37 protein-coding genes and 12 pseudogenes are annotated in these 41,259 nt (G+C 29.4%); 26 read left to right on the forward strand and 23 right to left on the reverse strand.

The features are described from left to right. The 3 genes and pseudogenes from BDU_RS06400 to BDU_RS08315 form a co-directional block, all read right to left on the reverse strand. Positions 1 to 808 (reverse strand): complement regulator-acquiring protein (locus tag BDU_RS06400; protein ID WP_012539530.1); only part of this gene is annotated, 808 nt, incomplete at its 3' end. Positions 809 to 1,179: 371 nt separating this feature from the next. Beyond that, positions 1,180 to 1,353, reverse strand: a complete 174-nt coding sequence (locus BDU_RS08310; RefSeq protein WP_158298604.1) for a hypothetical protein — start codon at positions 1,351 to 1,353, stop codon at positions 1,180 to 1,182. Positions 1,354 to 1,361: 8 nt separating this feature from the next. Continuing rightward, positions 1,362 to 1,762: pseudogene (locus tag BDU_RS08315) on the reverse strand (variable large family protein); the annotation flags it as partial. Positions 1,763 to 1,792: 30 nt separating this feature from the next. Between BDU_RS08315 and BDU_RS06405 the strand changes: the two are divergent. Next, a pseudogene (locus BDU_RS06405) lies at positions 1,793 to 1,966 on the forward strand (variable large family protein); the annotation flags it as partial. Between the two features lie 432 nt (positions 1,967 to 2,398). On the opposite strand, the gene BDU_RS06410 reads toward BDU_RS06405, so the two are convergent. From BDU_RS06410 to BDU_RS06450, 10 genes and pseudogenes are all read right to left on the reverse strand, one after another. Further along, entirely contained in the window at positions 2,399 to 3,430 is a 1,032-nt protein-coding gene (locus tag BDU_RS06410; protein WP_012539531.1) for a variable large family protein, read from the reverse strand. Positions 3,431 to 3,649: 219 nt separating this feature from the next. After that, positions 3,650 to 4,636: a variable large family protein gene (locus tag BDU_RS06415; RefSeq protein ID WP_049752307.1), complete on the reverse strand. Its 987-nt coding sequence runs from the start codon at positions 4,634 to 4,636 to the stop codon at positions 3,650 to 3,652. Positions 4,637 to 4,917: 281 nt separating this feature from the next. Then, positions 4,918 to 5,961 (reverse strand): variable large family protein, encoded by a 1,044-nt coding sequence (locus tag BDU_RS06420; protein WP_012539533.1) that lies wholly within the window; start codon positions 5,959 to 5,961, stop codon positions 4,918 to 4,920. A 203-nt stretch (positions 5,962 to 6,164) separates the two neighbouring features. After that, positions 6,165 to 7,155 (reverse strand): annotated as a pseudogene (locus tag BDU_RS06425) (variable large family protein). After that, positions 7,130 to 7,276: a hypothetical protein gene (locus tag BDU_RS08725; RefSeq protein ID WP_318250835.1), complete on the reverse strand. Its 147-nt coding sequence runs from the start codon at positions 7,274 to 7,276 to the stop codon at positions 7,130 to 7,132. The pseudogene BDU_RS06425 and the gene BDU_RS08725 overlap by 26 nt, the downstream one beginning before the upstream one ends. A gap of 205 nt (positions 7,277 to 7,481) precedes the next feature. Further along, a pseudogene (locus tag BDU_RS06430) lies at positions 7,482 to 8,487 on the reverse strand (variable large family protein). Between the two features lie 264 nt (positions 8,488 to 8,751). Next, positions 8,752 to 9,981, reverse strand: coding sequence for a variable large family protein (locus BDU_RS06435; protein ID WP_318250836.1), 1,230 nt, complete (start codon positions 9,979 to 9,981; stop codon positions 8,752 to 8,754). Positions 9,982 to 10,259: 278 nt separating this feature from the next. Next, positions 10,260 to 10,712 (reverse strand): Bdr family repetitive protein, encoded by a 453-nt coding sequence (gene bdr / locus BDU_RS06440; protein ID WP_041177921.1) that lies wholly within the window; start codon positions 10,710 to 10,712, stop codon positions 10,260 to 10,262. A 41-nt stretch (positions 10,713 to 10,753) separates the two neighbouring features. After that, a pseudogene (locus BDU_RS06445) lies at positions 10,754 to 12,073 on the reverse strand (PBSX family phage terminase large subunit). A 39-nt stretch (positions 12,074 to 12,112) separates the two neighbouring features. Beyond that, a complete protein-coding gene (locus BDU_RS06450; protein WP_012539536.1) occupies positions 12,113 to 12,664 on the reverse strand; it encodes a DUF603 domain-containing protein in 552 nt (183 codons plus the stop codon). 250 nt (positions 12,665 to 12,914) lie between these two features. Here BDU_RS06450 and BDU_RS06455 point away from each other — a divergent pair, with 250 nt between their 5' ends. Together BDU_RS06455 and BDU_RS07515 are read left to right on the forward strand one after the other, a co-directional pair. Next, positions 12,915 to 13,481, forward strand: coding sequence for an Mlp family lipoprotein (locus BDU_RS06455; RefSeq protein WP_012539537.1), 567 nt, complete (start codon positions 12,915 to 12,917; stop codon positions 13,479 to 13,481). 576 nt (positions 13,482 to 14,057) lie between these two features. Further along, complete coding sequence (locus tag BDU_RS07515; RefSeq protein WP_049752308.1) at positions 14,058 to 14,294, forward strand: hypothetical protein; 237 nt, start codon at positions 14,058 to 14,060, stop codon at positions 14,292 to 14,294. On the opposite strand, the pseudogene BDU_RS09030 reads toward BDU_RS07515, so the two are convergent. From BDU_RS09030 to BDU_RS06485, 5 genes and pseudogenes are all read right to left on the reverse strand, one after another. Further along, positions 14,275 to 14,814 (reverse strand): annotated as a pseudogene (locus BDU_RS09030) (ERF family protein). The gene BDU_RS07515 and the pseudogene BDU_RS09030 overlap by 20 nt on opposite strands. Before the next feature lie 352 nt (positions 14,815 to 15,166). Continuing rightward, positions 15,167 to 15,742: a chromosome replication/partitioning protein gene (locus BDU_RS06470; RefSeq protein WP_041177922.1), complete on the reverse strand. Its 576-nt coding sequence runs from the start codon at positions 15,740 to 15,742 to the stop codon at positions 15,167 to 15,169. A 74-nt stretch (positions 15,743 to 15,816) separates the two neighbouring features. Beyond that, complete coding sequence (locus BDU_RS06475) at positions 15,817 to 16,575, reverse strand: ParA family protein (RefSeq protein ID WP_012539539.1); 759 nt, start codon at positions 16,573 to 16,575, stop codon at positions 15,817 to 15,819. Next, the gene (locus tag BDU_RS06480) at positions 16,551 to 17,111 is read right to left on the reverse strand and encodes a DUF226 domain-containing protein (RefSeq protein ID WP_012539540.1); all 561 of its coding nucleotides are present in this window, start codon (positions 17,109 to 17,111) and stop codon (positions 16,551 to 16,553) included. The genes BDU_RS06475 and BDU_RS06480 overlap by 25 nt, the downstream gene beginning before the upstream one ends. Before the next feature lie 9 nt (positions 17,112 to 17,120). Next, positions 17,121 to 18,224 carry a plasmid maintenance protein gene (locus BDU_RS06485; protein ID WP_041177923.1) on the reverse strand — a complete coding sequence of 368 codons (1,104 nt, stop codon included), beginning with the start codon at positions 18,222 to 18,224 and terminating at the stop codon, positions 17,121 to 17,123. A gap of 178 nt (positions 18,225 to 18,402) precedes the next feature. Here BDU_RS06485 and BDU_RS08740 point away from each other — a divergent pair, with 178 nt between their 5' ends. The 4 genes and pseudogenes from BDU_RS08740 to BDU_RS07805 all read left to right on the forward strand — a co-directional run bounded on the left by BDU_RS08740 (position 18,403) and on the right by BDU_RS07805 (position 20,437). Further along, the gene (locus BDU_RS08740; RefSeq protein WP_049752309.1) at positions 18,403 to 18,804 is read left to right on the forward strand and encodes a hypothetical protein; all 402 of its coding nucleotides are present in this window, start codon (positions 18,403 to 18,405) and stop codon (positions 18,802 to 18,804) included. A gap of 91 nt (positions 18,805 to 18,895) precedes the next feature. Continuing rightward, positions 18,896 to 19,759 (forward strand): DUF244 domain-containing protein, encoded by an 864-nt coding sequence (locus BDU_RS08745; protein ID WP_049752310.1) that lies wholly within the window; start codon positions 18,896 to 18,898, stop codon positions 19,757 to 19,759. Positions 19,760 to 19,774: 15 nt separating this feature from the next. Then, complete coding sequence (locus tag BDU_RS08100) at positions 19,775 to 19,984, forward strand: hypothetical protein (protein WP_041177924.1); 210 nt, start codon at positions 19,775 to 19,777, stop codon at positions 19,982 to 19,984. Further along, positions 19,977 to 20,437 (forward strand): annotated as a pseudogene (locus BDU_RS07805) (single-stranded DNA-binding protein). Before BDU_RS08100 ends, BDU_RS07805 begins: the two are co-directional and overlap by 8 nt. Before the next feature lie 48 nt (positions 20,438 to 20,485). Here the strand turns inward: BDU_RS07805 and BDU_RS06505 are convergent. Further along, positions 20,486 to 20,917 (reverse strand): Mlp family lipoprotein, encoded by a 432-nt coding sequence (locus tag BDU_RS06505; RefSeq protein ID WP_041177925.1) that lies wholly within the window; start codon positions 20,915 to 20,917, stop codon positions 20,486 to 20,488. Positions 20,918 to 21,161: 244 nt separating this feature from the next. Further along, positions 21,162 to 21,860, reverse strand: coding sequence for a hypothetical protein (locus BDU_RS07535; protein WP_012539543.1), 699 nt, complete (start codon positions 21,858 to 21,860; stop codon positions 21,162 to 21,164). Positions 21,861 to 22,012: 152 nt separating this feature from the next. Here BDU_RS07535 and BDU_RS06515 point away from each other — a divergent pair, with 152 nt between their 5' ends. The 7 genes and pseudogenes from BDU_RS06515 to BDU_RS07810 all read left to right on the forward strand — a co-directional run. Then, a complete protein-coding gene (locus BDU_RS06515) occupies positions 22,013 to 22,552 on the forward strand; it encodes a DUF603 domain-containing protein (protein WP_012539544.1) in 540 nt (179 codons plus the stop codon). An 11-nt stretch (positions 22,553 to 22,563) separates the two neighbouring features. Then, positions 22,564 to 23,723 (forward strand): annotated as a pseudogene (locus BDU_RS06520) (phage terminase large subunit family protein). A gap of 80 nt (positions 23,724 to 23,803) precedes the next feature. Beyond that, complete coding sequence (bdr, locus tag BDU_RS06525; RefSeq protein WP_012539545.1) at positions 23,804 to 24,205, forward strand: Bdr family repetitive protein; 402 nt, start codon at positions 23,804 to 23,806, stop codon at positions 24,203 to 24,205. A 110-nt stretch (positions 24,206 to 24,315) separates the two neighbouring features. After that, on the forward strand, positions 24,316 to 24,465 hold the full coding sequence (locus tag BDU_RS08320) for a hypothetical protein (RefSeq protein WP_158298605.1): 150 nt from the start codon (positions 24,316 to 24,318) through the stop codon (positions 24,463 to 24,465). A 351-nt stretch (positions 24,466 to 24,816) separates the two neighbouring features. After that, entirely contained in the window at positions 24,817 to 25,425 is a 609-nt protein-coding gene (locus BDU_RS06530) for a Vsp/OspC family lipoprotein (protein ID WP_012539546.1), read from the forward strand. A 580-nt stretch (positions 25,426 to 26,005) separates the two neighbouring features. Then, positions 26,006 to 27,070 carry a variable large family protein gene (locus BDU_RS06535; protein ID WP_049752316.1) on the forward strand — a complete coding sequence of 355 codons (1,065 nt, stop codon included), beginning with the start codon at positions 26,006 to 26,008 and terminating at the stop codon, positions 27,068 to 27,070. Between the two features lie 157 nt (positions 27,071 to 27,227). Then, a pseudogene (locus BDU_RS07810) lies at positions 27,228 to 27,843 on the forward strand (variable large family protein); the annotation flags it as partial. Between the two features lie 96 nt (positions 27,844 to 27,939). On the opposite strand, the gene BDU_RS08750 reads toward BDU_RS07810, so the two are convergent. Next, positions 27,940 to 28,065: a hypothetical protein gene (locus BDU_RS08750; protein WP_318250839.1), complete on the reverse strand. Its 126-nt coding sequence runs from the start codon at positions 28,063 to 28,065 to the stop codon at positions 27,940 to 27,942. Between the two features lie 162 nt (positions 28,066 to 28,227). Further along, positions 28,228 to 28,920: an Mlp family lipoprotein gene (locus BDU_RS07550; protein ID WP_012539548.1), complete on the reverse strand. Its 693-nt coding sequence runs from the start codon at positions 28,918 to 28,920 to the stop codon at positions 28,228 to 28,230. A 154-nt stretch (positions 28,921 to 29,074) separates the two neighbouring features. Between BDU_RS07550 and BDU_RS06555 the strand changes: the two genes are divergently transcribed. The 12 genes and pseudogenes from BDU_RS06555 to BDU_RS06600 all read left to right on the forward strand — a co-directional run bounded on the left by BDU_RS06555 (position 29,075) and on the right by BDU_RS06600 (position 40,541). Then, complete coding sequence (locus BDU_RS06555) at positions 29,075 to 29,614, forward strand: DUF603 domain-containing protein (RefSeq protein WP_012539549.1); 540 nt, start codon at positions 29,075 to 29,077, stop codon at positions 29,612 to 29,614. Positions 29,615 to 29,625: 11 nt separating this feature from the next. Continuing rightward, positions 29,626 to 30,785 (forward strand): annotated as a pseudogene (locus tag BDU_RS06560) (phage terminase large subunit family protein). A gap of 41 nt (positions 30,786 to 30,826) precedes the next feature. Continuing rightward, the gene (gene bdr / locus BDU_RS08755) at positions 30,827 to 31,387 is read left to right on the forward strand and encodes a Bdr family repetitive protein (protein ID WP_012539550.1); all 561 of its coding nucleotides are present in this window, start codon (positions 30,827 to 30,829) and stop codon (positions 31,385 to 31,387) included. A gap of 109 nt (positions 31,388 to 31,496) precedes the next feature. Then, complete coding sequence (locus BDU_RS08335; protein ID WP_158298605.1) at positions 31,497 to 31,646, forward strand: hypothetical protein; 150 nt, start codon at positions 31,497 to 31,499, stop codon at positions 31,644 to 31,646. 240 nt (positions 31,647 to 31,886) lie between these two features. Beyond that, positions 31,887 to 32,993, forward strand: coding sequence for a variable large family protein (locus BDU_RS06570; RefSeq protein WP_012539551.1), 1,107 nt, complete (start codon positions 31,887 to 31,889; stop codon positions 32,991 to 32,993). 186 nt (positions 32,994 to 33,179) lie between these two features. Then, entirely contained in the window at positions 33,180 to 34,208 is a 1,029-nt protein-coding gene (locus BDU_RS06575; RefSeq protein ID WP_012539552.1) for a variable large family protein, read from the forward strand. A 184-nt stretch (positions 34,209 to 34,392) separates the two neighbouring features. Further along, positions 34,393 to 35,451 (forward strand): variable large family protein, encoded by a 1,059-nt coding sequence (locus tag BDU_RS06580; RefSeq protein WP_012539553.1) that lies wholly within the window; start codon positions 34,393 to 34,395, stop codon positions 35,449 to 35,451. 336 nt (positions 35,452 to 35,787) lie between these two features. Then, positions 35,788 to 36,756, forward strand: a complete 969-nt coding sequence (locus BDU_RS06585; RefSeq protein ID WP_012539554.1) for a variable large family protein — start codon at positions 35,788 to 35,790, stop codon at positions 36,754 to 36,756. 25 nt (positions 36,757 to 36,781) lie between these two features. Continuing rightward, a pseudogene (locus BDU_RS06590) lies at positions 36,782 to 37,087 on the forward strand (variable large family protein); the annotation flags it as partial. A gap of 537 nt (positions 37,088 to 37,624) precedes the next feature. Further along, positions 37,625 to 38,596 carry a variable large family protein gene (locus tag BDU_RS06595; protein ID WP_041177926.1) on the forward strand — a complete coding sequence of 324 codons (972 nt, stop codon included), beginning with the start codon at positions 37,625 to 37,627 and terminating at the stop codon, positions 38,594 to 38,596. 361 nt (positions 38,597 to 38,957) lie between these two features. Continuing rightward, positions 38,958 to 39,100 (forward strand): annotated as a pseudogene (locus tag BDU_RS08340) (variable large family protein); the annotation flags it as partial. A 589-nt stretch (positions 39,101 to 39,689) separates the two neighbouring features. Then, positions 39,690 to 40,541, forward strand: coding sequence for a complement regulator-acquiring protein (locus BDU_RS06600; protein ID WP_012539556.1), 852 nt, complete (start codon positions 39,690 to 39,692; stop codon positions 40,539 to 40,541). Between the two features lie 210 nt (positions 40,542 to 40,751). On the opposite strand, the gene BDU_RS08760 is transcribed toward BDU_RS06600, so the two are convergent. Beyond that, on the reverse strand, positions 40,752 to 41,096 hold the full coding sequence (locus BDU_RS08760) for a hypothetical protein (protein ID WP_012539557.1): 345 nt from the start codon (positions 41,094 to 41,096) through the stop codon (positions 40,752 to 40,754). Positions 41,097 to 41,259 lie beyond the last annotated feature (163 nt).

Genomic DNA, 41,259 nt, shown 5'->3' on the forward strand with positions numbered 1-41,259 from the left:
TCATTCCACCCTTTTTAACTTTAATAAGATCTTTATATTTTTTCTCAATATGCTTTATCAATTTCTTACTATCAGAACTAATTCCATCTGCCTTAGCTTTATAAGATGCAATAAGACTATCTACAGCTTTCCTCCAATTTAATTTCTGTAATTGAATTTCTTCAAGCTTGGACTTAATTTCTCTTAAATCAACAAGACTTAATTTATCAAGTTTAGCTCTATTTTCTTTTATTTTATTAATTACTCTCTCAAAACTAAATTGAAGATCTACTACTACAATATTCATTATATCGTAAATCCATGTACCCTTATTTGTATTATCCAATTCTACTTTTTTAAGAATTTCTGCAAAATCTTTTATTCTTTCTTTATTGTATAACAAAGAAGAATAAAATAATCGTCTTACTTCCCTATTATCATCATGATCTAATGTTTTATTATTAACAGCATTTAACACTAATTTAAACACTTCATCCTTCATACCATATTGATTTTCCTCCTCAACTTCAGCTTTATCCTGATTTACTAATCCCATAACATTATCAACATCATTTATAAGAGCAGATATTAATTCCCCTTTTTCATCTTTTATTACAGAATCTCCTCTTACCACTTTTTTTACAAAAACTTTATTAACAACATCTTCTTTTCTTGGTTCATCACCTTGAACATTATTTACAACATCTTGAATATTATTTACAACATCTTTTAAAAAATTGTCAGGGCTTCCTTTATTATCCAATAATTTAGAATCTAGATTACAAGATGCTAATCCCAAAACTAATAATATAAATAAATTTTTTCTCACAAATATTCTCCTTCTTTAAGAATTAATAATCACTATTACTAAATAGTAATGATTATTAATTAATAATATATATCACTTTATTTAAAATACAATTTTTTAATTAAAATTACTATTTTTTTTACATTCTTACTCTAAAATTCTTTACTTATTAACACTTTTCTCTTTAAAAAAGAGATATAGTACATCTCATTTGTTTTTTTAATTTTTCTGTTGAAGTAGATTTGAAGAGAACTGACGATAAAAATAGTCAAATAGAAATAAATAAGATTATATGTGTTATAAATTTATATTTAGAATATGTTTTATAGTGTGTTAAATGTAAATGTATTGTTTTATGTGGTTAATTTTATTATTTGTGATCTTTAAATGTTCTAGTTAAAAATATTCAGTTTATTATATAAAATTGTACAAAAAAGATAATTCATTATAAAAAATAAGCTTTTATATTTATTTTGAAATACATTTGCCTTAGTTACTGCACTGACTGCTGCTCCTTTAACCACAGGCAAATATTCAGCAGCAACGTCATTTTCTATTGAACTCAAAAACTGTTCTTAAGAACTATATCCACTATCCCTTTCAATGCTTTATACACTATCTTCAATTCTTCTGTACCTGCCGCAACTCCCTGCTTGTTATCACTCTTTACCTCACCCACTAAACTAGAATCACCTATTCCCTTTAATGATTCTAAATGTCCTTTTAATGTACTTAAAGTAATCTTAGCTGTACCAACTGATGTTTTTATTACCTTATCAAATACACCATCTTTATCAACACCTGCCGATGCTTTTGATGCAATTTTATCTAATTCTGCTGATGCTTCTCCTAGCTCTTTTCCTAGGTCACTAAAATATTCTCCTACTTCACTCTTCTTAGTAGTTGCTTTTGTAGTAAATCTAATGTATCGGCTATTAATCCTAAAAATGAATAAAATACATTCTCTGCACTTCTAATAATAAAAAAAACAAGGAGGAGAAGAAAATGAATGTAGAAGGAATAAAAGGTAAGGAAGAATTGTGGAAGGAAGAGGAGAATAGGAAGGGAAGGATAGAAAGAGTAAAAGGAATAGTGATGATGGTAGTGATGGGATGTAATAGTGGGAGAGTAAAAGGAGAGGGGAGAGGATTAAGTGGAGCAATGATGGAAGTAGGGAGAATTTCTTTAAAACTTAGTAAGACACAAAAAAATCAAAAACAAAAAATAAATGAATGGATAAATTGAATGAATAAATGAAAATTTTATTTCGTTTGTTATCAATTTTAAAAACATAAAATCTTTAATATTGAATTTTCTACATACATAATACATAAACTATGTAAAATATAGTCTTTTTGATTTTAATGTATTATTTTTAATATTCAGGCCATGATGTATAATCTTTCTTAAATAAGAACCATACAATAAACTTAATATTTTTCATTAGAATATAAGATGGAATATTTTTTATAAAAAGAAAACAACTTCCCTAAATAAAGAGAAGTGTTGTCCTTAATGATTTTATTTTTTATTACTTAGATCACTAATTTATTTAGTGGTTTATTTAATAGATTCCACTCCACTAGATTTTAATATATACTAATTCAACTATTAATTAGACTTAGCTTCAAAAATTTCTCCTTGTTGAATCTCTCCTAACACCTTATTTATCTCTTTTAATCCCTCATCCACTCTATTCCTGATTGCTATTGTCAATGTACTCAATACCTTACTTACTGCATTTGCTACTACACCATTTACTGCATTAGCATATTTATCACTAGCATCCTGCTTAGCCGCAAATTTACCATCTTTTGCCATTGCCCTTAGTGCTATACCAGCTGCTATTACTGCATCTTTCTTTGCTGGATCTTTAATCTCTTTTTTATTATCAACAGCCGAAGCAATAGCAATTTCTGCAGCATCCTTTGCTGCTTCAATTCCATTAGTATTATCAGCTTTAAGATCTTCGTTAGATTGTGACATTGCCTTCAATATATCAGCTCCACTGACTGTTCCTATTGATGCATTTGCTTTAGCCGCCTCTGCCTCTTGAGTCCTGTCATCATCCTTCTTCCCAAATAACTTACCTATATCTTTTTTTTCTTCAGTAATTACATTATTATCAGCATTACCTTCTTTCTCTCCTAATACCATCCCAACTATTCCTTTTATTCCTTTCACAAGTTTACTCACACTGGTAATATCAGCGGCTTTAGCAGCCTGATCTTTAACAGCATTCCCTATCGTATCATTACCACTAGCTCCCAAAGCCGCTTCCTTTGCTCCTTCTTCAATCTTCCCTATCCTTCCAATAAATTCCTCTACCTTACCTTTCACCTTCTCATAATTCCCATATTCTCCTACAATTTTCTCTAATTTCTCTCTCACTTCCTTCATTGTCTCTGCTATCTTACTAAAATACCCACCAATCTCACTTTTCTTTGTTTCCGCCTTTATCCCCAATGTCCCTGTAATCATATCGCCAAAACTCACAAAAACATCTAAAAATCCTTTCCCTAAATTTACCATCTCACTCAAAAACACTTTCTCCGGATCCTTTACTCCCCCACTATTACATCCCATCATCACCATCATTATTATTACTCTTATTTTCCCCTCTACTTTTTTCTCTATCTTCATTCTTCTAGCCTCCTTGTTTTTCTTATTATTTTTTTTCTAGCTTTTTTATAGCTTTTATTTAGGAAGCAAACAAAAAAGTCAATAAACGACGATTTATATGAATATTATTCATACAACATACACAAATACTGTAAATAAAAAAGAGAGCTTCATTGCTCCCTTTGCCAACGTTCTTATCTAATAATTTTATCTATATTCAATATATTATTAATTCAACTATTAATTAGACTTAGCTTCAGAAATTTCTCCTTGTTTAATCTCTCCTAACACCTTATTTATCTCTTTTAATCCCTCATCCACTCTATTCCTGATAGCTATCACCAATGTACTCAATACCTTATTTACCGCACTTGCTACTACTCCATTAATAGCATAATATGCTTTATCATCATTCTTAGCCGCAAACTTACCATCCTTTGCCATTGCTCTCAATGCTATCCCTGCTGCTATTACTGCATCTTTTTTTGCCGATTCTTCTGAAATTTCTTTTTTATCATTGACAGCTGGAGCAACCGCTATCTCTGCTGCATCTTTGGCTTTCACAATTCCATTAGTAGCATTAACATCAGGATTCTCTTTAGATTTAGCTATTGCCTTCAATATATCAGCCCCACTTACTGCTCCTACTGATGCACTTGCCTTAGCCGCCTCTGACTCTTCAGCGCTATCACCATCTTGATTTCCAAACAATTTACCAATATCCTTTCTCTCATCTTGAATTTTTGTAAAATCAGCATTACCTTCACTTTCTTTTAACACTACCCCAACAATAGCTTTAATCCCTTTAACCAAAGAAATAACTGAAAGTTTATCAGCAGCAACCGCAAATTGGTTTTTAACAGTATTTCCTATTGCATCACTACCACTAGCACCGCCAGCCGCAGTTTTTGACCCTTCTGCAATCCTATCTAATATCCCACTAATAAACTCCTCAACAACTGTTTTAACTTTCTCATATTGCCCATGCTTCTCTAAAATTCCATTTAATTTCACTTTAGTAGTTTGCATATTCTTCTCAATATTACTAAAATATTTCCCTATATTACTTTTCTTTGTCTCTGCCTTTATCCCCAACGTCCCTGTAATCATATCGCCAAAACTCACAAATACATCTAAAAATCCTTTACCTAAATTCGCTATTGAACTCAAAAACACTTTCTCTGGATCTCTACCTCCACTATTACATCCCATCACAACCATCATCATTAACACAATACTTCCCTTAATAAATCCTCTTATCCTTCTTCCTTCTCCCTTTTCTCTTCCCTTTCCTCTTTGCTCTATCTCCTTTATTTTTTCACTTCTTTCTTCGCCTCCTTATCTTGTTTTATTATTTTTAGCTTTTCTAACAAGGATTAAAAGAAAAAATATGATTTATATAACATATACAATACTGCAAATAAAAAAGAGAGCTTTATTGCTCTCTCTACTAGCCTTTTTATCTAATAGTTAGTACATATATTTATATGTACTAACTAATTCAAATACTAATTAGCCTTAGCTTCAGTACCTTCTCCTTGTTTAATCTCTCCCAATACCTCATTAATCCCTTTTAACCCTTCATTCACTGTATTCCTGATTGCTATCACCAACGTACTTAATACCTTATTTACTGCACTTGCTACTGTTCCATTGACTGCATTTTCTGATTTATCTTCATTCTTGGCCGCAAATTTACCATCTTTTGCCATTCCTCTCAATGCTATCCCTGCTGCTATTACTGCATCTTTCTTTGCTGTGGCCTCTTTAATCTCCTTCTTATTAGCAACAGCTGGAGCAATAGCAATCTCCGCTGCATCTGTTGCTTTCTCAATTCCCTCAACATTATCAGCTTTAGGATCTTCCTTAGACTTTGCTATTGCCTTCAATATATCAGCCCCACTTACTGATCCTATACTTGCCGCTGCCTTTGCAATATTTTCTTCTTTTGCATTATCTTTACCAGCATTATCAGCAAATAGATAACCTATATCCTTTTTATCATCCTCTGTGGTCTTAGTAGCATCTGCACTACCTTCACCATCTCTTAACACTATTCCAATAATTGCCTTTATTCCTTTTATTAATGAAATAACAGATTCTTTATTAGCAGCCACTGCAGCCTGATCTTTAACAGCATTCCCTATAGCACCACTACCACTAGCACCCCCAGCCGCAATTTTTGCTCCTTCTTCTATCTCATCTATAGTTGTAATAAATGCAGCAACTTTTTCTCTTACCTTTTCATAATGTCCATTATTTTCCAAAATTTCATTTAATTTTGCTTTTGTTGCTTTCATTGTTTCTGAAATTTTAGTAAAATAAACCCCAATATCCGATTTCTTTGTTTCTGCCTTTATCCCCAACGTCCCTGTAATCATATCGCCAAAACTCACAAAAACATCTAAAAATCCTTTCCCTAAATTTACCATCTCACTCAAAAACACTTTCTCTGGATCCTTCACTCCCCCACTATTACATCCCATCATCACCATCATCATCATCAATAATATTACTCTTACTTTCCCCTCTCCTTTTTTCTCTATATTCATTCTTCTAGCCTCCTTATTTTTTATTTTTTTCTAGCTTATCTAATAAGGAATAGAAGCAAAAAAATATGTTTTATATAGAAATAATTTATATGACATACACAATACCGCAAATAAAAAAAGAGAGCTTGATTGCTCTCATTAACTAAGTTTTTATTGAAAAAATTTAACTATATTCTCAATTTTATCCTAATGATCTTATTCTTTTATTCATTAATTTTGGCAACAGAACCTTCTCCTTGTTTAATCTCTCCTAACACCTTATTTATCTCTTTTAATCCTTCATCTACTCTATTCCTGATTGCTATCACCAATGTACTCAATACCTTACTTACTGCACTTGCTACTACACCATTTACTGCATTAGCATATTTATAACTAGCATCCTGCTTAGCCGCAAATCTACCATTCTTTGCCATTGCTCTTAACGCTATTCCTTCCTACTATTACTGCATCTTTATCTTTTAAAGTATCTCCAAACTCCTTATCATCATCTTTTTTAGCAGCAGCAATCTCTGCTACATTCTTTGCTTCTTCGATTTTAATCTCATTATTAGCAGCCTCTCCAGACTTAGCAATAGCTTGCAACATATCAGTCCCACTTACAGCTCCAACCGACGCGCTTGCCGAAGCTGCATGTGCTTCTGTCCCATCATCCTTTTTACCAAGTAACTTACCAATTGACTTTTGTTCTGTATTACCAGTCTTAGTAGCTTCTGCATTCCCTTCATTATCCTTTAAAACCACTCCAACTATCTCTTTAATTCCTTTAACTAGTGAATTAACAGCAACTCTATCTGCAGCATTAGCATCTTGACAAGCTTGAGTAGCACCACCAATCTTATCATCACCAGTAGCACCTTTTGCTGCTTCTTTTGCTCCTGCAGCTATCTTATCTACAGTACCACTAATAAACTGCTCAACAACTGTTTTAACTTTTTCATATTTCCCATTCTTCGCAACTTCCGTTTGCAATTTATTTTTAACAGACTCCATTGTTGTTGCAATATCAGTAAAATACTTTCCTACATCGCTTTTTTTAGTCTCCGCTTTAATTCCAAATGCTCCAGCTACCATATCCCCAAAACTCACAAATACTTCCATAAATCCTTTCCCTAAATTTACCATCTCACTCAAAAACACTTTCTCTGGATCCTTTACTCCCCCACTATTACATCCCAGCACTACCATCATCATTAATATTATTACTCTTATTCTCCCCTCTTCTTTTTTCTCTCTCTTCATCCTTTTCGCCTCTACTTATCTTCTCCTCTCTTTCTTCCACTTCTCTTTTCCCTACTATTTCATCTACATTCATTTTCTTCGCATCATTATCTTATTATTTATTGTTTTTTTCTAGCTTATCTTTTAAGGCTCAGAAGAAAAAAATACGTGTTATATAAAATATAATTTATATAACACATACAATACCATAAATAAAAAAAAGAGAGCTAAAACAAGCCCTCTTAACTAATTATTCTATCTAACTAATATGAATATATCCAAAATATTCCTAATTCAACTTAATCACTAACTTTAGTTTCAGAACCTTCTCCCTGTTTAATTTCTCCTAATACCCTATTTATCTCTTTTAATCCCTCATCCACTCTATTTCTGATTGCTATTGTCAATGTACTTAACACCTTATTCACTGCACCTGCTACTGCACCATTTACTGTCTTAACTGCATCATTTTCATTATTCTTAATAGAAAATTTACCTCCTTTAGTCATAGCTCTAAGTGCTATTCCTCCTGCTATTACTGCATCTTTTTTTGCTTCATCCTTAATCTCTTTTTTATTATTAACCGCTGGAGCAATGGCAATTCCTGCTGCATCCTTTGCTGCATCAATTCCATCAGTAGCGCTAGAATCAGGACTTTCTTTGGAGTTCACTATTGCTTGCAACATATCAACTCCATTTATAGCTCCAATACTTGCTGCTGCTGCTTGGACTGCCGCATTATCAGCTCTATTATCATCGGTGGTTGCAGTAAATAACTTACCAACATCTTTTTTACTATCACCTTTAGTAAAATCAGCTCCCCCATCTCCCTTCCCTTTTAAAACAATTTCAACTATCTCTTTAATTCCTTTCACCAGAGATTTAACACTTGCTACTTCTGCTGGTTTAGCATCTTCATTTGCCTTAGCATTCCCCACAGCTTCACTACCTCCACCACTAACTCCCAAAGCTGCTTCTTTTGCTCCTGCAGCTATCTTATCTACAATCCCACCAATAAACTCCTCGACTACCTTCCTAACTTTCTCATATTGCCCATTCTTCTCTAAAATTTCTCTTAACTTTACTTTAGTAAGTTTGCATACTCTTCTCAATATCACTAAAATATTTCCCTATATCTTCCTTCTTTGTTTCTGCCTTTATCCCCAATGTCCCTGTAATCATATCGCCAAAACTTACAAAAACATCCAAAAATCCTTTACCTAAATTAGCTATTGAACTCAAAAATACCTTCTCCGGATCCTTCACTCCCCCACTATTACATCCCATAACTACCATCATCACCATTATCACTTCTACTATTCTTCTTATCCTCCTTATCTTTAAAAGATTAAAAAGAAAAAAGATGATTTATACAAAAAAAGATAAGTTAAGAAACATACACAATAAATACAAATCAAAAAAGAAAACTAAAATAAGCCCTCCTAACTAATTAATACAATTTATATTATAAATATCCATAACCCCCCTTCTTTTATAAAAAGAAAATACTCCAACACATATCTACACGTATAAAGAGCATTTTCTTTACTTATTACATTACTTACTGATTCATATATAATTAAACGCTTTTCGATTTGACTTTAATAATATTTGCTCTGTCTGTTCTAAACATTGACTTACTATTATTTTAGTAATACTTTCTATTGCTTTTAATAATTTATTTACTGCGCTTACTCCTACTCCGTTAACCGCATTTGTACTGGTTTTTGCTGCTGATGCATCTAGCTTACCGCCTTTAAGCAAAGAACGTAATGCTATTCCTCCTGCTAATGCTAATTTACTTGCATTTTGTGCATTGTCTGCTGTTGTTGCTGCTCCTGTTACTGCAAGTTTTACTGCATGTTTTGGTTGAGTTGCTGAACTGATGGTAGTTTCAGCAACAACATCTGAATCCTCAGCTGATGTTATAGCATATAACATGTCTTCACCTGTTACTGAAGTTACTATTGATAAAGCCTTGGCTGCATCTCCTTCAACTGCTCCTCCTCCCCCTGTTGTCTTTAGTACTTTACCTCCTTCTTTTTCCTCATTAGATACTGTTTCATTTTTAGATACAGTTGATTTTTTAACGCTAAAATTAACTATGCCCTTTAAAGCTTTTAATGCTCCCTTAACATCTTCTACACTAGAACCTACTCCTTCTACTGCTGTTGCTACGTTTGCTGTAACACCACTTACTACCATACTTTCGTTAATAAGAGTTTGTAAAGAAGTAATATGCTTCTTTAATTCATTAAGTGTTTTCTTTGCTTGCCCTATACTTCCATCTTGAGATTCTTCAACATTGATTCCTACTTTGCTTGCTACCTCTTGTACTTGATTAATCGCTTTATCTATTGCATTTACTAAGTCTTTGAATTTATCTGATATATCACTTTTTTTTGTTGAATTAGTAACTGAAATTCCTAAAGAATTTGTTATTAAATCTACAAATGCAGAAAATATAGATTTAGTTGTATCACCCAATTTTAAACCTCCAACCTCTTGTAGCCCTACCTCTTCTACTTCCTTTACTCCCCCACTATTACATCCCATCACCATCATCATCATTATCACAAACTTCACCATTACTTCCTTATTAAAATGACTATTTAAATATTTCTTTGATAGAGAATCAATTTCATTAAGTCTAATAGCTTCTCGTAAAATTTGATTCTTTGCTTTAACTTCGGCTAATTCTTGCGCTACTCTTTGATTTATGCTTAAAGGTTTACTTGATCTTGCTTTGCTTGATAATATTTGCTTATCATTCTCAGCAAGTCCCTTTTTATACTTCATATAATGATTATATTTATTCAAACTACTAAGTAGATTCCATTGTACAGGACGTCTTCTGCAACATTATTTATATAATTCCCGAAAAATATTGAATGTCTGTATAATTCATAAGAATTGATTTTAGAATTGTGTTTCATTTTACCTCTAACCTATCAACCTTATTCAATATACAATAAATAATTATAGATAAATTATTTATTTTTGCTAAAAAAAGCAAAAACTATAAAAAATTTGCAAAAAAAAATTAAACTTATTCTTTAGATAGAAGAAACATTTACTTATTTAAATATCAGCGTTAATAAAATTCCTATAGTTAAAGTAATAATGGTTCCAAACATCCAAGCATGTAATTTAAATGTTCCTTTAACCTCTGATGCAAATTTATCTATCTTAGTATCAAGTTCTATTTTATTCAGTTCCATATCTTTTCTTACAAGAGAAATCTCTGATTTTAAGTTACTTTCAACAGTATTTATCTTATTATCAAGTTCAGTGAACTTACTATCCATTCTATTAATAAGTTCTTCTTTCGTGTCAAAAATTTTTTCTTCTAAATGTTTTAATTTGATGTCAAAGTTTTCTTTTAAATACTGAAGATCTTTAGTAGTAAGTTCATTTTTATAGTATCTATAAGATAAATCGTCCGCAATATCTCTCTTAATACCAGCTTTTACAAGCTCATTTAATACCATCTGCCTAGTAATTACAGGTTCCATTTGCATATACTCCATAAAGAATCTCCTTATGTAATTATTATACAATAATTTATAAGCTAAATGAAAGTAAATTTAGTAAAATGTCGACTTCTATCACAATAATTTAAAGACAAAATTAAATATGCTGCTAATAATGCATCAAGAGCATCATCATGAACTTTGACATATCCATTATATGAATAAATATCATTAAATACAAAACGACTACTATAATCTAATAAATGCATCTTTTTATAAGTAAATGGTGTTAATAAAGAAACAATCCTTGCGTGTTTATTTGTTTTGGGTCTTATTGGTGCAATTCTAAAGTAATTTTCCATATTATCTCGAAGTTTAACATATTCACGTATCAAAGCCCCAGATCCTTTAATATCATCTCTATCTTCAATATAAAGAGTATTAACATTACATTCCCCATTATTACCTTTATTGTATTCATAATACATGGATCAACAGCTGGTTTTTGATCTTGAAATATAAATGCATAATACTTGTCCGACACCTTCTCTAAAACACAAAGAGCAGTATTATCTCCACCACTACTATATGCTGGATCTAAATAAGATATAGGACTTTTAAATTCATAGTCTTCAATAATATTAATATTACGAAATATCGCATCATTATTTGCAACCCATTCTCCTCGTAGTACACCGGCTTTATATGTTGGCAAGTCTTTATAAATTTCTTCTTGAGTCTTTATAAATTCCTTTGAAATTGTCTCATTATCATACGTTGTAAAATTATATGTAGAATATATTGTGTTATTATCAATATAATCTATTTTAAAATAATTCTATGGATGATCAGGATTAGTATCAAAAATAATAAATTCTGGTTTCATTCTTAGTCTCTTAAGCGCTTCTTTTAATGTCTCTTTATAAAGAGTTGTTGCTTCATTAACATAAATATAACAGCAGAATTCGATCCTCTAAATCTTTCAAAGTCTCTTATTTTATCTCCACCATATAAATTAACCCTTAAAGAATTGATTCCAAAATATGACGTATTTGAATATTTCGGAACAAAAGGTATTTTAAGCATATTAGCAAGATTTTCAAACTGTTCTATAACATTAATTTCTAATGCCTTCTGTGAGTTGCCTAATATAAAATTATTGGTACCTTTCCTATAAAGATGTCTATTTTTAAGTAAAGTTTTTAAAAATAAATAACAAGCCAAAAATGTTTTACCACTTGCAATTCCACCTGATAAAATAATTTTTTTTGATTATTCTTTTCAATATCATTTAACACTTTACGTTGTTTTTTAGTCAATAACTTATTTTCAAATCTTTCAAAATCAACAACCACTGGTTTTGGTTTAATAAAAGACGCAATATCAATCCCAAATTCACGCTTATATTCCCTTTGCATATACTTAAAAATACTACTACTATATATATATCCATTTACTTATCCTCCAAACTTAAATCTACTCTCATCTAAGTCTGGAATTTTGAGTTTCTTCATTGTTTCATAACATAATTTCATTGTTTTATCTTCTTTCTCACGTTTCAAATCTTTAAGCTTAATCTTCTTATCTTGAAGTTCTCTACTATTTCCTTTATTTTGAATCATTTTAATCTCTCTCTCCAATAGATTTATTTCTTCTATACAATCCTCAAGTTCTAATTCTAAATAATTATTAAATACCTTCATAAACTTAAGTCCAAGTTGACTTTTCGTTATACTAAATTTACTTTTAAGCTCACGTGCTTTGGCATTGGTTTCAAGTACTCGATCTAAGATACTATTAAGAGTAGTTTTACAAATAGTTACTTTATTATCACTATAAAACTCTGTGGGATTATCTTTACTACTTTCCCATTTTTGTCTCATTTTACTTACATTAGCTCGTGTAACACAAAGCTCATTCGCTATTTCAGCATTATTTAATCGACCTTCTTCAAAATACATGGCATAATCTTCATATGCTCTTTTTACTTTATTCATATCTCTATTCATATCTCTTCAACCTTATAATTTAACAAAAATTAATTTTAGTTAACATAAACTTTATAACAAAACATTAAACTTTCCAAGTTTAAAAGGTTATTTTGAAAGTAATAGTGATAATTTAGAACAATTTAAAGATCAAGCATCAAGTAATTGTGAAATAGAAGAATAAAGATAAAATTAAAAGCAAATCTTTTTTAAAAATCTCTATACAAACCAAAATAACTAATAGTATACTTAAAAACAAGGGGAATATTATATGTATAAATATCTAAAACAAGTACTAATTTATAGTCTAATACTAATTTACTCTTGTACAGATAAAGTAAAAGAACCTACAAACACACAACAAGCGAATTACAATAAGAATTTTAATACCATTATTAATGGATTTAACAAATATATAGAAAAAGCAAGAGAAGACTTGAACAAACATGAAAAAGATAAAAGACAACTACAAAATTATGACGACTATAAAATAGCAATAGACAAATATGATAAATTTATTTCTTGGATTGAAGATAATCCCGACACAAAGAAAAAACTAGATACAGATTTTACTGAGGCTTATAATTGTCTAGAGCAAAGAAGAGCAGAAAATGCACCTGAAAAAACTTTAGATGAATATATACGTGATGCCATTGATTGCACAAATAATCCTTTATCATGTAAAGATACAAGGAAAAAATATGGAACTAAAAATAACCAGATATTTTTATTCTTTACATATAATTTCCATACACTATTTCACAGTAAAAACACTCTCAAAGATATATTAGTCAAATTTAAAACACTTGATATTTCAGAAGTAAAAGATAAATTTTGATTTTATTGTAAGTAAGCAATAAATTAAAAGTTTATAAAAAGTGAAGGAAGTTGACTTTATGTTAACCTATGATAAAAAGTAGGTAAACAAAAGAAAGATAGAGGCAAGATATTATCATTGCACAAAGTCTTAGGCTTAAAATGGAGTAGAAAACAAGCATATAGTAAAAAATAGGAATAAGTATCTTAGATATTTATTCCAAAAATATTTCAAACTATATCTTCTACTAACTTAAACCAAACTACATGTCATTTTTAAAATACAAAGAAAGGACCAAAAAATTGACTAAACTTATAAGTATTTGTTAATATATTAATTAACCATTTAATAATTTTTAAAATTATTAGTTAATAAGTAAACTTAAAAATAAAAATACTAAACCCAAATCCATTCCTATAAGATTCTATCTGAATGAAAAGACAACAAAACTCGTAAAACGCTGCATCACAAAACTCAAAGATATAGATCCAATTTCTGGATGGTTCATATACATATTATCAGTAACTGATTGTAGAGAAGTAGAGATCAAAATGTCAAACTTATGATATATCAAAAGAAAAAAGCAATAATGGTGAAATGTTTTATAGTTTACGTGTCAATGTTGCAAAGAAGCGAAGTAATATTTGCACCAGAGAAGTAGTAATTAGTGAAAATGAATATAAATCTATTATGAGAGTACATCATGATTATTTTATATCTAAAGGCAAAGACACAAAACGTACTTATCTATTTCAAAAAAGCAAAAATAAATTTAAAGATAATAGAATAAATATAAATAAAATTTCAAAACAATTTAAAGACTTTTTACTCTAATTTCTATTGATCTTGCTTTTGTTACATCTATAGATGGTTTGTCTGTACTACTATCTTCACTATTAGAAATATTATTTTCAATTTGTTCTTTATTGTTCTTTTGTTCAATATCTAAATTACTAGCATCAGTATCAACTTCATTTTCTATTGACAAATATGCAACTAGTGCATAAAGTTTGAAATAAGTTGCTGCAGACCCCACAAGCTTCGGCCATGTATTTTGACTTTTTACCCCAAGAAACTTCAATTCTTTTATATGTGTTGATGTATCAAATGAATGTTAATATCCACTTAAAGGACTATAAAACGTTATTGTAACAACATCTATTAAATTACAATCAATACTCTTTGTAGTTGGATACTGTACAAAATCAATATTTAGATCATATTCCTTAATAAAATTCTTAACTTTCCTTACTATTTCATTAAAATCTTGATATTTATATCCATATCCATTAAGATTTTTGTTTAAACCATTCAAACCCATTCTCAACGTTTTAAGGTTCTTTAAAAAGTCCATTCTCTTTTGATTGCTTGTTGTATTTTTATTATTAATTTTTGTTGTTTTTTTGTATATTTATTTTTGTAACATTATTTATAATTTATATTTTACATTCTTAATATTCTTTTAATGTGAATTAATAGATATTATATTACAAAAAACAAAAAAATTTCAACACCATTTACAAAAAAATAAATTTTGATTTACTATATTTGATGGCAAAAACTTAGGCCTTGATTAAAAATTCTTACAAGAATGCTTAATCCAAGCCTAAAGACTTACAAGCACGATCACATTAAAGGTAGTCCTAAAATGATAGTACTACTAGCAATAATTAGGATACAATAAATCCAAAGTAAAATCAACTATATTATTTTTTTGATATCCCATACTCTGTTTCATACTTATCTAAAAGTTCTTTCTCATTCTCAAAAAGTCTTTCTAAAAGAAAACTCGTAAATTTAGCTTTTGCTTTATAATATATATATGCTTGTTCCGTTTTAAGCTGAAATCTTAATGGTTTTATTATATTACGATTAGATTTTTTAACTTTTGTTCCTTCTTTATTTCTTAAAAAAATTAATGCATCCTGAACACCATTTTGCACTATATAATTTTCTTCAACAATTTTCTCTTCTAATGCATTTGCTATTCTTAAATAATCATAAGCTTGACTTTTTGCAATTCTATAATTTTTAGTAAATTCTTCAAAATTTTTATAATTATCTAATTTATAGTATTGATTATCCTTTATCTCTTTTAATATTTTCATATTCTCTATTTTGTTATGTATTTCTTTTTGAAAATTAAATACCAATCTCTCTTTTAAATATTTATATCGTTCCATTATTTCATATCCAGAATCAGACACGACTATACCTTGATTTTTATCTTCCATAATACGATCTTTTATCTTTATCATCATATTTTTTACTTTTGAACCCATAACCAACCTCCCTTAATTTATTAAAATTTATATTTGCAAATTTATAAAATTTATATGATATAAGTTATATCTACTCATAAAGTTACACGATTTTCCGATAACTGGAAAAATCGTTCAAGTGCTATTTGATATTCTTTGATATAATCTTTATTTAAATCAAAAATGTTATTTTGAGCTATTCTCTTATTTAAGTCCTCACGTTCTGGTATTACTCCCAAAAAATTAGTATCTTTGCTTATAATATCTAACAAATGTTTATAGGTATTATTCCTTTTAAAATTTGTCACTACTGGAAAAACAGGTACCTGTAATTTCAATCTTTTTAAAGCAAATCCTAAAAGTTGCAAACTTTCAATAGACCATTTTTGAGCTGTCATAGGAACTATTACATAATCACTAACAACCAAAACATTAGTTAAAATAATACCTAAACTAGGACTTGTATCGATTATTATATAATCATAAGAATTATCCAATAATTTTAAATTATCCTGTAATCTCGTCTCTTTAAAAGGCATATTATCATCATAAAAGAGATACAAATATAAATGACTAGGCAACAAACTTAAATTTTCATTTATTTTTAATATAGATAAATCAATATCTATCCTATCCGTTAACACTTCATAAATATTTTTACTTATAATATCTACATTTTGATCGTCCAAGATATCAGAAAAATAACTAGTAACTGATGCCTGAGGATCCATATCAATCAAAAGAACTTTATACTTTTGAGCCAATAATATTGAAAATATAATAGAACTTGTACTCTTTCCAACACCTCCCTTGATTGATGCCAAAGTCATTATTTTTGTCTTTTTTTTATCCATTTATTTATAAACCCTCCGTCCGATAACTTTTTATCATAAAATTCATATACTTGTATCTCTAAAGTTGAAAGTTTTTCTATCAAAGAATTATAATATTTAGTACCTACCTTATCTTTTCTTAATAAGTAAGAAAATCCTCTTAAATAACAAAATATGCTTCCCTTTTTAAATCTAAATTCTATATAATAAACTATAGAAAATGTAGACGCTTTCATAATACCATTTTCTTCATATCTCCTTACGACGTTTTTTATTGGTTTACTATATCCATAAAAAATACCCAAAAATTTATCTTTCTCTTTTATAGGAAATAAATGAAACGATTCTATTTTTTCTTGATTAAATAGTTCTCTAAATGAAATAAAAAATTTACTTTTATGGTTTCTATTACTTTCAAATACATACAAATCCTTCATGATCTTAGTGTGATATAACATTCTGTCGTTTTTATTTTCTATTTTGACAAAAATAGATTTATCTCTTTTTGCTTTAATTTCTATTTTTTTTTCTCTAAGACGCTCTAATACGCTATCCATAACAAATCCTTAGTCAACAATCTTCTCATACTCCTCTATTCTTAAATGTTCCTTGCCTTCTACCATCTCTAAAATCTCGTAATAATAGTGATTATTAAATACTTGGCTATATTTCAAATCAACCTGATTACTTAAATAATTTCTTAAAATTGGCGCTAAAACTTTAACCTCTACTTTGTTCTTCAACTGATCTAATAGTATACTAAATATATTATTTCTAATCTGCTCATGGTCTTCTTTTTCACCTTTTTTCTTGTATTCAACTGTTTTCTTAATCCTTTTTACTATCTGCCCTAAATCGCCGTATTTACTACTCTCTACGATAAAGTGCGGCTTGTCTTTATACTTGTCATACGCTTTTTGTATCTCTGTTTCTAATTGCTTCTCATTATATCCCTCTTTTTCTAGTTCTTCTTTTTTTTCTGCTAATGCTTTTTCTAATTCTTTTCGTTTATCTACTAATTTCTTGCTTTTATTTTGTTCTCTTTCTTTTCTATTCTCTTCTTTCTTTAATTCTATTAGCTTTGCTATCTTGATTTCTTTTGTTGTTTCTAAATTTAAAATTGAGAGATATTTATCATCTTTGAATTCACACTTCTTTATATACTTCTTTAGTTGTGCATTTTCTCTTTCTGTTTTTTTTAGTTCTTTCTTCTTTTTTTTATTATTCTTATTATTAATACACTCCCATTTTTCTGCACTCCCATTTTTCTTTAGACTCCCATTATTAGTGCATGTTTGTTGATGATATGAGTTGGCACGTTGTTGAAATCTTTCTTCTTTTTTGTCTTTAAAATGTTTATTGATTTTATAGTGACATTCTTTTTTAGAAAATCTAAGTTTATAATGAATTTCAGTACCGCAATTCTCTCCTAAATGTCTGTAATAGTTACTAGTTACTTGAAATTCTTTTTCTAGTTTATATAAATAACTTTGTAGAGTTTTGAGTGTAGCTTTTTTTTGACCATTATTGCTTAAGTTATTATTAAAGTAATATAGTATTTTATTTTGATTATATTTCTTAAACTTAGAATTTACATAATTTAATGTTGATATTAATACAATTAATTTGTGTTGGTATTTATTATTGATGTTTTTTTTTTGACCTTTCATATCAAGCTCCTTTAATGTGAATTGCTGTAATCTATAATAACGCAATTATTACTAAAAAGTAAACTATTCTTTTAATAAATATTTTTTGAGAAAAAACATAAATATTGTAGCAAAAATTATTTTTATCAAAATTTTTGCTATATACTATATTAGTAATTCACATTAAAGGAAACTAAATATGACAAATATTAATAAAACAGTTAATAATAGAGTAAAAAAGATGAGACGACAATATTTATACACCCAACAAGTTATTAAAGGTTTAGAAGCTTTTGTTCCAGCGCCAGAGTCTGATAATAATAAACAAACTAATATAAGTAAAATGAGCAAAATAGGACGTAAATTACCTGGTATCAAAAAGAATGAATATTTCAAGTTTAATAGTAAAGAAGATTTTTCTATTCAACGTGGGACGTTAACAAGATTTGGTGCTAGTGAAGTTGTGAGTATATTTCTTGGTGTTGATGCTGCTTCTGAATTAATTATAAGTAGAGTACTTAAATTTTTTGGGAAAGAAGTTCCATATAAAGATAATTTTCATATTAAAAAAGGTAAAGCATTAGAAAAATTTAGGATTTGATGAGTTTCTACGTATTTATTTTTATAATATACAAGTTTTACATAAAAACAAATATGCTAATGGAATAGACAAATATAATTACTTCAAACGAGTGGGATTAGGAGATAATCTTGTTGGTGCAACAATAGATGGTTGGTTTGTAAATAATCAAGGTGAAGCAGAACTATTAGAGATTAAATGTAGTGATAGTAATTATTTAACATCAGCTATTACAGAATATAATCAAACAGGTAATTTTTTAGATAGTAAATATTTCTTTAAATATTATGTTCAGGCACAAGTGCAACTTGCATGTACTGGCTTATCAAAATGCAACCTATTCTTTTTGATTGGTGATGAGCCTATTAATTGTGTTATAGAGAGGAATAATGGCGTTATAGGGATAGTGATGATTTATATTGCGGCATTGGATATGGAAGTTGGGCGTATTTGTAATATTATAAAGAATGATAAGTCTATTGATCTTGCAAATATTGACATAGAAAATTTAACTAATCATATAAAACTATTACTACAAGATAGTAAATATTATTCAGACTTATCAGAGTTAAATTATAAATATGAGTTTATAAGTTTTATCAATATTGTTACTTTAAATATTGGTGAAGAAGAGCGAGAACTTTTAGGGAAACATTTAGTTGATATTCAATCTAAGCAAACAGAAATAGATAGGAAAGATAAAGAGCATGCTAAAGAATTATATGCACTTACTAAACAAGATAAGGATGTTCTTAAAGATATATTTAGTAAGTTATCTATGGAGTTTTCGTTAACAGATAATATTGTTTATAGATTAGGAAAGAGTGTATTTGCGTTAAATTCAGGTAAACGTGCTATTAAAGATAGATTTAAGTTAATTACGGATCATTATGATTATTATGATATTAATGATATTAGTTCTCGTCGTAAGTTCTCTATATCTAATCCTGTATCTTCCACCCCATATGCAATTTAATGGGAGGTGGAGCAGATGATTATACATGTAATAATCTTTATTTTAATAATTTTATATCGTGTGTTAAAATTTATATGTAAGTGTTTAAGAAATATTATTAAAGAATATGTTTATGACTATAATACAACAAAAGAATACAATGAATATTTAGGTAACTTGTATTGTGATCTCCAAAGAATGGAGATCAGACGTAGGCTTTATGATGATGGGGGTTTTGATGTCTGACATTAATAACATCACATTATCAGGACGCTTAGTTAAAGATTCACTTTTATCTTATAGTAGTACAAATTTAGCTATACTAAATTTTTCTATAGCTAATAATATTAAAGTCAAAAGAGAAGGTGAGTGGAGAGATAATGCACAATTTTTAATTGTGTATTATTTGGTAGGCGAGCAAAAACTCTTATTCATTTTCTTAGTAAAGGTAAGCAAGTTGTTGTTCATGGATCTATGAGACATGAGTATTATAAGGATAAACATAGTGGAGTTGATAAAATTAAAAGCATTATTTTTGTAGATCAACTGAGATTGTTTGGTGCAGATAGTAAGCATTATAATCCTAAAGTTGATATTCCTCTTCCTGTTCCTCTTCCTGTTCCTGATTCTGCTTGTGAATTTAATCCTTTTATTTTGCCTTTTACTTTGATCAAAATACTTGTATATTTTATTTCTTAAATTTATATTTAAATACTATTTACTTTTTTTACTTATAGATTGAATATATTAGATGTTGCACATACTTTTTACCAGATCTTGAAATTTATTTAATTTATCGTTATCAATTTGATTATTGAAATATTGATTTATTGTTGTTTTGAATGTGTTTTTTGCTTCAGCCTTATCATTTGCACATGGTGTAATTTCATTGTGTATGTGATCAAGGATAGGCTTTATCTTAGATATGTCTATTTTTAAAAATTCATTAAAAGTAGATTCATTATTTAGAGCTTCTTTGAAAAATTCTAATGCTTTTTTTTGATCGTCACTTAATTTTTCTTTTAAAAGCGTTTCTTGATTTTTTTGTTTTTCTTTTAACTGTTCTTCAGTTAAATCCTTTTTATGTTTGTCTTCTTCATTTTTTGTATTGGAACTAGATTGTTTGCAATTGTTTAAAAATAAAATAATTATTAAAAATAATATATTGAGTTTATTCATCAATATCTCCTTTTTTGATTTAATGAATGTTTATTTATAGTCAACAATATAAATCATTATTTGCATATTATAATAAAATATAGCGTTTATATTAATTATTCGATAATAAGTATGTTTAATGAAAATATATAGCGATTGTTATGTTGTATAAATTACTTTGATTATTATTTGATTAGCAACTACTAAATCGTAGTTGTTAAATGTTTATTTATTTTTGATTAACAGTTTATTTTGTTACTAATTTTTAATATTTCCATAGTTCAAATAGATATTGATAGTCATGTTTATTTTGAAGTACGTGTTTCATTTTTTTGAAAATTTCTTCATTAGTATCGTAGTATTCTTTCGGAATCATGCTTATATGTAAAATATAAAAGAAAAGCATCTCGATACAACTAGTACCCCTAGTACAACTGTTACCATATAAGTCCTCGTTGTATGTATGTTCCTTTTTATATTCATCATTTTGATATTGATAATAAGCACCTTGTATATATTCTTTAGTATTTTGATGCTTATTACTTGCAAGTTTTTTTCGTTTATTTTCTATAAAATTATATGTATAACTAAAGGCATTACTTAATTCTTTTTGTTCTTGCTTGCGTGTATTATCTAAAATCCAAGTTCGAAATTTTGTGTATTTGTTCACTTTATTTTTCGATTCTTGATTCATTTCATAATAGTCTTTGTCGTCTCTCCTATGTTTTTCTATATTTTCGATCTCTAGTAGGATCCTTTCTTTTTCCGTATCAAGTGCGTATATTAATACATCGAATATATTTTTTTCTTTAGAAGTTAAAATAGATTTTAGTGGATTAGTGGGAGTAATGTTTATAGGTGTTTTATCAGATTCATTATTAAGTTTATCTAGATTTTTATCTTCATTGCGACCATATAAAAATAACGTGATAAAAAGCATTAGAATATTTATATTTTTATTCATATGATATTCTCCTTTATTTTCAATAATACATTATATTTTTCTTTGGATATATACTTGTAAGCTTTTTTCGTTGATTTTGTAAAATTATTATTTTGTTATAGAGTTTATGTTAAGCTGAATTGATTTTTGTTAATTTAGAAGGTTGAAGAGATATGAATAAAGTAAAGAAATCATTTGATGATTATATTGTGTATTTTAATGGAGGAAAGCTTAGTGATGCACAAATTAGTAAAGAGATGGGTGTAAATCGTGCTAATGTATGTAAAATGAGGCGTAGATGGGAGTCTAGAGAAAGCAATAATTTAGAAGAACATCCAAAAGTAACAATTAGTGAAGAAACTCTAAATAATGTGTTAATTTGTGCATCAGAGCATAATGCACAATCAGGTAGTATTAGAAGCCAGCTTCATATGTCTAGAAATAGATTGGGATTAGAATTTATTGCTTCATTTAATAGTTATTTAGATTTGGAATTTAAATCATACAATAACGAAATAAAGGTATTAGAGAGCAAAATTGAAAGACTGAGAGAAGGAATTGATAATGAAGACGAGCAAGATCTTAATAATAATCTATGTGAACTTGACGAAGTTAAACGAGCAAAAGAACTTAAAAAAATGGAGTTGTATTATCAAGCTATGCTTAAATTAAAAGCAACTGATTTTGAATCACAAGTTAAATTTAAAATTTAAAGGATTATTTTATGAATATATATGATCTACCTCTTTTTAAGTCTATGCAAAGGGAATATAAGCGTAAATTTGGGATTGATATTGCGTTTTTTATTAAACCAAAACCAGTAGTTGTTGATTTTAAAAGTTTTGAAAATAAGTTGTTGACTAAAAAACAACGTAAAGTGTTACGTGATATTGAAAAGAATAATCAAAACGAAGTTATTTTATCAGGTGGGATTGCAGGTGGTAAAACATTTTTGGCTTGTTATTTATTCTTAAAAACTTTACTTAAAAAATAGGCATTTTTATGGTAAATATATCAATAATTTTATATTAGGCAACTCACAGAAAGCATTAGAAATTAATGTTACAGGTCAATTTGAAAAGCTTACTAATATGCTTAAAATACCTTTTGTTCCCAAATATTCAAATACGTCATATTTTGAAATCAATTCTTTAAGAATTAATTTATATGGTAGTGATAAAGTAAGGTTATATATAATTTTATAACATATGATAATGAGACAATTTCAAAGGAATTTATAAAGACCCAAGAAGAAATTTATAAAGACTTTCCAACATATAAAACCAGTGTACTACTAGGAAAATGGGTTGCAAATAATGATGCTATATTTAGCAATATTAATCTTATTAAAGACTATGAATTTAAAAGTCCTATAGCTTATTTAGATCCTGCATATAGTAGTGGTGGATATAATACTGCTCTTTGTGTTTTAGAGAAGGTGTCGGATAAGTATTATGCATTTATATTTCAAGATCAAAAACCAGCTGTTGGTCCATATGTTATGAATACAATAAAGGTAATAATGGGGAATTTAATGTTAATACTCTTTATATTGAAGATAGAGATGATATTAAAGGATTTGGGGCTTTGACACGTGAATATGTTAGACTTCGAGACAATATGGAAAATTACTTTAGAATTGCACCAACAAGACCCAAAACAAATAAACACGCAAGGATTGTTTCTTTATTAACACCATTTACTTATAACAAGATGCATTTATTAGATTATAGTAGTCGTTCTGTATTTCGTGATATTTATTCATATAATGGAGATGGTAAAAGTCATGATGATGCTCTTGATGCATTATCAGCTTCATATTTAATTATGTCTTTAAATTATCGTGATAGAAGTCGACATTTTACTAAATTTACTTTCATTTAGCTTATAAATTATTGTATAATAATTATATAAGGAGATTCTTTATGGAGTATATGCAAATGTAACCTGTAATTACTAGGCAGATGGTATTAAATGAGCTTGTAAAAGCGGGTATTAATAGAGAGATTGCAGACGATTTATCTTATAGATATTATAAAAATGAGCTTACTACTAAAGATCTTCAATATTTAGAAAGTAATTTTAACCTTAAACTGGAAATATTAGAGCGTGGTTTAAAGGCTGATATTAAAGAACTTGATAACAAAATCGACAAAGTAAGGGACGAATTAAAGTCAGATATTTCTCTTGTAAGAAAAGATATGGAAGTGAACAAAATGGAACTTGATACTAAGATAGATAAATTTTCATCAGAGGTTAAAGGAACATTAAAATTACATGCTTGGATGTTTGGAACCATTATTACCATTAATGTAGGAATATTTCTAGCATTAATATCTATGCTATATGCATTGTTTATAAAGTAGATTTAAATAAGTAAATATTTCTTTTATGTAAAGAATAAGTTTAATTTTTTTTTGCAATTTTTTATAATTATTTATTGTATATTGAATAAGGTTGATAGGTTGGGGGTAAAATGAAACACAATTCTAAAATCAATTCTTATGAATTATACAAACATTCAATATTTTTCAGGAATTATATAAATAATGATGCAGAAGACGTCCTGCACAATGGAATCACCTTAGAGATTGTTTATAGTACTGATTTGAAAAGAGATAAATAAGGTATTGGGAGAGATTAAGGAAGGATAAGGAGTTGGAGCTAAGGATAATTAATATCTGAATTAATATGTTTATATTGGAATATAGTTTAACTAATGATAAAAAGAAAAGTATTAGTAAAGGGAGCAATAAAGCTCTCTTTTTTTATTTGCAGTATTGTATGTGTTATATAAGTCATATTTTTTTGCTTTTAATTCTTAATAAATAAGCTAGTAAGAAAACTAAAAAGAAAGAAAAAATAAGGAGGGGAAGAAAATGAAGAGAGAAGTAAAAGAAGGAGAAATAAAAGGGAAGAGAGGAATAGAGAGAGTGAGATAGAGAAAAAAGTAGAGGGGAAAATAAGAGTAATAATAATGATGGTGATGATGGGATGTAATAGTGGAGGAGGAATAAAGGAAGGAGGAGAAGAGGGACAAGTAAAGAAGGGAGATGGGAGTGTAATAGATTTAAAGGGAGTAAGTAAAAGGATAAAGGATGCGGTGGAGTTTGCAGGGAAAGTAAAGGAAGTGCATGTTTTAGTTAAGTCGGTTGATGAGTTGGCTAAAGCTATAGGCAAAAAGATTGATGCTAATGGTAGTCTTGCTGATGAAGCTGGTCAAAATGGATCGTTAATTGCAGGAGTGCATAGTGTGATATCAGCTGTAAACACTAAGTTAAAAGGATTAGAAACAACAGATAACATTTCTGATGAATTGAAAGGAAAGATTGTTGCTGTTGAAACAGAAGGTAAGGCATTCTTGGATAAGTTGAAAAGTGGTAATGCTGAACTTGGTAAAAAAGATGCTTCTGATGATGATACAAAGAAAGCTATAGATAGAATTGGTAAAACGGATGGTGATAAAGGAGTTGCTGAATTGATTAAGCTTAATACGGCGATCGATGCATTGTTAAAGCTTGCTATAGATGCAATAGAAGCATCAATAGGAGAACTTACGGTTAAGTCTGCTGTGTCAAATAACTGAATATGTAAATACCAAGATATTCAAGAATAATATCTTGAAGAAAATAAATAAAGTTAATAGAGATAAAGATACTGGGAGTAATTTCTTGGTGTCTTTTATTTTATAGTGTGTTAAATAGAGATATATTGTTTTATATGATTAATTTTATTATTTTTGGTTTTATTAAAATATTCTAGTGAAAAATATTCAGTTTATTGTATAAGATTTAATGTTATATTGTTATTAAAATATAGATGATTGTGTTTAATTTTTTTTAAATGGCCAAAGTATTCCGTAATAAAAGTTAAAACTTATTTTTTATATGTATAACCTTGTAAAGATAATTACATATTATAAATGTAAACAATTCAATACTAAAAATTTTGTGTTTTCGTATTGATAACAAAGTAAAACGTTAATTTTTATTTTTATATAAATATTTTTATGAAACGTTATTTATTAATTTTTGTTTTTTGTGAATTTCTGAAGAGACAAGAAAAAATAAAAAAAAATAAATAAGTAAAACAAGGAGGCTAAGAAGATGAAAGAAGGAAAAATAAAAGGTGAAATAGAAGGATATAGAGAAAAGAGAGGAGAGATAATGAGAGGAGGGAAGATGAGAGTAAGAAGAGTAGTAAAAGGAATAATAATGAGGATGTTTGTGGTAGTGATGGGATGTAATAGTGGAGGAGTAGGAGGAGTAGAGGAAGGGAAGAATAAATATTTGCAGTCATTAGTTAATGTAAGTAATGAATTTTTGAATGTTTTCACATCATTTGGGGAAATGGTAGGGAGTGTGTTGGGATTGAAGGCGGATTCTAAGAAGTCAGATGTTGGGAATTATTTTAAGACAGTACAGGGTACAGTAGAGGGAGTTAAAACAGGACTTAATAAAATTGTTAGTGAGATGAAGAAAGAAAAGAATCCAAATGCTGAGGCTACTGCTACTGCCGTGAAAACATTGGTTGAGAATACACTTGATAAGATAATAGAGGGAGCAAAGGTAGCAAGTGAGGCAATTGGTAATGCTGGTGATCCAATTGGTAATATAGCTCCTGCTGCTGCTGGTGGTGGTGCAGGAGTTGCTGGGTTTGAAATTGATAGTCTAGTCAAGGGGATTAAGAGTATTGTAAATGTAGTAATTAGGGATGGAAATGCAGAGGCTGGGGATGCTAATAAAGCTGAAGATGGTAAGACTGAAAGAACTGCTGCTGGTGATAATGAAGCAGGTAAATTGTTTGCTTCAGATAATGCTGGTGATTCTGCTGACAAGGCTAAGAAAGTAGCGGCTGATGCAGCAAAAGCAGTTGGAGCAGTAACCGGTGCTGATATATTACAAGCTATAGTTAAAAATGGTTCTAATGCAGCTACTAATGCTACTAAGGCTAAAGCTAAAGATGGCACTATAGCAGGAGCTATAGCATTGAGAGCAATGACAAAAGGTGGTAAATTTGCTAATGCTAGTGCTGCTGATAATGAAGGAGTTATTACTTCTGCAGTTAAAGGAGCAGCAATAAGTGCGGTAACTAAGGCATTAGACACATTAACAGTAGCAATAAGAAAAACAATAGATTTGGGACTTAAGGAAGTAAAAAACGTAATGAAAATTAATAATGATACTCCTTTGGCATCTGAGCAGAGTGATTCTGGTGGGCAAAATCAATAGTCAGGTTTATTATTTATATAACTAAAGAGTAGAAAAAGATAAATAAAGTTGTAAGGGAGAGATACTGAGAGTTAAGCTTTTAGTATCTTTTATTTTATATAGTGTTTGAGTAGAGAGAGGAAAGGAGAAGAGAGTGAGAAGAATAGTAAAGGTAATAATGGTGCTGGTGGTGGTGATGGTGATGGGATGTAATAGTGGGGGTAGAGATCCAGAGAAAGTGTTTTTGAGTGAGATGGTAAATTTAGGGAGAGGATTTTTAGATGTATTTATGAAGTTTTGGCGATATGATTACAGGGACATTGGGGGGATAAAGGCGGAAACAAAGAAAAGTGAGATTGGTGGGTATTTTAGTAAGATTGCAGAGACAATGAAGGAAGTAAAAGGGAAGTTAAGTAAGATTTTGGAATAGAATGGGAATTATCCTAAAGTGAAAGAAAAGGTAGAGGAATTTATTGGGAAGATAAGTAAGATCGAAGAAGGAGCGAAGGATGCAGCTAGTGGTGCTACTGGGTGGAGATGCTGTTGGGAATGCTGTTAAAAATGAATCTGCAGTTGCTGCTAGCAAGGAGGCAATAAATGTTTTAGTCAAAGGAATAAAGGTAATTGTTGGAGTTGTATTAAAAGATAATGAAGGAAATCCAGGTTTCACTAAAACTGGTGGAGAACAACAAAAGACAATCGGTGGATTATTTGAAAAACAGTATAATGCTGGTGAGACAGTAGCAGCAGCAGCGAGTGCGTCAATAGGAGCAGTAAGTGGAGCTGATATTATTGATTTCAGATTCATTACTCAAAGCTTATTTTAAAAAATCTAGACCCTGTTTTTGATTATCATTTAACTTTTCTCTTAATACTTCTTTAAGTGTTTTTTATGCTTCTACTTGTTGTTTTAAGTTTCTTTTATTTCTACTTTTAATTGCTTTATTTATGTTATTATCTTGTTCACAACTATTCATTAATAGTAATAAAATCAAAGTAAAATTAATTATTTTCATTTAAAATCCCCTTATTTTTAATATATATTTTGATTTTAAATATACAGCGATTATTGTTGTGTTGTATGAATTACTTTGATTATTATATAGTTAGCAACTACAAAATCGTAGTTGCTAAATGTTTACTTATTTTTGATTAACAATTTATTTTGTTACTAATTTTTAGTCTGTCCACAGTGCCAATGAATCTTTATATGTATCACTTTCTTTATTTTGAAGTTCTTCTTTCATTTTTTTCAATATTGTTTCATTGCTAGTGTCGTTATTTATATAGTATATGTCAACTGTGTTTAATCTAATAGAATGAAAAAATTCTCTTACACGATTATATTTTTTATTTTTTGGACCACCATATAAATTAGGGTCGTATTGGTGTTTTTTTTTATATTCATTATCTTGAATATCATAAAAAGCACCCTGTATATATCGTTTCATATCTGGATGCTGCTTACTTGCAAGTTTTTCTCTTTTTTGTTCTAAAAAATTATATACATTCTTAAAAGCGTCACTTAACTCTCTTTGTTTTTCTATATTTGAGTCATCTGAAATCCATTTAATAAATCTTTTGTATGTTTTTATAATACCTGCAGACAGCTCGCTTAGGGGTTCTGAGGGATTTGTTTTTCTACGTTTTAAAGTTTGTTCATGAGCTTCTATTTCCGTATTCATTGCATATTGTAGTGATTCAAATCTATTTTTTTCTTCAGTAGTTAAAGTGTTTTGTGAATCATGTTGATCTATAGATCTAGTAACTCGGGAAGTTTCGCCCTTTACTTTAACTGGGTTTTTATTTGAATTGCAACCATACAAAAATAATATAATGCAAAGTATTAATATACCTTTATTTTTATTCATAAAATATTCTCCTCGTTCTACGGATTATACATTATATTTTTATTTGAGTATATGTTTATAGTCTTTTTTTATTTGATTTTGTAAAATTATTATTTTGTTATAGAGTTTATGTTAAGCTGAATTGATTTTTGTTAATTTAGAAGGTTGAAGAGATATGAATAAAGTAAAGAAATCATTTGATGATTATATTGTGTATTTTAATGGAGGAAAGCTTAGTGATGCACAAATTAGTAAAGAGATGGGTGTAAATCGTGCTAATGTATGTAAAATGAGGCGTAGATGGGAGTCTAGAGAAAGCAATAATTTAGAAGAACATCCAAAAGTAACAATTAGTGAAGAAACTCTAAATAATGTGTTAATTTGTGCATCAGAGCATAATGCACAATCAGGTAGTATTAGAAGCCAGCTTCATATGTCTAGAAATAGATTGGGATTAGAATTTATTGCTTCATTTAATAGTTATTTAGATTTGGAATTTAAATCATACAATAACGAAATAAAGGTATTAGAGAGCAAAATTGAAAGACTGAAAGGAGGAATTAATAATGAAGACGATCAAGATCTTAATAATAAGCTATGTGAACTTGACGAAGTTAAACGAGCAAAAGAACTTAAAAAAATGGAGTTGTATTATCAAGCTATGCTTAAATTAAAAGCAACTGATTTTGAATCACAAGTTAAATTTAAAATTTAAAGGATTATTTTATGAATATATATGATCTACCTCTTTTTAAGTCTATGCAAAGGGAATATAAGCGTAAATTTGGGATTGATATTGCGTCTTTTATTAAACCAAAACCAGTAGTTGTTGATTTTAAAAGTTTTGAAAATAAGTTGTTGACTAAAAAACAACGTAAAGTGTTACGTGATATTGAAAAGAATAATCAAAACGAAGTTATTTTATCAGGTGGGATTGCAGGTGGTAAAACATTTTTGGCTTGTTATTTATTCTTAAAAACTTTACTTAAAAAATAGGCATTTTTATGGTAAATATATCAATAATTTTATATTAGGCAACTCACAGAAAGCATTAGAAATTAATGTTACAGGTCAATTTGAAAAGCTTACTAATATGCTTAAAATACCTTTTGTTCCCAAATATTCAAATACGTCATATTTTGAAATCGATTCTTTAAGAATTAATTTATATGGTAGTGATAAAGTAAGGTTATATATAATTTTATAACATATGATAATGAGACAATTTCAAAGGAATTTATAAAGACCCAAGAAGAAATTTATAAAGACTTTCCAACATATAAAGCCAGTGTACTACTAGGAGAATGGGTTGCAAATAATGATGCTATATTTAGCAATATTAATCTTATTAAAGACTATGAATTTAAAAGTCCTATAGCTTATTTAGATCCTGCATATAGTAGTGGTGGATATAATACTGCTCTTTGTGTTTTAGAGAAGGTGTCGGATAAGTATTATGCATTTATATTTCAAGATCAAAAACCAGCTGTTGGTCCATATGTTATGAATACAATAAAGGTAATAATGGGGAATTTAATGTTAATACTCTTTATATTGAAGATAGAGATGATATTAAAGGATTTGGGGCTTTGACACGTGAATATGTTAGACTTCGAGACAATATGGAAAATTACTTTAGAATTGCACCAACAAGACCCAAAACAAATAAACACGCAAGGATTGTTTCTTTATTAACACCATTTACTTATAACAAGATGCATTTATTAGATTATAGTAGTCGTTCTGTATTTCGTGATATTTATTCATATAATGGAGATGGTAAAAGTCATGATGATGCTCTTGATGCATTATCAGCTTCATATTTAATTATGTCTTTAAATTATCGTGATAGAAGTCGACATTTTACTAAATTTACTTTCATTTAGCTTATAAATTATTGTATAATAATTATATAAGGAGATTCTTTATGGAGTATATGCAAATGGAACCTGTAATTACTAGGCAGATGGTATTAAATGAGCTTGTAAAAGCAGGTATTAATAGAGAGATTGCAGACGATTTATCTTATAGATATTATAAAAATGAGCTTACTACTAAAGATCTTCAATATTTAGAAAGTAATTTTAACCTTAAACTGGAAATATTAGAGCGTGGTTTAAAGGCTGAGATTAGAGAACTTGATACTAAGATTGATACCGTAGAGAATAATTTAAATATTAAGATAGATACTAAATTTACAGAACTTGATAACAAAATAGATATTATTGAAAATAACTTAAAATCAGATATTAAAGAACTTGATAACAAAATCGACAAAGTAAGGGACGAATTAAAGTCAGATATTTCTCTTGTAAGAAAAGATATGGAAGTGAACAAAATGGAACTTGATACTAAGATAGATAAATTTGCATCAGATGTTAAAGGAACATTTAAATTACATGCTTGGATGTTTGGAACCATTATTACCATTAATGTAGGAATATTTCTAGCATTAATATCTATGCTATATGCATTGTTTATAAAGTAGATTTAAATAAGTAAATATTTCTTTTATGTAAAGAATAAGTTTAATTTTTTTTGCAATTTTTTATAATTATTTATTGTATATTGAATAAGGTTGATAGGTTGGGGGTAAAATGAAACACAATTCTAAAATCAATTCTTATGAATTATATAAACATTCAATATTTTTTAGGAATTATATAAATAATGATGCAGAAGACGTCCTGCACAATGGAATCACCTTAGAGATTGTTTATAGTACTGATTTGAAAAGAGATAAATAAGGTATTGGGAGAGATTAAGGAAGGATAAGGAGTTGGAGCTAAGGATAATTAATATCTGAATTAATATGTTTATATTGGAATATAGTTTAACTAATGATAAAAAGAAAAGTATTAGTAAAGGGAGCAATAAAGCTCTCTTTTTTTATTTGTGGTATTGTGTTTGTTATATAAAGCTTCATTTATTTGTTTTTGCATTTAAAGATAAGCTAGAAAAAAATAAAAAATAAGGAGGCTAGAAGAATGAATAAAGAGAAAAAAGGAGAGGGGAAAGTAAGAGTATTGATATTAATGGTGATGATGATAGTGATGATGATGGGATGTAATAGTGGTGTGGTGGAAGCAGAGCAAGGAAAGAATAAGTTTTTGCAATCTTTAGTTAATGTAAGTAATGAATTTTTGAATGTTTTCACTTCATTTGGGGATATGGTAGGGAGTGTATTGGGGTTGAGTGTTGAGAGTAAGAAATCGGATGTAGGGAAATATTTTAAGACAGTGGCGGGTACTGTGCAAGGGATAAAGGATGGACTTAATAAAATTGTTAGTGAGATGAAGGAAGAAAAGAATCCGAATGCTGAGGCTACTGAGAGTTCAGTTAAAGCATTGGTTGAGAGTAAACTAGATAAGATAATAGAAGGAGCAAAGACAGCGAGTGAGGCGATAGGAGTAGAAGGTAGTGAATTAATTGGTAATGTTGCTGATCAGAATGCTGGTGCTGTTGGTACTGAAGTTGATAATATAATAAAGGGAATTAAAAATATAGTAGAAGTGATACTTAAAGAAGGAAATTCTGATGCAGGGGATGTTAAAGGTCCTGTTAAAGATGCTGATGGTAGTGCAGGTGCTGCTAGAGCTGCTGCTGGTGGTGCTGATGGTGATGCAGGTAAATTATTTGCTAGTGATAATTCAGGTGGTGCTGGGGATGCAGCTAAAGCAGCGAAAGATGCAGCAAAGGCTGTTGGGGCAGTAACCGGTGCTGACATATTAAAAGCTATTTCTATAGGTGTTGGAGGCAATGCTGCTAAGTTAGCTAAAAATACTGATGCTGTTGCTAATATAGCTGCTGCAGCTAATGCTAAAGATGCAACTATAGCAGGTGCTATTGTATTGCGAGCAATGGCTAAGAATGGTAAATTTTCTGGTCCTAGTGATGCCGCTAAAGTTGATGTTTCAGCTGCGGTTAAGGGAGCAGCAGTAAGTGCAGTAACTAAAGCGTTAGATACATTGACAATGGCAATAAGAAAAACAATAGACTTGGGGCTTAAGAATGTTAAGGATGCTATGAAAATTAATTCTAATGCTATTTCTGTTGTGTCTGATAAGGATGCTTCTGGTGCTAAAAACCAATAGTCTAATAGTAGTGATATGACTAAATAATAAAATAAGATAAATAAAATTATAACGGTAAGATACTAAGATTTAGATTCTTAGTATCTTTTTTTTTATTATGTCAAATAAATATCTATTATTTTGTTATCATTTATTTTTCATTATTCATTTGTTTGTTGATTATTAGTTTTTATAGGGAAAAGTAGGATGCAAGTAAAAAAAGAAGAGGGGAAAATAAGAGTAATAATAGTGATGGTGATGATGATGGTGATGATGGGATGTAATAGTGGTGGTAGAGATCCAGAGAAAGTATTTTTGAGTGAGATGGTAAATTTAGGGAAAGGATTTTTAGATGTTTTTGTGGGTTTTGGCGATATGATTACAGGGACGTTGGGGATAAAAGCGGAAACAAAGAAAAGTGATATAGGGAAGTATTTTACTGATATTGCAGCAACAATGGAATCTGTTAAAAATAAATTGCAAACAGAAGTTGCGAAGAATGGTAATTATGAAAAAGTTAAAACGGTTGTTGAGCAGTTTATTACTGGGATATTAGATAAGATTGCAGAAGGGGCAAAAGAAGCTGCTAAAGGGGCTACTGGTGATGATGCTATTGGCGGTGCTCCTACTGCTGGACAGGATGCAGCACCAGCAGATGCTACAAGTGTAAATGCACTAGTTAAAGGAATTAAAGAGATAGTTGGAGTAGTGTTAAAGAAAGATGAGGGTAATCCAGAAGCTACTAAAACCAAAGATGATCAGCAAAAAACGATTGGTAAGTTATTTGGTGGTAAAAATAATGATGGTACAGAAACAGATGCGGCAGCGGCAAGTGCATCAATAGGAGCAGTAAGTGGCGCTGATATATTACAAGCTATTGCTGTTTCTGCTGGGGCTTCTGGTGAACCTACTATTCAGACAGCAAAGAATGCTGCTGAAGTTGCTGCTGCCAAAAAAGAAGACCAAAAGACTCTTGATGAAGTTAAAGTGCAAAAGGATGCGATTATTGGAGCAGGCATAGCATTGAGAGGAATGTCAAAGGGTGGTAAATTTGCGGCTAAGGCTGAAGAGAAATCTGTTCATGCAGTAAATGGAGCAGTGGCAAGTGCAGTAAGTAAGGTATTGAGTACATTGACAATAGCAATCAGGAATACAGTAAATTTGGGATTAAAAGAGATAAATAAAGTATTAGGAGAGATTAAGCAAGGGGAAGGTTCTGAAGTTAAGGTTAATTAATAGGTTAATTGGTATATATTGAATATAGTTAGAATTATTAGAGTAGAAATATAGTAGAGGGAGCAATAAAGCTCTCTTTTTTTTATTTGCAGTGTCTGTGTATTTTATAAATCATATTTTTTTGCTTCTGTTATTTAAAGATAAGCTAGAAAAAAAATAATAAAAAAACAAGGGGGCTAGAAGAATGAAGAAAGAGAAAAAAGGAGAGGGGAAAGTAAGAGTGGTAATAATGATGGGATGTAATAGTGGAGGAGTAGGAGGAGTAGAGGGTAAGGTAGACTTAGCAAAGAAGAATAGTTTTTTAGAGTCATTAGTTGCGATCGGAGAGGGGTTTCAGGAGATTTTTGCTGGGTTTGGGAGTGCTGTTGGAGATGTATTAGGGTTTAATGTAGTTAAAGTGGGAGATAATAGAAGTAAAGTCGGAGAACATTTTAAGAAAGTAGGAGAAGGACTTACAACAACTAAGAATAAGTTAAACGAGTTAAAAGTTAAAATATCTGAAGCTAAGAATGCTGATGGAGATACAATTGAATTTGTGAAGGGTGCAATTAAAGGAGCAAATGATGTTTTTGATAAATTGATTGTTGCTCTAACCAAAATTGCTGGTGTTGTTGGTAATATTGATATTGCTGCTGGTGCTAGTGATAATGCTGCTGCTGTTGCTGCTGATAAGGATAGTGTTGATATTGTAATTGCAGAAGTGAAAAATGTTATTGATGCAGCAGAGAAGTCTGGAGTAGATATTGTAAAAGGGGATTCTGGTAATGCTGTGGAAAGTGGTGCTAATAATGCGGTAGAAGCTATTGCAAAGACTGCTGCTGCTGGTCAAGGAGCTGCTGCAAAATTAGCAGGTGAGGTATCAAAGGCCGATCCATGGGCAATGATTGATAAGATAAAGAATGCTAAGACTGGTTCTCAACTTGTTAATAATACTACTAATGAAGTTGGAGCGTTGACTGTTGGCACTATTGCGCAGGCTGGAGCAAAGAGTAATGCCGATCTAGTCGCAGCAGTAGCTCTGAAGGCTATGACTAAGGATGGTAAATTTAGTGCTAATAATGCAGATGCTGAAACAGTTAAAGCAGCGGTTGTGAGTGCAGTAAATAAGGTACTAGGAATACTTGATGTAATAATTAGAAAAACAGTAAGTAGCAATTTAGATAAAGTAAGAGAAGCAGTGAAGGGAATAAAATACTCTAAGACTGATATAACTGATGCTAGTCAGTCTGATGCTACTAAATAAATAGCTAAATAGCAAGTTAGGTCTAAATAAAAATTTATGAACATAAGGAAAACTATCTTTTATTGATGCAGGAGAGATGGTTTCCTTTTTGTGTTTTTAAAATAACATCTTGTGGTCATATGTGAATAATTATTATAAGTTGGGGCTTGCTTAATAAGCAATTATTACTAATCTTACGAAGACTTAATAGTTTATCCAAAAATGTGTAAACGATGAATAAATAAACAAAAAGTGTATCTGTAGTCAATAGGAATTATTGATACTAAGAAAACTAAGCTCTTAATATTTCACTTAATTAATTCAAAATTAATAGATGGGAAATAGAGTAGTAGATATATGATGGGATGTAATAGTGGGGGAGTGAAGGATCCAGAGAAAGTGTTTTTGAGTGAGATGGTAAATTTAGGGAAAGGATTTATGGAAGTGTTTGTGAGTTTTGGCGATATGATTACAGGGACGTTGGGGATAAAGGCAGAGACTAAAAAAAGTGAGATAGGGAAGTATTTTAGTGATATTGAGAAGACTATGAATTCAGTAAAAAGTAAATTAAACGCTGTAGTGGCAGAGAATGGTGACTATTCAAAGGTGAAAGAAGTAGTTGAGCAGTTTATTAATGGTATATTGGATAAAGTAGCAGAAGGAGCAAAGGAAGCAGCTAGTGGTATTAAAGATGCTAGTGGTAATTTAGGAGATATAGAAAAAGCTGCTGATGCTAGTAAAGGGGCAGAAGCAACTAGTGTAATAAATTTAGTTAAGGGAATAAAGACTATAGTAGATGTAGTGTTAAAACCAAACGAGGGTGATGGACTAAAAGATGTAACTAAATCTCTTGATGACGATAAGAAAAAAATAGGTAAACTATTTGGTGATAAGACTGGCAGTGGAGCAGAAGAGAAACATATAGCAGCGGCAAGTGCATCTATAGGAGCAGTGAGTGGCGTTGATATTCTTCAAGCTATAGCTAAGTCTAGTGGTAATGTGGCTGTTGGGAAGGCAAGTGCAGCAAAAGATGCAGCGGGACTTGCAATGGCTAATGGTGATTCCACTGAAACTACTGATTTAGATGCAGCAGCAAAGAAAGACGCAGTAATGTCAGCTGGTATAGCATTAAGAGCAATGGCAAAGAATGGTAAGTTTATTGTAAAAGATGATGCTGCTAATAAAACAGAAGCAGAAGGAGCTAAGGGTGTATCATCTAATGCTGTTAGCAAGGTATTGTCTACTTTAACAATAGCAATAAGGAATAGAGTGGATGAAGGATTAAAAGAGATAAATAAGGTATTAGGAGAGATTAAGCAAGGATAGGGTTTTGAAGCTAAAGCTAAGACTAATTAAAGGGATTGTTGATATAGTACTTAAAGGGAAAGGAGATCCTGAGGCAGGAGATAGTAACAAGGCTGAGGATTTTAGTGCAAGAGCTGCAAATAATGCTGATGGTGCAGGAAAATTGTTTCTTACTGGTAGTGCTGCTGGTGATGATAAAAAAGCCGCAGCTGATGCAGCAAAAGCAGTTGGTGCAGTGACTGGATCTAACATATTACAAGCTATTGTTAAAGATGCAGGTGATGCTGCTAAATTAGCTGCTAATAATGCGGTCAATAATGATAATATTGCTAACACGAAAGATGGAACGATTAAATAAAATTATTTAAGGAAAACACTTCTCTTTAGTCAAGGGGGAGTTATTTTCCTTTTGTGAGTCTTATGTTGCTAGATATTCTAGTTTCAAGTATTAAATTTATTGTATGAAAACAAGCGTAGAATCTTATTTAAGTGAGATATTTTAATATGTATTATTGTTTTTGGAGTTTTTTTTAACAACTAGTATTTAATAATTAAGTATTGTAATCTTTCAGTAGTTAATCTTGCAATGGATGATTTTATATTTAAAAATGTATAGAAGTAAATTCTAGAGATTTTGTATTTTTAAATTTATAATAAAAGAAATCATCAGTTTTATTTAGATATTTTTTTGAATTGTCATTTGTCATTCATAGTTGTATTCGTTTTATTTTTTTGCCTCAATAGAAAAGCTATAAAAAAAGAATAAAACAAGGAGGCTAAGAAAATGAATGTAGAAGGAATAAAAGGAATAAAAGGGAAGGAAGAATTGAGGAAGGAAGAGGAGAGTAGGAAGGGAAGGATGTAAAGAGTAAAGGGAATAGTATTGGTGATGGTGATGATGGTAGTGATGGGATGTAATAGTGGAGGAGTAAAAGATCCAGAGAAAGTGTTTTTGAGTGATATAGCAAATTTAGGGAAAGGATTTTTGGATGTATTTGTGAATTTTGGAGATATGGTTAGTGATGTTATTGGTATTAAAGCTGATACTAAAAAAAGTGATATAGGGAAGTATTTTAGTGATATTGAGAAGAGTATGCAAGCTATTAAAGTAAAGCTAAGAGAAATTTTAGAGAAGAATGGGAAATATGAAAAAATTAAAACAGTTGTTGATAAATTTATTACAGATAAATTAGATAAAATAACAGAAGGCGCTAAAGAAGTTTCAAATATTGCTGAAGGTGCTGAGTTACTTGGTAATATGGTTACTTCTGATGGTGGAGGTGCTGTTGGTGAGGTTGATAAATTAATAAAGGGAATGAAGACTATTATAGATGTATTAGACCTAAAAGAAGGAAATCCTGATGCTGGTACTGATAAAAAAGCTAAAGATGGTTCTACTTCAAGAGCTCATAATAGTGATGATGCAGGTAATTTATTTGGTAATGATAAAGCTGGTGCAGCTGCTGCTAATGCAAAAGAAGCGGCAACAGATGCAGCAAAAGCCGTAGGAGCCATAACTGGTGCTGATATATTAAAAGCTATTTCTAGTGGTAAAGCTACTGCTTTAGCTAATAATAATTCTGCTTATAATAATGTTGCTGCTGTAACTTCTGCTAAAGATGGGGTTGTAGCAGGAGCTTTAGCTTTAAGAGCTATGGCAAAGGGTGGTAAATTTGCTGGTAACGATGCTGCTAATGATGCTGTGACTATAGTTAAAGATGCAGCATCGAGTGCAGTAAATAAGGCATTAAGTACTCTAGTAATAGCAATAAGAAGTACTGTTGATAGTGGGTTAAAAACAATAAATGAGGCATTAGCGTCAGTGAATCAAGGAGATGTATCAACAGAAACAAATGAGTAAGGAAATAAATAAAAGTTAAAAAAATAAGTAAACAAAATAATAAAGTTATTAAAGGAAAACACTTTTTTCTTGGTTTAGGAAAGTTGTTTTCCTTTTATTTTTATTAATTTAAAGCTCCTTAGCTTCTTTACTTAAGAAAAAAAAATAAATAAAAGAAATACTTTAAATGTTCTAGTTAAAAATATTCAGTTTATTGTATAAAATTGTACAAACAAAGATAATTCATTATAAAAAATAAGCTTTTATCTTTATTAAATACATTAGTCATTTGAAAGAATGGGATGACAGTCATTTATATTTGTGATTATAATGTAAAAAGTATACTAGGAGACATGAAAGGAGAAGCGCAGGATAGGTTTGAAGTTTAAGTGAAATATTACTGGAAGTAGGAATAAGTGCAGAAAATGTTTTTTACTTATTTGTTGAGTTAATGTCAGGTGCTTTGGGATTTAATGTGAATACACTACAAAGAAAGAAGACGTAGGAAATCATTTTAAGAATTTAGCAGAGTACTTATTATCAATTAATATTAATCTTAGAGTATTAAAATAAATTATAATAGTCGATATTAATCCACATTTTTTTATAATTTTGGTGATCGGTATGGGGTAACACTAAAATACTTAAGAATTAGAAACAAAAAAATATGATTCATTAAAGTATTATTTACATAACAATACTACCAAGCTTCTTACCTAAATATGGGTTCATCATATTAATTGTTTTTATTAATTCGTAAATTGTATTAATTATAAAAATATCAATTAACAAACTATATAAAATTCTTTTTCTCTAAATATAAATTTATAACACATATAATCTTATTTTATTTCTATTTGACTAGTTTTTATCGTCAGTTCTTCTTCACAAATCTACTTCAACAGAAAAATTAAAAAAACAAAAGAGATATACTATATTTCTTTTGTTAAAGAGGAAATGGTTAATAAGTAAATAATTTTAGAGTAAGAATGTAAAAAAAATAGTAATTTTAATTAAAAAAAATTGTATTTTAGATAAAGTGATATATATTATTAATTAATAATCATTACTATTTAGTAATAGTGATTATTAATTCTAAAGAAGGAGAATATTTGTGAGAAAAAATTTATTTATGTTATTAGTTTTGGGGTTAGTGTCTTGTAATCTAGATTCTAAATTATTGGATAATAAAGGAAGACCTGACAATTTTTTAAAAGATGTTGTAAATAATGTTCAAGATGTTGTAAATGACGTTCAAGGTGATGAACCAATAAAAGAAGATTTTGTGGATAAAGTTTCTGTTAAAAAAGTAGTAGGAGGAGATTCTGTAATAAAAGATGAGAAAGGGGAATTAATATCTGCCCTTATAAATGATATTAATAGTGTTATGGGATTATTGAATCAAGATAAGGCTGAAGTTGAGGATGCAAATCAATATGGTATGAAAGATGAAGTGTTTAAATTCGTGTTAAATGAGGTTAATGGTAAGACATTAGATCATGATGATAATAAGGAAGTAAGACGATTATTTTATTCCTCTTTGTTATACAATAAAGAAAGAATAGAAGATTTTGCGGAAATTCTTAAAAAAGTAGAATCGGATAATACAAACAAGGGTACATGGATTCAAGATATAATGAATGCTGTAGTAGTAGATCTTCAGTTTGGTTTTGAGAGAATAATTAATAAATTAGAAAAGAATAGGGAGCAACTTGATAAATTAAGTCTTGTTGATTTAAGAGAAATTAAGTCCAAGCTTGAAGAAATTCAATTACAGAAATTAAATTGGAGGAAAGCCGTAGATAGTCTTATTTCATCTTATAAAGCTAAGGCAGATGGAATTGATTCTGATAGCAAGAAATTGATAGAGCATATTGAGAAAAGATATAAAGATCTTATTAAAGTTAAAATTCCTGGAATGAAGGCGGTATCTAATAGGATTATATCTATTCTAGATAACAATTAATTAATTTATATAATCATTTAAAATACAAAGGAAGGTAGATTAATAATAGTCTATCTTTCTATATTTTTGTTGTAAAATGTATTTTAGGTGAAGTTTGGTAGAAAAAATTTATTTTATATGTATTGTAAAAAAGAGTCTTTGGCTTATTTAAATTTTACTTTCATAATAACGGTTAGCCTTAAAGTTTTAAGCCCGCGTTTAATATTAAACTTATGTTTTTTTTAGGAAATAAATAGCATTTATAATGAGTGTGGAGTTGATCAAAGTATGATTTTTGATTTGTAAATTGGATGATGATGTGTAAGTAATAGTGTCATGTGTATAATTAGTGATAGTAAATTTTTTTTTGGTGAATTGAGATAATGGAATACCAGAAGAAAGTAAGATACCTATTGCTTTGAGTTCTGTACTATTTGATATTAAGAGGTAATTTGTACAAAAATTAATAATTTCTTTAGAATTTATTTCAATTATATTATTTGTACTATTGTTAAATATGATTTTATCATTTTTTTGATGTTTGATTTTTTTAAAAAATTTTTTTATACTAATCATCTTAAATAAATATAGATCTATTTTTAAAAAATTGTAAACTTTGTATTTTTTTAGGTAACTTTGTATTTTTTTGGGTAAACTTTTAAAAGAAAAAAGGCCCCAAATCTATACTAAACACAATACTATATTTCTTCCCAGCACACTGCGGCCGCTGGACCACCCC

It is taken from the genome of Borrelia duttonii Ly, from assembly GCF_000019685.1.
Classification (GTDB): Bacteria; Spirochaetota; Spirochaetia; order Borreliales; family Borreliaceae; genus Borrelia; species Borrelia duttonii.

Coding starts and splice junctions, on each gene's coding strand:
- BDU_RS06450 (WP_012539536.1), bottom strand. CDS start 12,664: ATGAATAGAGATATGAATAAAGTAAAAAGAGCATATGAAGATTATGCC.
- BDU_RS06470 (WP_041177922.1), bottom strand. CDS start 15,742: ATGGGTTCAAAAGTAAAAAATATGATGATAAAGATAAAAGATCGTATT.
- BDU_RS08100 (WP_041177924.1), top strand. CDS start 19,775: ATGATTATACATGTAATAATCTTTATTTTAATAATTTTATATCGTGTG.
- BDU_RS07535 (WP_012539543.1), bottom strand. CDS start 21,860: ATGAATAAAAATATAAATATTCTAATGCTTTTTATCACGTTATTTTTA.
- BDU_RS08320 (WP_158298605.1), top strand. CDS start 24,316: ATGAAACACAATTCTAAAATCAATTCTTATGAATTATACAAACATTCA.
- BDU_RS06535 (WP_049752316.1), top strand. CDS start 26,006: ATGAGAGGAGGGAAGATGAGAGTAAGAAGAGTAGTAAAAGGAATAATA.
- BDU_RS06435 (WP_318250836.1), bottom strand. CDS start 9,981: ATGAAGTATAAAAAGGGACTTGCTGAGAATGATAAGCAAATATTATCA.
- BDU_RS06585 (WP_012539554.1), top strand. CDS start 35,788: ATGATGGGATGTAATAGTGGGGGAGTGAAGGATCCAGAGAAAGTGTTT.
- BDU_RS08725 (WP_318250835.1), bottom strand. CDS start 7,276: ATGAATGTAGATGAAATAGTAGGGAAAAGAGAAGTGGAAGAAAGAGAG.
- BDU_RS06415 (WP_049752307.1), bottom strand. CDS start 4,636: ATGATGATGGTTGTGATGGGATGTAATAGTGGAGGTAGAGATCCAGAG.
- BDU_RS06420 (WP_012539533.1), bottom strand. CDS start 5,961: ATGAATATAGAGAAAAAAGGAGAGGGGAAAGTAAGAGTAATATTATTG.
- BDU_RS08760 (WP_012539557.1), bottom strand. CDS start 41,096: ATGATTAGTATAAAAAAATTTTTTAAAAAAATCAAACATCAAAAAAAT.
- BDU_RS06580 (WP_012539553.1), top strand. CDS start 34,393: ATGAAGAAAGAGAAAAAAGGAGAGGGGAAAGTAAGAGTGGTAATAATG.
- BDU_RS06485 (WP_041177923.1), bottom strand. CDS start 18,224: ATGAAAGGTCAAAAAAAAAACATCAATAATAAATACCAACACAAATTA.
- BDU_RS08750 (WP_318250839.1), bottom strand. CDS start 28,065: ATGAAAATAATTAATTTTACTTTGATTTTATTACTATTAATGAATAGT.
- BDU_RS07515 (WP_049752308.1), top strand. CDS start 14,058: ATGTTTTATAGTTTACGTGTCAATGTTGCAAAGAAGCGAAGTAATATT.
- BDU_RS06530 (WP_012539546.1), top strand. CDS start 24,817: ATGATGGTGATGATGGGATGTAATAGTGGAGGAGGAATAAAGGAAGGA.
- BDU_RS08335 (WP_158298605.1), top strand. CDS start 31,497: ATGAAACACAATTCTAAAATCAATTCTTATGAATTATATAAACATTCA.
- BDU_RS06555 (WP_012539549.1), top strand. CDS start 29,075: ATGAATAAAGTAAAGAAATCATTTGATGATTATATTGTGTATTTTAAT.
- BDU_RS06570 (WP_012539551.1), top strand. CDS start 31,887: ATGAATAAAGAGAAAAAAGGAGAGGGGAAAGTAAGAGTATTGATATTA.
- BDU_RS06595 (WP_041177926.1), top strand. CDS start 37,625: ATGGTGATGATGGTAGTGATGGGATGTAATAGTGGAGGAGTAAAAGAT.
- BDU_RS06480 (WP_012539540.1), bottom strand. CDS start 17,111: ATGGATAGCGTATTAGAGCGTCTTAGAGAAAAAAAAATAGAAATTAAA.
- BDU_RS06575 (WP_012539552.1), top strand. CDS start 33,180: ATGCAAGTAAAAAAAGAAGAGGGGAAAATAAGAGTAATAATAGTGATG.
- bdr (WP_041177921.1), bottom strand. CDS start 10,712: ATGGAGTATATGCAAATGGAACCTGTAATTACTAGGCAGATGGTATTA.
- BDU_RS08740 (WP_049752309.1), top strand. CDS start 18,403: ATGACAAATATTAATAAAACAGTTAATAATAGAGTAAAAAAGATGAGA.
- bdr (WP_012539545.1), top strand. CDS start 23,804: ATGGTATTAAATGAGCTTGTAAAAGCGGGTATTAATAGAGAGATTGCA.
- bdr (WP_012539550.1), top strand. CDS start 30,827: ATGGAGTATATGCAAATGGAACCTGTAATTACTAGGCAGATGGTATTA.
- BDU_RS06410 (WP_012539531.1), bottom strand. CDS start 3,430: ATGAAGATAGAGAAAAAAGTAGAGGGGAAAATAAGAGTAATAATAATG.
- BDU_RS07550 (WP_012539548.1), bottom strand. CDS start 28,920: ATGAATAAAAATAAAGGTATATTAATACTTTGCATTATATTATTTTTG.
- BDU_RS06475 (WP_012539539.1), bottom strand. CDS start 16,575: ATGGATAAAAAAAAGACAAAAATAATGACTTTGGCATCAATCAAGGGA.
- BDU_RS06515 (WP_012539544.1), top strand. CDS start 22,013: ATGAATAAAGTAAAGAAATCATTTGATGATTATATTGTGTATTTTAAT.
- BDU_RS06455 (WP_012539537.1), top strand. CDS start 12,915: ATGTATAAATATCTAAAACAAGTACTAATTTATAGTCTAATACTAATT.
- BDU_RS06505 (WP_041177925.1), bottom strand. CDS start 20,917: ATGAATAAACTCAATATATTATTTTTAATAATTATTTTATTTTTAAAC.